41 protein-coding genes and 6 pseudogenes are annotated in these 42,003 nt (G+C 69.2%); 22 read left to right on the top strand and 25 right to left on the bottom strand.

What is annotated here, in order from left to right; translation table 11 throughout:
- Nucleotides 1–590: pseudogene (locus ACZ41I_RS35330) on the bottom strand (hypothetical protein); the annotation flags it as partial.
- Nucleotides 591–737: 147 nt separating this feature from the next.
- Complete coding sequence (locus ACZ41I_RS35325) at nt 738–929, bottom strand: hypothetical protein (RefSeq protein WP_468515991.1); 192 nt, start codon at nt 927–929, stop codon at nt 738–740.
- Between the two features lie 57 nt (nt 930–986).
- On the opposite strand from ACZ41I_RS35325, the gene tap reads away from it, so the two are divergent.
- The 3 genes from tap (at nt 987) to ACZ41I_RS35310 (ending at nt 4,915) form a co-directional block, all read left to right on the top strand.
- Nucleotides 987–3,224, top strand: coding sequence for a telomere-associated protein Tap (gene tap / locus ACZ41I_RS35320; protein ID WP_468515990.1), 2,238 nt, complete (start codon nt 987–989; stop codon nt 3,222–3,224).
- Between the two features lie 10 nt (nt 3,225–3,234).
- On the top strand, nt 3,235–3,792 hold the full coding sequence (tpg, locus tag ACZ41I_RS35315) for a telomere-protecting terminal protein Tpg (protein WP_399776463.1): 558 nt from the start codon (nt 3,235–3,237) through the stop codon (nt 3,790–3,792).
- 649 nt (nt 3,793–4,441) lie between these two features.
- Entirely contained in the window at nt 4,442–4,915 is a 474-nt protein-coding gene (locus tag ACZ41I_RS35310) for a DUF6082 family protein (RefSeq protein ID WP_468515989.1), read from the top strand.
- Here ACZ41I_RS35310 and ACZ41I_RS35305 read toward each other — a convergent pair.
- On the bottom strand, nt 4,853–5,359 hold the full coding sequence (locus ACZ41I_RS35305) for a hypothetical protein (RefSeq protein WP_468515988.1): 507 nt from the start codon (nt 5,357–5,359) through the stop codon (nt 4,853–4,855). The two genes, ACZ41I_RS35310 and ACZ41I_RS35305, sit on opposite strands and share 63 nt — an antisense overlap.
- Nucleotides 5,360–5,597: 238 nt before the next feature.
- Between ACZ41I_RS35305 and ACZ41I_RS35300 the strand changes: the two are divergent.
- Nucleotides 5,598–5,905: pseudogene (locus tag ACZ41I_RS35300) on the top strand (IS5/IS1182 family transposase); the annotation flags it as partial.
- A 59-nt stretch (nt 5,906–5,964) separates the two neighbouring features.
- A pseudogene (locus ACZ41I_RS35295) lies at nt 5,965–6,302 on the top strand (erythromycin esterase family protein); the annotation flags it as partial.
- 398 nt (nt 6,303–6,700) lie between these two features.
- Here ACZ41I_RS35295 and ACZ41I_RS35290 read toward each other — a convergent pair.
- The 4 genes from ACZ41I_RS35290 to ACZ41I_RS35275 all read right to left on the bottom strand — a co-directional run bounded on the left by ACZ41I_RS35290 (nt 6,701) and on the right by ACZ41I_RS35275 (nt 13,179).
- Nucleotides 6,701–8,212 carry a CATRA conflict system CASPASE/TPR repeat-associated protein gene (locus ACZ41I_RS35290; protein WP_468515987.1) on the bottom strand — a complete coding sequence of 504 codons (1,512 nt, stop codon included), beginning with the start codon at nt 8,210–8,212 and terminating at the stop codon, nt 6,701–6,703.
- Nucleotides 8,199–8,552 carry a CATRA system-associated protein gene (locus ACZ41I_RS35285; RefSeq protein WP_468326967.1) on the bottom strand — a complete coding sequence of 118 codons (354 nt, stop codon included), beginning with the start codon at nt 8,550–8,552 and terminating at the stop codon, nt 8,199–8,201. Before ACZ41I_RS35285 ends, ACZ41I_RS35290 begins: the two co-directional genes overlap by 14 nt.
- A 62-nt stretch (nt 8,553–8,614) precedes the next feature.
- On the bottom strand, nt 8,615–11,437 hold the full coding sequence (locus ACZ41I_RS35280) for a CHAT domain-containing protein (protein ID WP_468515986.1): 2,823 nt from the start codon (nt 11,435–11,437) through the stop codon (nt 8,615–8,617).
- Between the two features lie 5 nt (nt 11,438–11,442).
- Nucleotides 11,443–13,179 (bottom strand): tetratricopeptide repeat protein, encoded by a 1,737-nt coding sequence (locus ACZ41I_RS35275; protein WP_468515985.1) that lies wholly within the window; start codon nt 13,177–13,179, stop codon nt 11,443–11,445.
- A 391-nt stretch (nt 13,180–13,570) separates the two neighbouring features.
- On the opposite strand from ACZ41I_RS35275, the gene ACZ41I_RS35270 reads away from it, so the two are divergent.
- Nucleotides 13,571–14,338 carry a sigma-70 RNA polymerase sigma factor region 4 domain-containing protein gene (locus ACZ41I_RS35270; protein WP_468515984.1) on the top strand — a complete coding sequence of 256 codons (768 nt, stop codon included), beginning with the start codon at nt 13,571–13,573 and terminating at the stop codon, nt 14,336–14,338.
- A 495-nt stretch (nt 14,339–14,833) separates the two neighbouring features.
- On the opposite strand, the gene ACZ41I_RS35265 is transcribed toward ACZ41I_RS35270, so the two are convergent.
- Nucleotides 14,834–16,216 (bottom strand): carboxylate-amine ligase, encoded by a 1,383-nt coding sequence (locus tag ACZ41I_RS35265; RefSeq protein ID WP_468515983.1) that lies wholly within the window; start codon nt 16,214–16,216, stop codon nt 14,834–14,836.
- A 658-nt stretch (nt 16,217–16,874) separates the two neighbouring features.
- On the opposite strand from ACZ41I_RS35265, the gene ACZ41I_RS35260 reads away from it, so the two are divergent.
- A complete protein-coding gene (locus tag ACZ41I_RS35260; RefSeq protein ID WP_360162700.1) occupies nt 16,875–17,045 on the top strand; it encodes a hydrophobic protein in 171 nt (56 codons plus the stop codon).
- 728 nt (nt 17,046–17,773) lie between these two features.
- Here the strand turns inward: ACZ41I_RS35260 and ACZ41I_RS35255 are convergent.
- From ACZ41I_RS35255 to ACZ41I_RS35240, 4 genes are all read right to left on the bottom strand, one after another.
- A complete protein-coding gene (locus ACZ41I_RS35255) occupies nt 17,774–18,403 on the bottom strand; it encodes a hypothetical protein (RefSeq protein ID WP_468515982.1) in 630 nt (209 codons plus the stop codon).
- A gap of 40 nt (nt 18,404–18,443) precedes the next feature.
- Complete coding sequence (locus ACZ41I_RS35250) at nt 18,444–19,400, bottom strand: WD40 repeat domain-containing protein (RefSeq protein WP_468515981.1); 957 nt, start codon at nt 19,398–19,400, stop codon at nt 18,444–18,446.
- Nucleotides 19,401–19,722: 322 nt separating this feature from the next.
- Nucleotides 19,723–20,581 (bottom strand): IS5 family transposase gene (locus tag ACZ41I_RS35245; RefSeq protein ID WP_468516101.1). Its coding sequence is split into 2 segments (ribosomal slippage): nt 19,723–20,208 and nt 20,210–20,581, totalling 858 coding nucleotides; the frame shifts between segments, so codons are not numbered across the junction.
- Between the two features lie 23 nt (nt 20,582–20,604).
- Nucleotides 20,605–21,033 carry a MarR family winged helix-turn-helix transcriptional regulator gene (locus tag ACZ41I_RS35240; protein ID WP_468515980.1) on the bottom strand — a complete coding sequence of 143 codons (429 nt, stop codon included), beginning with the start codon at nt 21,031–21,033 and terminating at the stop codon, nt 20,605–20,607.
- 65 nt (nt 21,034–21,098) lie between these two features.
- Here ACZ41I_RS35240 and ACZ41I_RS35235 point away from each other — a divergent pair, with 65 nt between their 5' ends.
- The 3 genes from ACZ41I_RS35235 (at nt 21,099) to ACZ41I_RS35225 (ending at nt 23,806) form a co-directional block, all read left to right on the top strand.
- Entirely contained in the window at nt 21,099–21,554 is a 456-nt protein-coding gene (locus ACZ41I_RS35235; protein WP_363221062.1) for a PaaI family thioesterase, read from the top strand.
- Between the two features lie 648 nt (nt 21,555–22,202).
- Nucleotides 22,203–22,751 (top strand): GNAT family N-acetyltransferase, encoded by a 549-nt coding sequence (locus tag ACZ41I_RS35230; protein ID WP_468515979.1) that lies wholly within the window; start codon nt 22,203–22,205, stop codon nt 22,749–22,751.
- 77 nt (nt 22,752–22,828) lie between these two features.
- On the top strand, nt 22,829–23,806 hold the full coding sequence (locus ACZ41I_RS35225; protein ID WP_468515978.1) for a transposase: 978 nt from the start codon (nt 22,829–22,831) through the stop codon (nt 23,804–23,806).
- Between the two features lie 634 nt (nt 23,807–24,440).
- Here the strand turns inward: ACZ41I_RS35225 and ACZ41I_RS35220 are convergent.
- Nucleotides 24,441–24,641 (bottom strand): annotated as a pseudogene (locus ACZ41I_RS35220) (chlorophyllase); the annotation flags it as partial.
- A 199-nt stretch (nt 24,642–24,840) separates the two neighbouring features.
- The gene (locus ACZ41I_RS35215; protein ID WP_468515977.1) at nt 24,841–25,212 is read right to left on the bottom strand and encodes a hypothetical protein; all 372 of its coding nucleotides are present in this window, start codon (nt 25,210–25,212) and stop codon (nt 24,841–24,843) included.
- Between the two features lie 62 nt (nt 25,213–25,274).
- Here ACZ41I_RS35215 and ACZ41I_RS35210 point away from each other — a divergent pair, with 62 nt between their 5' ends.
- The gene (locus ACZ41I_RS35210; RefSeq protein ID WP_468515976.1) at nt 25,275–25,736 is read left to right on the top strand and encodes a MarR family winged helix-turn-helix transcriptional regulator; all 462 of its coding nucleotides are present in this window, start codon (nt 25,275–25,277) and stop codon (nt 25,734–25,736) included.
- 193 nt (nt 25,737–25,929) lie between these two features.
- Here the strand turns inward: ACZ41I_RS35210 and ACZ41I_RS35205 are convergent.
- Nucleotides 25,930–26,201: pseudogene (locus tag ACZ41I_RS35205) on the bottom strand (NAD(P)H-dependent oxidoreductase); the annotation flags it as partial.
- Nucleotides 26,202–26,392: 191 nt separating this feature from the next.
- Between ACZ41I_RS35205 and ACZ41I_RS35200 the strand changes: the two are divergent.
- On the top strand, nt 26,393–26,662 hold the full coding sequence (locus tag ACZ41I_RS35200; protein ID WP_468515975.1) for a hypothetical protein: 270 nt from the start codon (nt 26,393–26,395) through the stop codon (nt 26,660–26,662).
- A gap of 155 nt (nt 26,663–26,817) precedes the next feature.
- Here ACZ41I_RS35200 and ACZ41I_RS35195 read toward each other — a convergent pair whose 3' ends face one another.
- Nucleotides 26,818–27,030, bottom strand: a complete 213-nt coding sequence (locus ACZ41I_RS35195; RefSeq protein WP_468515974.1) for an RICIN domain-containing protein — start codon at nt 27,028–27,030, stop codon at nt 26,818–26,820.
- Nucleotides 27,031–27,082: 52 nt separating this feature from the next.
- A complete protein-coding gene (locus tag ACZ41I_RS35190; protein WP_468515973.1) occupies nt 27,083–27,676 on the bottom strand; it encodes an RICIN domain-containing protein in 594 nt (197 codons plus the stop codon).
- A 795-nt stretch (nt 27,677–28,471) separates the two neighbouring features.
- On the opposite strand from ACZ41I_RS35190, the gene ACZ41I_RS35185 reads away from it, so the two are divergent.
- The 3 genes from ACZ41I_RS35185 to ACZ41I_RS35175 all read left to right on the top strand — a co-directional run bounded on the left by ACZ41I_RS35185 (nt 28,472) and on the right by ACZ41I_RS35175 (nt 32,463).
- Complete coding sequence (locus ACZ41I_RS35185; protein WP_468515972.1) at nt 28,472–29,467, top strand: nSTAND1 domain-containing NTPase; 996 nt, start codon at nt 28,472–28,474, stop codon at nt 29,465–29,467.
- Entirely contained in the window at nt 29,458–32,115 is a 2,658-nt protein-coding gene (locus ACZ41I_RS35180) for a WD40 repeat domain-containing protein (RefSeq protein ID WP_468515971.1), read from the top strand. The genes ACZ41I_RS35185 and ACZ41I_RS35180 overlap by 10 nt, the downstream gene beginning before the upstream one ends.
- A gap of 96 nt (nt 32,116–32,211) precedes the next feature.
- Nucleotides 32,212–32,463: a hypothetical protein gene (locus ACZ41I_RS35175; RefSeq protein WP_468515970.1), complete on the top strand. Its 252-nt coding sequence runs from the start codon at nt 32,212–32,214 to the stop codon at nt 32,461–32,463.
- Nucleotides 32,464–32,518: 55 nt separating this feature from the next.
- Here ACZ41I_RS35175 and ACZ41I_RS35170 read toward each other — a convergent pair whose 3' ends face one another.
- Nucleotides 32,519–32,866, bottom strand: coding sequence for a hypothetical protein (locus ACZ41I_RS35170; RefSeq protein ID WP_468515969.1), 348 nt, complete (start codon nt 32,864–32,866; stop codon nt 32,519–32,521).
- A 298-nt stretch (nt 32,867–33,164) separates the two neighbouring features.
- On the opposite strand from ACZ41I_RS35170, the gene ACZ41I_RS35165 reads away from it, so the two are divergent.
- The 6 genes from ACZ41I_RS35165 to ACZ41I_RS35140 all read left to right on the top strand — a co-directional run bounded on the left by ACZ41I_RS35165 (nt 33,165) and on the right by ACZ41I_RS35140 (nt 35,952).
- On the top strand, nt 33,165–33,509 hold the full coding sequence (locus ACZ41I_RS35165; RefSeq protein WP_351554943.1) for a MerR family transcriptional regulator: 345 nt from the start codon (nt 33,165–33,167) through the stop codon (nt 33,507–33,509).
- 590 nt (nt 33,510–34,099) lie between these two features.
- Entirely contained in the window at nt 34,100–34,261 is a 162-nt protein-coding gene (locus tag ACZ41I_RS35160; RefSeq protein WP_468515968.1) for a hypothetical protein, read from the top strand.
- A 249-nt stretch (nt 34,262–34,510) separates the two neighbouring features.
- Nucleotides 34,511–34,882, top strand: a complete 372-nt coding sequence (locus ACZ41I_RS35155) for a phage holin family protein (RefSeq protein WP_468327013.1) — start codon at nt 34,511–34,513, stop codon at nt 34,880–34,882.
- Nucleotides 34,879–35,325, top strand: a complete 447-nt coding sequence (locus ACZ41I_RS35150) for a DUF3618 domain-containing protein (RefSeq protein ID WP_468515967.1) — start codon at nt 34,879–34,881, stop codon at nt 35,323–35,325. The genes ACZ41I_RS35155 and ACZ41I_RS35150 overlap by 4 nt, the downstream gene beginning before the upstream one ends.
- 5 nt (nt 35,326–35,330) lie before the next feature.
- Nucleotides 35,331–35,597 (top strand): DUF4235 domain-containing protein, encoded by a 267-nt coding sequence (locus ACZ41I_RS35145; protein WP_399776411.1) that lies wholly within the window; start codon nt 35,331–35,333, stop codon nt 35,595–35,597.
- A gap of 118 nt (nt 35,598–35,715) precedes the next feature.
- Nucleotides 35,716–35,952: a hypothetical protein gene (locus ACZ41I_RS35140; protein ID WP_468515966.1), complete on the top strand. Its 237-nt coding sequence runs from the start codon at nt 35,716–35,718 to the stop codon at nt 35,950–35,952.
- 201 nt (nt 35,953–36,153) lie between these two features.
- Here ACZ41I_RS35140 and ACZ41I_RS35135 read toward each other — a convergent pair.
- The 3 genes and pseudogenes from ACZ41I_RS35135 to ACZ41I_RS35125 all read right to left on the bottom strand — a co-directional run bounded on the left by ACZ41I_RS35135 (nt 36,154) and on the right by ACZ41I_RS35125 (nt 38,341).
- Nucleotides 36,154–36,923: pseudogene (locus tag ACZ41I_RS35135) on the bottom strand (transposase family protein).
- 40 nt (nt 36,924–36,963) lie between these two features.
- Nucleotides 36,964–37,635, bottom strand: coding sequence for a TIR domain-containing protein (locus ACZ41I_RS35130; RefSeq protein ID WP_468515965.1), 672 nt, complete (start codon nt 37,633–37,635; stop codon nt 36,964–36,966).
- Nucleotides 37,636–37,984: 349 nt separating this feature from the next.
- Nucleotides 37,985–38,341, bottom strand: coding sequence for a hypothetical protein (locus tag ACZ41I_RS35125; protein ID WP_468515964.1), 357 nt, complete (start codon nt 38,339–38,341; stop codon nt 37,985–37,987).
- Nucleotides 38,342–39,179: 838 nt separating this feature from the next.
- Here ACZ41I_RS35125 and ACZ41I_RS35120 point away from each other — a divergent pair.
- Entirely contained in the window at nt 39,180–40,061 is an 882-nt protein-coding gene (locus tag ACZ41I_RS35120; protein ID WP_468515963.1) for an IS5 family transposase, read from the top strand.
- 11 nt (nt 40,062–40,072) lie between these two features.
- Here the strand turns inward: ACZ41I_RS35120 and ACZ41I_RS35115 are convergent, their stop codons facing one another.
- The 4 genes from ACZ41I_RS35115 to ACZ41I_RS35100 all read right to left on the bottom strand — a co-directional run bounded on the left by ACZ41I_RS35115 (nt 40,073) and on the right by ACZ41I_RS35100 (nt 41,748).
- Nucleotides 40,073–40,300: a hypothetical protein gene (locus ACZ41I_RS35115; protein ID WP_451392687.1), complete on the bottom strand. Its 228-nt coding sequence runs from the start codon at nt 40,298–40,300 to the stop codon at nt 40,073–40,075.
- A 153-nt stretch (nt 40,301–40,453) separates the two neighbouring features.
- Nucleotides 40,454–40,561, bottom strand: coding sequence for a hypothetical protein (locus ACZ41I_RS35110; protein ID WP_468516100.1), 108 nt, complete (start codon nt 40,559–40,561; stop codon nt 40,454–40,456).
- A gap of 257 nt (nt 40,562–40,818) precedes the next feature.
- Nucleotides 40,819–41,382 (bottom strand): HAAS signaling domain-containing protein, encoded by a 564-nt coding sequence (locus ACZ41I_RS35105; protein WP_468515962.1) that lies wholly within the window; start codon nt 41,380–41,382, stop codon nt 40,819–40,821.
- Nucleotides 41,383–41,394: 12 nt separating this feature from the next.
- Nucleotides 41,395–41,748, bottom strand: a complete 354-nt coding sequence (locus ACZ41I_RS35100) for a PadR family transcriptional regulator (RefSeq protein ID WP_468515961.1) — start codon at nt 41,746–41,748, stop codon at nt 41,395–41,397.
- Nucleotides 41,749–42,003: the final 255 nt, after the last annotated feature.

The raw sequence follows: 42,003 nt of genomic DNA, 5'->3' as shown, positions 1-42,003 counted from the left end.
CCTTCCCAACAAGTAAAACCCCTGGCGGAAAAAAAGAAGGGGTCGAGCTGGGGGGTTGGAGAGGAATGGCAAGTGAGGGGAGGGGGGAAATCAAGCGCACCGAAGGTGCGCTGAGTCGCCGACCTGCGGTGATCAAACTCCGATGACGGCCCGCGGCGTGAGCCGGCCAGACGGCGGGTCATGAGCAGGACCATCGACCAGTGGACCATCTCGACGCGGTCGCCGTAGGTGCAGCCGTCCAGGGCCTGGCGCAGCCGGGCGATGTAGGCGGTGGAGACGGAGATCAGCGGCCCCCGCCGATGGAGTGGCAGAAGGTACGTCCTCCACGGCCACCGAACCTCGCCTGAGATCCATCTGCGGACGTGCCTGTCGCTGCAGTCGCCGGGCTTGCCGAAGATGGCTTCGGCCTCGCGGTTCACCTCCTCGGCGAGCGCCTGGTGGGTGTAGTCGTACTCGTCGAGCAGCGCTTCCAGGATGGTGTTGCGCTGTCTGTCCAGCGGGCCCCCACGGTGCTGTGCGTGCGCGAGACGGTAGTGCGACGGCACCCCGCGCGAGGCAAAACCGGCTTCGGAGACCGATCGAACAGTCATCAGCGGTAACGGCCATTCCGTTTACCGGGCAAGACGACCTGGCAGCCGCCCTGAGGTCGGCAAGGACAGCGGCAGGTGGTTATACGCCGGTTCCCGGATTACTACAGGTCGTCCCATGCCCATGGAGGGGCGGTACTCCCGTCGGGCTCACGCCCGCATCCGGGCTGCGGCCCGGTCCAGCAGGATGGCAGCCTGCTCGTCCGCTCCCGCCTCCCGCAGCCGGCCCAGCAGCCAGGCGACCGTGTGCGGGTCGTCGAGTGACATCCGGGCTGCGGCCCGGTCCAGCAGGGCGGCAGTCTGCCCGTCCGCTCCGTGAGAAATCCATGAGCGTTTCAGCAAGTAATAGACACGAAAAGCAGCGGGCGATTCGCTAGGGTAAGGGGCGGAGGTGAGCGCGTGCCAACTGAGAACGAGCTGTTCAGCGCTGTCGATGCGCTACTGGAACAGGTCTCCCACGATGACCTGCCGCCGCCTGCCGAGCGCAGGCGTCTGCGTGAGGCCGCCGGGCTGACCCAGGCCCAGATCGCGACTGCTTTGGAGACGCGCCGCGAGACCGTTGCCAACTGGGAGCTGGGCAAGACCGAACCGCGGCCGCCACAGCGCGCTGCCTACGCCCGGCTCCTGGAGAAGCTCGCCGAACGCTTCCCCAGCACCGCCCCAGAGCCGGATATGCCGCAGACGTTCGCCGGGCAGCCCACGGCGCCGGAAGCGCAGCCCTCGCCCACGGGGCAAATCCGTGAGCCTGCTGCGGCGCCAACCCCCCAAGAGCCGCCGTCCGGTTCCTCCGTCATTCCTGCCCCGGCCACCGTCCAGCGACCTCCAGCACCCGCCGCTAGGCCCTCGTCGACGTCGCGCCGCCCGGGCACGAAGAGGGCGGCTGCGGCCTCCAACCCGGCGCGCGGCACCGATCCGCGCTTTGAGAACGGACCCCTCGCGGTTGTCGACGTCGAAGACGGCCAGGTGCTGGCGTACTGCCCCGGCGGCCTGATCCTGGACGTGCCCGCCAAGTCCCTCCCGGCCCTGGTGGACTGGACGCTGCGCGAGGCGAAGCTTGGGCAGCCGAAGCTGTCCGGCCCGGGCAAGGACGCCGACCCGCTGCTGGTCCTCACCGAGGCCGCGCTGGAGCGCTACGGCCTGCCGGTCGCCCTCACGGATGAGGAGCGGCTCGCCGGACGGATCCCGGAGGGCCACAAGGTCATCAAACAGCTGACGCGCGCCGACTGGAAGCTGACGAAGCGCGGGTTCGGGCCGTGGGCGCGGATCTACCGCCCTGCCCAAGGCTCGGAGCGGGCCTGCGTCCAGCTCTGCATCCCGTCCTGGCACGCGCTCGACTCCCGCCATTGGGGCCATGCCGCTCAGCTTCCTCCGGCGGAGCTCGCCCGGCTCCTGGGCATGTACGCGTCCCGGGTGATGACACCGCGCGGCTCCACCGCCGTCACCGGCCTGGAGCTGATGACCGCGCTGCACCCGCCGACCCGCGCTTCCGAGCCCGACGCCGACGGCCGGCGGCACTCCGAGCACAACCCCGGCAGTCTGGGGAAGGACCCGGTGGACTGTGCGCCGTGCGAGGCCCCGGATGGGCACCCACTGCTGAAAGACCTGCCGCGTTTCCACGTCCGCGGCCCCGGCGAGAAGCTCTTCGAGGAGGCGTACGACTGGGCGCGCCCGCTCACCGACGCGGAATGCACCAAGCGTTTCCTGGTCGGCATCGACGTCAACATGGCCTTCGCCGCCGGCGCCAACGGGGCGGCCGTGGGCCTCGGAGCGCCCACGCACGTCACGGCGCCGGTGTTCGACCCGAAACTGCCCGGCTCATGGCTGGTCGACCTCTCCCACGTCGACCTGTCCCATGTGAAAGCCGGCAAGGAGTGGGTGGAGCTGGACGGTGAGCTGCTGCCCAGCCCGTTCACGCCGACAGGCGACCGTCCTGAGGGGCCGGCCTGGTACGCCACGCCGACGGTCGCCTACGCCGTCGAACTCGGCTACGAGGTGCGCCCAATCGAGGCGTATGTCCGCTACGACAACGGCCGCTACCTGGACTCCTGGTACAACCGGCTGCGCGACGCCTACGTCGCCACGATGGCCGACCTGGGCGTACCCGCCGACCTCTCGCCACAGGAGTTCCTTGAGGCGATGGACGGATACAAAGAGCGGGACCCGGAGCTCGCGATCGTGGTGGCCGCGGTCAAGGCGACCGTGAAGGGCGGCATCGGTAAGCTGCGTGAACGCCCACGCGGTGAGGGCTGGAAGCCGGGCGAGCCATGGCGTGCTCTGTCCCGGCCGACCTGGCGACCGGACATCCGCGCGGCCGTGATCTCCCGAACCCGGGTCAACATGCACCGCAAGATCGTCAAACACGCGGCGTTCACCGGCCAGTACCCGGTCGCGATCCTCTCCGACTGCGCCGTGTACGCAGCAGACGGCCCCTCGCCAATGGACTTCCTGCCCTACCGGGACGGCAAGCCACTCCCGGGCGGTTGGCGACTCGGCGTGAGCCCCGGCATGGTCAAGCACGAGGGCACCCAGACCGTGCTGTGGGGCGAAGGCGTCCGTGAGCAGTTCCAGGCGCCCCAGCTCAACCTCGCCCGGTACATCAAGACCGGCGAGGTCACCAACGAGGACGACGGGGAGTAGGTAGACCGCGATGAGCATGTTCGGGGACGGCCTGGACAAAGCGGTGCAGCGCGCGTTCACGCGTCCGATCCCCAAGTCGGCTGGCGCGCAGATGCGGTACCTGGTCAAGCAGCTCAAGGGCACCCGGCCCGTTGCCCAGATGCTGCGGATCTCCCAACGTACCGTCGAGCGGTACGTCAAACACCAGATCAAAAAGCCCCGCCCGGACCTCGCCGCCCGCCTGGAGGCCGAAGTCCGCAAGCGATGGCAGCCGCAGGTTCGCGCCCGGGCCAGGCAGCGGGCGGCGACCACCGCCGGCATCGTCATCGACACCCGCGCCCGCATCGGCTACACCGCGCCGATCGGCTCAACCGACGATGCCCGCCTCAGGCATCTGACGGTGGCGCTGCCGCCGCAGTACGCCGCCCGCCTCTTCGACGCCCAGGAGCAGGGGGCCACCGACCAGCAGCTGCGGGAGATCGCGGCCGAAGCGCTCAAGGAGGTGTACTTCCAGGACAGCGGCCTGCGCGCAGGCCAGCTGGAGGAGGTGCGCTTCACGGACGTCGAGCAGGTCGAGTTCGACCTGTAGCAGGCGCGCGCCCCGAACAGCCGCGAGCCCCTGGACTACCGGTCCGGGGGCTCGCCCACGTCTCCGCAGCGCCTTTCGAGGCAGGCCCTTTCTCGGTCGTCTCCAGGTGGATCTGAGCGATGTCGGCGAGGCACCCGTCAGGCTGGGTCCCCCAGTCCAGGCAGCCACGGCGCTCCAGCAGGTGCGGCGCAGCGCGGCACTCTCCTTGGCCTTGAGGAAGTAGCGCGGGTGGTGTCTTGCCCTTGACTCTTGCGCACATGGCCCGCTCTTCCGAGCTGATCACCGAGGGCAGCCTCCTCCCATGCGTTGATCACGCTGTGTGCCGGTGGTCAGATCGGCTGTCCTGTGACAGCGAACCTTGAGCGTGGCCATCGAAGTTTGAGTGATGCCGTTCCAGCCACCGCCCCATTGATGGGCTGCCTGCCAGTTGCCACCATGTTGAGATTGGCCAGCGAATCACGGTGGGGGAAACGTGCTCAGTCTCCGGGGAAGGCCGTCTCAGAAGAGCCGGACACTCGTTGCCGCCTCCTGCGTCCTGTCCACCTTTGGGCTCATCCTCGGGACCCCTTTCATTCTGAACGTACTTGCCCCAGATGATCTGAACTGGGGTCAGCTGAGCAACGTCAGTCAGACCTACGGTGCGCTGTCCGTGCTCTTCTCTGCAGCTGCACTGGCCGGAGTGGCTGCCTCGCTGTGGTACCAGGCCCGACAGACGCAGATAGCCCAGGAAGCCGCGCGACGCGATGCCCATCGAGAGCTGATCATCCTGGCGCTCGGCGATCCTTCGTTCCTTGCGTGCTGGGAGCCGCCGCAGATGCCGATGACAGCCACCCGAAGGAAGCAGATCCTGTTCACCAACCTCATCGTCACCAACTGGGAGTCCGACTTCAGGCTCGGGAACTTGGGCGAGGCCGCGCTCCGGGACATGTTCGACGGCCACTTCCAAGGTGAGATCGCACGCGCGCACTGGGTGACCGGCGGCCCTGGATGGCGCGTCTCGGCCGAGTCTTCCGCCGACCCTAAGCGACGCCAGTTTGTCGAGATTGCCGACGAACGGTACTCACGTGCCGTCGCCGACGGCTCTCCGGTGGCTGCTGCTGAGTACTTTGAGCCTGCTCCTTAGCAAGCCCGGGCTGCTGGCAAGTCGCTGCAGCTCGGGTCGGCCGATGGCGAGCCAATCGAGCTTCGGTTCGTGGTGGCTGGGGGAGACGGGCGTGTCCACCGGGTGCAGCCAGCGGACCGGCACGGTGAGCGTGTTGATCCGGGGGAGTTCGACGGGCTCGCCCTCGGCGTCCAGCAGTATCCCGGAGACCTGGTAGCCGTCTGCGGGTGGGAGGCCGGCCTCCTGCGCCTGGTCCTCGGTGAGCTCCACCGTGACCCGGGTGCTCACCTCAATCATCACCAGGCCCTGCGCGGTCCGGGCGGCGGTGTCCACGTCGACCACGGCCAGCGGGACGTACGTGCCGAGCAGCCGCGTCAGCAGCCACCAGGAGTCGCCCATCGTCTCCGGCCGGTACCTACGCCACGGAAGCGCGAGGGGCACGTCGCAGCGGTACGTCTCGCCCACCGGGACGTCCTTGGTGCGTATGTCTCCAGGGTGCTCCCCTCCAGGCATCGGCCCCCCCGGCGCGCGCCCCAGCTCCTGCTGGATCTACCTGGGTCTGCTGGGCCCTGGGTCCAGGTCGACGAGGCCGGGTTTCTGTCCGTACCGTCCCGGAACACCCGGCCCCGGCGCTACCGCAAGGACACACGCCAGCCACGCCCAGGAGCCTCCGATGAGTCAGCAGCCGGCCTCTGTGCCCGATCAGCACGCTGCGGGTGCCCGCACCACCGCGCCGCGTATCCCTGGACGACGCGGCCGGCCCGCTCAGCATCGGTCCGATGAGGCACTGGGCCACCCCGAGGCGGGTTGACCTGCAAGATCCATCTGGCTGGTTGGGGCGGCCGCCGTCCGCTCGCGTTCGTCTCACGCCGGGTCAGTGGGGGCGATGCCACAGAGCTGATCCCTGTCCTCGACCGAATACGTGTCCCGCGGCCGGGTGGTGGCCATCCGCGTAAGCTCTCTGACATCTCGTTAGCCCGAATGGCTAGTCGACAGAGGGACGGTCGTAGGTGCGTCGGGACTGGTCCCCGGAGGATGTGGTGGCGTGCTGGACGCCGGTGGGAAGCAACAGAAGCAGGCTGCAGATGTGGCAGGTTCCGGTGGAGTGGTGGACCGCCGGCGCTCTGGCGAGCGCCCGGCTCGGCGAGGGGTACGGCTTCCTGGCCACGGCGCTCGGCACACTCCGGCACCAGGGCGTGGACACGCCGCCGCCGGACACCGTCGAAGGGCTCCTGTACGCGCTCCCGGAGGGCCACTGCTTCCCGACACCACGCGGCTGACCACCGCCCTCGGCGACACTCGGCCCGCACCCCGGGTGTCCCCCTGGTTCGGCTACTCCCCGCTCGACCCGGCCCGGTTGACGGCCGGCGACGGCATCGTCTTCGTCAGGGACGTCCCACGGAGCTAGGCGGTTTCCTGCAGAGCAAGCCCGTTTGATGCCTCCGGTCGGTGGGCCAGGGCTCGGACCGGAACTGGGTGGTTATGGCTGACCCCGAGCTGCTCATAGGCGTCGCGGCCGAAGGCCGGCGGACGGCTGTCGCGCAGGCCGAGCGCGGGTCTCGTCGGCCGGTTGTGGGATCACCGATCGGATCCCGCGCCGTCGCAGGTGACAGCGGATCGCCCGAGGCGAATACGCATTGCCGATCGGGTTGATCAACCGCCGGTGCTCACGCCGCCGTCCTCTGTACTTCGGTGTCCGGTCCGGCAGCGGCGGCTCGATCCGCGCCCACTGGGTATCCGGCCGGCCCGGCCCCCCCGCAGACCGGAGGAGCGGTCCTGGGCCGGGGGCCGGCCCTCGCCCGTCGGCTACGGGGCGGGGTTCCCGTACCCGGCCGTGTACCGCCGCATCGCCCACCACCCGAGAGCGAACCACACCGCCGCCACCGGCAGGGTCACCACGACGGGCGCGGGGCGGCCCGTCGCGAGGACGCTGCCCACGGCCGTGGCCAGCCAAGCCAGTGACGCTGTGACGAATCCCGTACACGCTCCGCCGAAATGCCGTTGCCAGCCCGGGCTTCCGGGCGCCAGCAGAGCGAGGACCAGGGTGGAGAGCCACAGAGCGAGGGTACCCAGGAGGGCGATCAGGGCCGGGACGGCGGACTGCGGGAGGAACCGCAGCCGGTATCCGAATGCCTGGATCGCGGTGAGGACCATGAGGAACGCGCCGATCAACGCCGTCTGCAGCAGGTTGACCCGCTGTTGCCGCAGTTGCAGGTCCGCTTCCCGCCGCTGCAGCTCCTCCCTGCCCAGCTGGATCACTTCCTCGGCGCGGACGGTCAGGGCGGTCAGCAGGTCCCGGAGCCGCTCCCGGTCGAGTTCCAGGTAGGCGACGGCGTCCGCCAGCCGGTGCTGGAACCACTGGGTCACCGCGCGGTCGTCGGCGAGCGGACCGCCCGCGGGGGCGGAAGTCTCCATGTTCGACACCGCGATCTGCACCGTCTGCTGCATCTCGCGCAGGTCCATGAGCTGTTGGCTCAGCCCACCCGGGCCGGACAGGGCCGTGAGCAGGCGGTGCCGCATGGACGTCAGCTCTCGGGCCTCCTCGGACATCGTGCGGGACGGACTCCCTGGCGTGGAGCCGCTCCCTACACGGGCCAGCGCCTCCTCGGCGAGGTCCGCCGTCCGGGGCGCGGGCGTGGCCGTCAGTACGCGCATCTGCAGGCGTGCCTTGGCCGCGTGGCCGAGGTATCGGGCGAACGGGGGGACGGTGGCGGCGCGCTCGTACCACAGCCAGCGTTCCAGCCGCTCCGGCAGGTCGCCTGTGCGCGGTGCCACCGCCACCAGGCGCCGCAACCGGCGGTCGTCGGCGCCGTCGGTCTCCCACAGCGTGGCCCGGGGGCCGTGCAGCCGGACGGCCGCGGACAGCACCGCCGTTCCCCCTGCGACGGACGGCAGTGCGGCCGCCAGCTCTCGAGGGGAGACCCGGCCGCCGTCGGCGTACGCGACAAAGAGGCGGGCCTCCCCCCAGGCCCATTCCTCGATGCCCTGAGCCGCCGCCTCCCAGCGCCTTTCCATCTCCTGCCAGTCCGCGCCGGACAGGGCCACCGATACCACGAGGAGGTCGCCGCTGCGGCGCAGGACGGCCTGCGCATGGTCCCGGGGATCGCGGCGCGCAGCCACAGCTCCGTCGTCGGGCAGGCTCTCCGGCGAGGTGGGTATCCGCTCGGGCAGACAGGTCGCAAGCGCTGGTTCCGCCATGCCCAGGGTGTCGGCGAACCGGTCCCACAGGGCGCGCAGACCGGGCGGGACCATGCCGTCGCGTTCCGGTGTCACCGAGGTGTGGAGATGGACGACGAGCGACTGCTCATTCAGTGACATTCGGCGGAGTCCTTCCACGCGGCGCAACCGCCTCGGCTTCTTCGGACACGGCGTGCCGGATGCGGTCGAGGCGTTCGCGGATCCGCTCGGGCGGCTCGTCCGCGTCGTCACCGAGCCGGGTCCGGATGCGCAGGGTGTCCGCCAGCGCCAGTTCGGTCAGGGCGCTGTCGAGGTCCGCCGGGTCGTCGGCGGCCAGGGCCTGCGCCACCGCATGCAGGGCCGCTTCCAGCCGGTCCCAGCGGGACGGTGACACGCGCGCACCCGAGATGCCGCGGACGGCTTCGAGGACGTCCCGCCGCTGTTCCGGCGTGATACCGGTGGGGCCGTGAGAGCCGGGCATGTCCGTCGCTCCGTTCGTCGGGAGAGTGCGTGCCCCGGTAGGGCCACGGGAGGAAGTCGGGGTCACATCGACCGGTTCTGTCGGCCGGTGGTCGTCTGCCGCCCCCAACCGGGTGGCAGCCCGAAGTAGGTGAACGGCGCCCAGAAGGCAGGGTGCCGGAAGGAACGGTGCTCGCGCAGGCGGGCGCGCGCCCGGGCGAGCGCTTCCAGCGGATGAAGGCCGCCGTCGATGAGGCTTTCGTAGAAGGCCTGCATGAACAGGCTCGTCGGACGGTCACGCACCGGCCACCGGGTGGCCAGCACCGCGCAGGAGCCGCTCGCGAGGAACGCCCGTACGAATCCGATCATCTCGTCCGCGCCCTTGACCGAGCCCCACCCCGTCTCGCAGCCGCTCAGCACGGTGAGGCAGGAGTCGAGCCGGACCGGAAGCAGGTCCCGGACCTCCAGGTTTCCCGAGCCGTCCGGGCTTCCACCGGCCAGAACGATGCCGGAGAACGCCGGGGCGTCCTGCTGGAGGTCGGTGTGCGCGGCCAGGTGCAGCAGCCGTGCCGTGGGCGCCCACTGCGTGAACGCCGCCTTCGTCGCCGCTTCACCGATGAAGGCGGTGCCTCCGGCGAGGTGACGCACGTACCGGCGGAGCGCCGCCACGTCGTCCTCCGCGCCCGGCAGGGTCCCATCCGGGTTGGCCATGATCAGGGCGGGTTCGAAAGTGTCCGGCAGCCCGCGCAGGAACCGGGAGACAGACAGGGAGGGCAGGTACGACACCGCGTACCTCTCGAACACGTAGCCGTCCGCGCCCGCCAGTGCTTCCACGGGGAACTCGAACACCTCGGGAGTGGGTACGACGATCAGCTCGGTCGCTGCGGACAGCACTCCGGCGCGCTCGACGGGTTCCAGCAGGCGGGTGTGCAGGAGCCGGGAGAGCGAGGTGATCCGGTTCGTGTCCGGGCTGTCCCAGCACACGTCGGCCAGTTCGTGGTCGAGGGATGCGATGTCGGCGGCGTCACCGTGCCGGTGGACCGACAGTTCCCCGTGATGCCGGACCAGGCTGATCAGCTCCCCCCCGACGACCGCGTACTCGACGACGGCGACCCGCTCTCCCGCACGGGTGTCGAGGTCGGACTCGTCACCCGACTCGACCGAGGTGAAGGACCGGTAGGTCGGGAAGGACTGGGAGGCGAACGCCTCGTACTCATCGAACTCCTCCTTCGCCCGCTGCAGTTCCTGCCTCAGTAGCCGCAGCCGCTCGGGCTCGGTGTCCCCGGCGGAGCGATCGCTCTGCAGCAGCCGTTGCCGCATGCGGACCTGTCCGGCCAGGTCGGCGAGTCGGTCGCCGACCTCGGCGGGCAGGGCCGCGGCAGCCGTGGGCGTGGACCCCAGCCGGTCCACGAGGACCCGCACCCGGCTCCGTTCCAGTGCGGCGAACAGGCGTGACCGCCACAGGCGGGCGTCGGCCGTGCGCCGGCTGTTCTCCGCCATGGCAAGGGCCAGTGACATCGCACCGGCGACACAGTCGCGGGTGGCTTCGCTCAGACCCAGCTGCACGGACTCGGCGAAGGTCAGCCGACGGACGGCCTCGTGCGCTGCCCACGACCGCTCGTAGTGCTCCCAGGCGGCGTCCGGTAGCCCGAGGCGGGCAGTAAGGTCCCCCATCTCCTCGTGGATGGTGGCGAGGATACTTGAATCGCCCATGGCGGAGCAGATGTCCGAGGCCATGCCCAGGAAGTGCAGCGCGTCCGACTGCTCCCCCTGCCTGTCCAGCACCTGCGCCAGGTACCGGAGGGCGACAGCCTGCCCCTGCCGGTCGCCCAGTTGGGCGTAGATGCCCCAGGCTTGTGTGATCAGTCCCCGTGCCTCCCGGGGCTCGGACGCGTAAGACAGGTTCAGCAAGGCCAGAGCCTTGTTCTCGCGGTCGTCGAGCTCCGTGGCGGAATCCAGCGCCCAGCCTAGATAGGTTACGGAGAGGGCCACCTGGCGGAGCTCCAAGTAACAGGTGGCGATGTTGTTGAGCAGCGTCACCTCCTGGTCGCGTCTGCCGACCTTCGCATGTTCCAAGAGCGCCTGGTGGTAGTGACGCAGGGCCAGTCGCGTCTGCCCGCTGCCGTTGCACACGTTGGCCCGGGCCAGCAGTGCGGCGGCCAGCACGTCCGGTGCCCCTCCCGCCCTCGCGAGCTCGATCGCGCGATCGGCGACCTGGGCCGCCTCGTCCCATCGACCGATGTTGTGCAACGCCGCGCTGAGACTCGCAGCGGTCAACGCCCGTGGCTCGGGCGGCACATCGTCGGACATCATCGCGTCGGCGGTCCGGAAGTCCGCGACCGCCGCATCGCTCCGACCGCTCCTTTCGCGCAGTATGCCGCACCAGCGGAACAACTCCGCGGTCTCCGGGCGGGTGGACCGGCCGGCTTGGGCGGTCTCGGTCAGCACCGCGATCGCTTCGTCGATCCGTCCCGACGACGCCAGGAGCCGCGCCATGCCGAGCGCCATCTGTGCCGTCGGTCCCTCGTCCGGGACGACTTCCCGCAGTCGGCGCAGGGCCTCCTCGCTCCTGCCCAGTGCCAGCGCGCAGGCGGTATAGCTGCTGACGATGTAATCGGCCATGGCGACCTCGGGGGCGTCGCGCATCAGGCCCAGGGCGTCGGCGAGCCGGTCGTAGGCCGGCTGCTCCTCCGCGAGCGTGCGTAAGGCCGCTCCCAGCAGGAAGGAGACGGTCGCGGCGTCGGCGACCTCCAGCGCCGTGCCCGACAGGGTGGACAGGGCGGCGACGACACGGTTCATCGCGGCCGGTTCGAGTCTGGCGTCTATCGCCTTCGCCGCGGCGCTCAACTTCACCGGCAGCGGAGTGTCGGCGGATTCCAGTACCGAGAGCAGAGTGGCGGTGTTCACGGCGGTCATCCCCCGCCTTCCGGGAAGTCGCCGCTGTGCGGCTGCGAGGCCCGCAGGTCACGACAGGCAGCCATGATGGCCTGTGCCTGTGCGTGGTCCGGGGATCGAGACAGGAGTTGGGCCGCGGTCCGTTCCGCCTCGCCCACGTCGCCCGTCGCCAGGTGAAAGGCGGCAACGGCCAGCAGGGTCGTCGGAGCCGTCGGCGCCAACTGCCGGGCACGCAGGAGGCAGTCCCGGATGAGCGATCCGTCCGCGCCGTCTTCCGCGGCGTTGAGGGCGGCCAGGGCCAGATTGGCCCAGTGCAGTCCTTCGTCGGGGCTCAGTTCGACGGCCCTTCGGAGGCAGGCGAGGGCGTCGTCCCGGTCCCCGGTCTGCTGGAGAGTGATTCCCAGGTCGTTCCAGGTTCTGCCGTCGTGGGGACGCAATGCCAGATAGCGCCGGTAGAGGCCCACCGCCGTGTCCAGTTCTCCCGCACCGCAGGCCGCATGGGCTCTGATCCACAGTGCGGCTGCGGAGGCCGGCTCCCTTGCCAGCACGAGGTCGGCGCAGGCGGCGGCGGTCGCCAGGTCACCGGCCCGCAACGCCAGATCGGCCCGCATGAGCGCGGTCTCGACGTCCGGTCGGCCCTGCCCCGCCCGGGCGAGGTACTCCTCCGCCTCCGCCGGGCGCCCCAGCTCACTTGCGGCGAGCGCACGCATCAGCCACCACTCGGTGACCTGGGGCTGCACCTCGCACCCGGCCGCGGCCACGTGGGCCAGCGAGCCGAAGCGCCGGCCCGCGAGCGCCTCCGCCGCATGGCCGGCCAACGCGCGGGCGGCGTCGTCCACCTGCTCCGGCGGGAGCTTCCAGGTGCCGGCGCGCGCCCCCGTGCGCAGGAGCTCCTCCGCCTCCAGGTGCCGTCCCCGTCCGGCCAGCACTCGGGCCTTGTTCAGAAGCGCGGACGCACGCCCGGGGTCGAGTTCCAGGGCCCGGTCCATGGCCACCAGTGCCTCGTCGTCCCGGTCGGTCACGAGGAGGGCTGTGCCGCGTGCGGCATGGTACGCGGGGTTGTCCGGCTCCTCATGGCACAGCACGTCGAGCAACCCGATCGCCTCGTCGCCGTCGCCGGCGTGGATCAGGCACAGTGCACGGCTCAAACGGGCATTGCGGTTGTCCGGCAGGAGCCGTGCGACCTCCGCCCAGCACGTGGCTGCCTCGCGGTGGGCACCGCGGCCTCCGGCCGCAAGTGCCTTGCGCGTGAAGTCGTCGGCGCGTTCCCGCCGCCTGGACTCGTCCGGGCCGACGAGCGTGAAGATCGGCTCGCCCGACATGCGAGGGGGCAGGTAGAGGCTCGCCGTCTTCCTGGCGAACGTCCACGCCATGCGTTCGAGGGCGTCTTCCGGAGGGGCGGGCAGAGACGCGACATGCTGGGCGAACTCCGTCCGGCAAACCTCCCACGTGCCGTCCGCCTGGAGTTCGGCGAGCGTCTCGCGTACGAGTCCGCAGGAGTCCGCGATGCTGGTGAGCAGGCCGATGGCGTTGATCCGTGGCCGGCCGGAGCCGGTACGGCAGGCGTCGGCCAGGGTCTGCACGAACGTGCGCCGCCATGCCTCGGGAAGCGCCTCGTCCGCGAGGAAACCGGACGCCTTCATGGCCAGGGTCGCCACCTCGTTCGTGACGTGGGGCGGCGTCGCGGCGAAGACGCGTGCGGCGATGTATTCGAGCGGGTCGACCTCGTACAGCTTCGGATCGTCCGTGCTCATCCCGGCCGGTTTCAACCGGCGACCTCCCAAAGGCACTACGAGCCCCCCGTCGGCTCCTGCCGGTCGGTCTCGTCGCGGCCGCGACCACGGACCTCCTGGCAGCACTCCCGAACACCCCTCAGGAACTCGACGCTACCCGGAGCGATTTCCGTACAAACAATGATCTCAGGGACGGTCGGACAATCCTGGTGACGTGTCCGAGGCGGTCCCGGCGCCGTGGCTGAGGTCGTCCGGGTGGGTGGCGTTCTTGCTGATGTTGCGGGAGATCCGAGAGCAGAGCCGGTCCACCGGTACGCCGTACACGGAGGCGATACGGGCGAACGGTCGCACCCGGGCTAACGGCCGGCAGTCGCCGCCGCAGGGCCGGCCCGAGCCTCTTGTGGAACTGCGCTTGGCCACCGTGCGAGCGGTCGCCACTTTTCGCCGCTTCCACGGGCAGCAGGACTACCTCCTGTACGCCCAGGCCTTCATCCCCGACGACCTCCAGTGTGAGGCCGCCGTCCCCGACACCTTCGACATCCTCTGGCTGTCCTGGAACGACGCTCTGGCCGGCCCCGACACCCGCCGCTACGCCTGGACGGTACTGCGACGCACCGTCATGTCCAGCACCCCCCATATCGACGGCCGCCCCTGCTTCAGCCAGGCGGCCTTCGACACCGTCGTGCTCACCTACCTCACCGACGAGGAAGCACGCATCCGCCAACTGAGCGAGACCGTCGCACTGTTCCAGGTGATGAGCCGGCTGCCCGCCAACCAGTTCGACGTGATCGCCCTGCGCATCCTGTGGCGCATGCCCACCGAACGGGCCTTCGAAGTCCTGGGCCTCACGCCGGCCATGGTGCACTCCAGCCAGCGCCATGCCGAGCCCTACCTGAAGAGCCCCTCTACCCGCCCGAGACCGACGAAGGGACAACTCCATGGCCCGCTTCGACGACCTGCTGTCCAGGGCCTGTCTCGTCAAGGAACGCAACGTTCCCCGCGACACCGTTCCTCCCTACGCTCCAGACGCTTCCACTGCCTCCACCTTCACCACCTCGCCCAGGGCGAGCAGGGCACCGCCCGGTGGTGGCATCAGGAGACCCCAACCAAGAACTGCCTCCCGACCCAAGCCTGCCGTACGCCAGCACATCCAGGAGTACGCCCCGCGGTGAGCACGTAAGCCAACAGCCTGCACCGACGGGCAACAGCACCGCTTCCCGTGCCAACAGCGCTGGGGAGCGGAGCTGTCGCTGACCGCATGACCTCAGTTCAGGCCGGGCTGGCTGCAGCAAAGCGATCGAAGACACTGCGCTTCCTCCTCGCGTTCGGCGTCGTACTGCTTCACGGAGTTCGGCACCAGCCGCACGCAGGTGCACCCGCTGATGGACGTCGCCGGGACTGTCTCTGCCGTGCCAGCGCCGGTCCGGCTCGCCCTGTCCCAGATGCGTGAGGATTTTCGGCCGGCTGCCCCTGCTGCACCTGCCTGACCCTGGTGAGGGCCGGCTTCAGACCGGGCCATGCTTCGCCTGGTCCGGCCGCCCCGTCACGCGTCGCGGCCGATCGGGAAGTTCGTCTGATGGCGTCCCGTCCCGGCCCGGCTCCCGGCCGGGTGGTCTTGCGCCCTTCCGGCCGGGTGGCTGGCTTCGTGCCGTCCGGGCCCGGGTGCTGTCCGTGCCTACCTGGCGCCGCGATGTTCTGCCAGTCCGGGCCCCGCCCGGTCCGGTCCCTTGTCTTGCCCGCGGGCCCTGGCCGCCTGCTGAGTTTCCGCCGGCGGTCCTGGGTCGGGCTCCCGGCCGCTTTCGCCGGGCCGTCCAAGCGCGTCGTTCGGGCTCCCGAGTGGATGGGTTTGCCCGGTGGGCAGGGCTGGTGTTGCTGCTCGGGTTGTCTGCGAGGTGCAGGTGGCCTCGATGACATGGTCCACGACGTCGTGGAGGCTGGAGTGGTGGCGGTAGGCGGCGCGCTGCCGGTCGGCTCCGCTTCCTTGAGTGCGCAGGCGATCCCAGTGGGTGCGTACGAGGTCGAGATCACCGTTGTGACGCAGGGCGGGGGCAAGGGCCCGCAGCATGCTTTCGACCTGCGTGGTCTGAGGGACCAGTTGGCGGCTGATGGGGTCGAGGGCGTGTCCGGTCAGACCGTCGCGTGCCGCTCGCCAGCAGGCCGCGCGCAGTATCTCGGGGGCGGGGCGGGGGGCCGGTTCGCCGGTGCGGATGGCCTCGAGGGCGGTGGCGACGAGGGCGCGGATGACGGCGGCGAGCAGGATGGTGTCCTCGGGGGTGAGTCCTGCATCGGCGACACGTACCTCGACCGTGGGCTGGTGGTGGGAGGGGCGGATGTCCCAGTAAAGGCCGCCGCGGTCCATGACCGCTCCCGTGCGGATGAGTTCTTCGACCAGGTCCTGGAAATGGGCGGGGGAGTCGAAGTAGGGCGGCGGGCCGGCCACCGGCCACCGCCCCCAGGTGGTGGTGCGCCAGCTGGCGTAGCCGGTGTCGCGGCCGTCCCAGTACGGTGAGTTCGCCGCCAGCGCGGTCAGCGTCGGCAGCCAGGGTCTCAGGTGGTTGCTCACTTCGATCGCTTCATGCGGATCGGCCACGCCGACGTGCACGTGACACGCACACGCACTCTGCTCGTCGTCCAGCGCGCGGAAGAGGGACAGGCTCTCTGCGTAACGCGTGCCTGGCGTGATGGGCACGGGGGTGACCAGTCCGATGATCGGGGATCCGCTGGAGGCGATGCGCAGGCCGCGGCCTGCGGCCGCACGTGCCAGAGCCGTTCGGGTGGCGCGGAGTTCTTCGGCTGCCTTGCTCAAGCAGGTGTGCGGGTCGGTACGGCCTTCGACCTGGTAGCGGGTCAATTCGGTGCCGACGCGGTGGCCGAGCTCACTGGCTGCCGCGGCGGCCACTTGCGGGCCCTGAGGGCTGACGGCCCTGCTGACGGGATCGATGAGGAGGAACTCCTCCTCCACTCCCACCGTCAGCAGAGCGGACATCCCCTCGAGGGCGTCGGGGCGAGCGGCAGGGACGTCGTCCGGCGGTGATTGCTGCTGCGACTGACTGGTCATGGTGTGTGCACTGTGGCAGAGGACCCTGCCATACAGGCGGTGAAACGGCATGCTCGTCCGGTTTTCGACCGGCTCCCCCGGCGGTGGGCGCGCCGGTGCCGGCGCCGGTGATCGGACTTACCCCTCGATCGGGTAGAGCCGTTCGAGGTTTCCGGGCAGGTTCAGGTCGAGTCGGTGGCCGATGCCTTCTACCTGCGGGCGATGGCCGGTTCGGTCGTCGAGGCCAACCGGTTCGCTCCTGCTGAGGTCAGTTTTCTGTCTCTCCGGTTCTGCGCCGGGATGCCCGCTGTCCGGGGTGGTTTGTGTCGCGCCACGTGATCTAACGCCGACCGGAGATGATCGCTCGCGTGACGGCGTGTGCGGCGTGGTGATTCAGGCAATCCGCAGGTGTGGTCGCTTGTTTGTTCCTGGGCGGTGGCTGGGTCGAGGCGGTGCTGTGGACGGGTCCGGCAGCATGGGCTGCCTTGCCCCCTGCCTGCGACAAACCTTTGTTCTTAACCCTGAGTGGTCGGCGGCAGGGGACTGGTGGTGCGTGAGATGGGCGCGTGGGGGAAGCGGTGACGGCGTGCACATGCCCTTAGCCCGATGGAAATAATTCATATTTTGCGTGCTTGTAGGGCTGAAGTAAGGGCATCCGGTGGCCAGGAGGTTGATAACGATGGTTCCCCTGCTTCTGGTTCTCCTGCTGGCCCTGATCCTCTTCGGCGCCGGTTTCGCACTGAAGGCGCTGTGGTGGATCGCGGTGATCGTGCTGATCGTGTGGTTGCTCGGCTTCGTCGTCCGAACCGCAGACGGCGCAGGCCGCAAGGGCCGCTGGTACCGCTGGTAGCAACAAGCCCTCCGCGCGCAGCGTGAAAGGGCCGCGCGGGCAACACATGGCGAAGTGGGTCCGGCCGCAGACGGCCGGGCCCACTTCATGCGTTACGGGTACATCCCTGCTGGGACGGATCGGGCGTATCGGGTGGATCAGAGGGTACGTGGGTGATGCACCGGCCTCGCAGAAGCAGCAGTGGAACCCTGCGCCTCCTAAAGCTGCGGGGCCGATGCTCACATCCGGCGCCTTCACCGCCCCACTCACGCTCGACGGCAGCCGCATGCCTTGACCCCCACCACGCTGGCTCGTGTGATCACACTCGAACCACCTTGGGAGCGGGGCGTCCTCCCATAGCGTCAGAGTCGGCCGACAGCTCGAAATCCGACAGCGGGCCGGCCGACTGGAAGCCCACCAACCATGCCTTCTGGTGCACGTACGCCAAGGACTACACCCACATCAAGTCGGTCTGGAAGCTGACTACCACCGACGAGGAGAAGACGGCGCTGTCGTCCATGCTCGCGGTAGGGTCGACGCGGCCAGGAGGCGCCAGGGCACGGGCCGTGCCTCGGGGCGTCGGAGCCGTCGCCCGCCGACGATCAGCGCGAGCACGGCGACGACGAGGAGCAGAGTCCCCAGGACACTCAACAGCACAGGCAGCACGGTCGGCCTTCCTCTGAGCGTGCGTCGAACCGGAGGACCAGCGGAGCCCTCGGGCACGCCGTCCCGATGAGCCCGCCCGGCGATCAGAGCAGGGCGTGCGTGAGACACCCCGCGTGCGGGAACGGCTTGCGGTTGCCGGTCATCGGGAGGATCTCGGCTCGCCGGCGGCGGGCACCCGTGGCGGCACGGGTCAGTACGGCCATGGCGTTGACGCCGCGGGAGCGCTCGCCGCGGTACCGCTCGACAGCGCGCTCCGCGTCCTCACCGACGGCGGTGAGGATCTCCTCGACGAAACAGAAGGGGCAACCGCGCTCCAGCCGCGCGGCCATGACGGGAAGGCGTTCCCCTCGCGTCCGGACAGCGACGAATCCGGTGCTCGAGACCCCCACCGTGGTCGACTCGGGGCCGTCCGGTCCGCACACCGCGAGCACGCGCTGCCGCAGCTGTTGCTCCTCGACCACCGGGATGGAGGGGACCACGGTCTGCAGGACGGTGGCCACGACCGCACCCAGCACGCAGAACCCGGCAATCACCCAGGCGACGACCGCCATCCAGCCCGGGGTCCAGCGCTCGGCGGCGAACGTGCCGACCCCGGCCCACACCCCCAGGCTCAGCCGGTCCCGCCAGCGGGGCGGGTCGTGTCGCAAGATGCGCAGCAGGTCCCACAGTGCCAACGCCAGGGACACCAGCACGGCGCCGTAAGCGGCGTTCACCGCCACCTCACCCGGCTCTGCCCGAGGGGCCCCGGTGCCGTCATGAGTGCTCCTTCGCCACGTCCCACACCCGCGGGTCGTCGTCGTAGCCCGCGGTGACGACCAGGTGCGGCCCGTCAAAGGGCCGCACCTGGCAGGCCGCCCGGGCCCAGCCGCGTCCGCTGAGCAGACCGGCGAGGTCCGTGCCCAGGGCGCCGAGGTGCTCGCCCGTGGAGGGGTCCCGCACGGCGGTCCCGGGGCCGTCGCCGCCGACCACGAGCAGCCGGCGCTCACCGACGTCCGCCTGGCAGAGGGCGTACACCGGTCCGCTGCCTTCCGTCAGCGCCCGCGATTCCTGGTGTTCCTCCAGGTCCCACAGCCGCACGATCCCGTCCCGGCTGCCCGAGGCCAGCAGGGTGCGGTCGCCGTCGGAGACCTCGCAGAGCGTCCACACGAATCCGCGGTGCCCGGTCAGTTCCGCATGGCGCGGCCCCGACTCGGGGTGCCAGACGGTCACGGAGCCGAGGCCGTGCCCGGCCGCGATCAGCGTCCGGCCGCCCGTCCGTACCGTGGACAGGGCGAAGATCCACCCTTTTCCGGAGCCGGTGTCGATCGCGCGCACCAGGCTGCCGTCACTGGGATCCCACAGGCGTACGACGCGGTCGGCGCCCGTCGACGCCAGCAGCTCCTGCCCGGAAAGGCACACGGTGCACACGGCGTTCACCCAGCCGCGATGACCCTTCAGCCGGACCGGGGGTTCGCTCGGCGCGCCGGGGTTCCACAGGCAGAGGACGCCGCGCCGGCCGCCGGACGCCGGCCGCGTCCCGCCGTCCACGGGGACCTCGCACAGTGCACGGATCCATGCGCGCGAGCCGGTGATCACCGCGATGTCCTCGCGGGCGGACGGGTCGGCGAGCCGGATCACCTTGCGGTGCCCGGAGTAGGCCACCAGGCGGCGGTCGGCGACCGTCACCTCGCACACCGCCTGGTAACTGGGCCGGAACCGGAATCTGCCCAACCTGCCCTCCCACGCACCGACGCCCTGCGTTGTTGTGCTGCCCTGATCCTTCGGGGCGTGCGCAGTCATGACAACCGCCTTGCTGCGTAGATCGGTTACGCATTTTGCGGACCGCATGTGCGTGCCGGACCGCTACCGGTTCGGCCGTCGCGCTGATGTACCGGTGGCCGGGCTGTCGAGGTGGGCGGCCGACCGCAGCCGGCTGGGCGGGAATAGTGCGGCCCTGCCGCCGCCATGTCCCTCTGCGTCCCGTCCGTTGACATGGCATGCCCCTCCCGTCAGGGGAGCGCTCCTTCCCCCACCGACCTAGGCATTTTTCGGATCATCTCGCCGACCAGATGAAGATGGCGGCGATGTGGAGTCCGGCGAGGTAGATGGTGGCGGTCTTGTCGTAACAAGTGGCCAGGCCACGCCATTGCTTGAGCTTGTTGATGCAACGTTCGACGGTGTTGCGCTGCTTGTATGCCTCGCGGTCGAAGGCCGGCGGACGGCCACCGAGCCGACCGCGCCGTTTGCGGTTCGCGGTTTGGTCGGCGGGCTGCGGGATGACCGCCCGGATCCCGCGCTGCCGAAGACGGGTTCGGATCGCGCGCGACGAGTAGGCCTTGTCGACCAGGATCATTTCCGGTGTGATCCTGGGCCGGCCGATCGGCCGCGGTACCCGCAGGCGGGCCATGACCTCGGGAAACGCGGGCGTGTCACCGGCCTGACCCGGCGTGAGGACGAAGGCGAGCGGTCTGCAGCGGCGGTCGGCGGCGAGGTGGATCTTGGTGGTCAGTCCGCCGCGGGACCGTCCGAGGGCATGGCCGTCCGGCTCGCCGACCGGGGCCCTTTTGACGGGCCTCGGCAGCGTGCTGATGAGCCCGCATGATCGTGGAGTCGACCGCGACGATCCAGTCGAGGTCGCCTTCGGCGTCGGCCTGGGCCAGCAGAGCGGTGAAGACCTTCTCCCACGTGCCGTCGGCAGCCCACTTCCGCAGCCGGTTGTGAGCGCCCTTCCATGAGCCGAAGTGCTCGGGCAGGTCCATCCACGCAGTGCCGGTGCGGTACTTGAACGCGATCGCGTCGATCACCTGCCGGTGATCACGCCACCGCCCGCCCCGCTTCGGCGTCCGGTCCGGCAGCAACGGCTCGATCCTCGCCCACTGGGCGTCGGTCAACGACACGCATTGACCAACGATCAGATGATCCGAAGGAAAACGGCCTAGGCGTGCCAGTGCGCGAGCTTGTGCAGCGCTGCCGCGGCATGGGTGAAGTCGTCGTCGCCGAGGAGATCGCGCATTTCCGCGTTGAACCGGTCGATCTCTGGACCGGCGTTGCGCAGTGCCGCCGCGCCCGCGTGCGTCAGCTGCAGTACGACTGCACGGTGTTCCTGGGGGTGGGCACTCTTGGTCAAGAGCCCGGCAGCGGTGAGCCGGCCGACCAGCGGCGTCACCGCAGACTGACGCAGGCCGAGGGCGCGGGCGAGTCCCTGCTGTGTCAGGCCCGGCTGGTCTCGCACGGCGAACAGGGCACCGAGTTGGGCGGTGGTGACCCCAGCAGCGGCCAGGCAGCGGCGGTCCGCGGCCAAACGCAGGGTATGTGCGGCTCGCTGCAGGAGGAAGAACAGGCGTTGGTCAGTATCAGGCGGCATGGTCCGATCTTGACAGGACGAGCCGTGCGACGCGATGCTCAGTCCACTAGTGAAGTGAGGTTGCGGTGAACGCATACACCCCGAATCTGGCACTCGCCCGGAAGGTGCTGGCCTCACAGCCCTTCAGCATCTACCTCGGCGCCCGGCTGACGGCTTTCGGAGACGGCGCCGCCGTCCTGGAGTTGGACGTCCGCGACGAATTGCGCCAGCAGAACGGCTTCGTTCACGGCGGTGTCCTCAGCTATGCCGCCGACAATGCGCTCACTTTCGCTGCCGGTACGGTCGCCGGCCCTGGGCTGCTCACCGCCGGCTACACCATCGACTACCTACGTCCTGCCCGGGGCGAAGTACTCCGGGCCCATGCCCGGGTCGTGCGCCCCGGCCGCACTCGGGTTGTCTGCCGTTGCGACCTTTTCATGATGAACTCCGATGGGGCTCAGACGCTCTGCGCGATCGCTCAGGGCACTATCGCCGTCGCTGAAACCGTCCTGCCGGATTCCGCCGACCAGGCAGCAAGCTGATCAAAATCCATCCTCGCGTCCCCGCCGGCCGAGCCACTGTTCGGACCGCTGCAGATCCTGCTCGCGGAGGACGAGACGGTGATCGGCGGCATCGGGTTCTTCGGCCCCCGGACGAGACGGGCACCGTCGGCCTCGGCTACGGCGTCGCCCCCGAGACCGAGGGGGCCCCATGCACGAGGCCGTCACCGGGTGGCATCTTTTCCCGGATGCGTCCACAGTTGAAACGCCCACCATGGGCAGGTCCGCTCGGTGTTCAGCTCTGGTCACCGAGCCGGACGCCCTGCTCGGGCCCCGTTCCGGCGATGGCCGACTTCACCCGTCGGTGGCCGGGGCGGGGCCCGTGCGACGTGGTGCATCCCGGGCCGTAACTCGGGCGCGATGGCGTCGCCACGAGGTAACGGGCCTGGGGGAAATTGAGCTTCGGGCGTGCTGGGCTGGTGGGTGATCAGCAGGTGGTGACGCGGACGAGGACGAGTTCGGTGCTCGTCCGTCGGTGGGTGGCCCGCTGCGCGGATCGGTCGGATACGAGCGAGACGATCGCGACATGGGTCTCGGTGTAGGTGTCGCGGCGTCCGTGTGGCCGTCTCCATGTCCGCCAAGGCCGTAAACCGGTGGACAGCTCTCCGGCTCTGGGTGAGCATCACCGCGATGAACAACGAACCTCTCTCCGCCCCCAAACGCGTCCGTTTCGTCGAGCTCAGTGCAAAGGCACTGCGGGCGCTTGCCGACGGTGACCTCGCTGGCGGCAGCGCCGAGGCCGGGGTCGTCCTTGACGAACACTTCGTCGGTGAGCGAGCCCGCTGGATCTTCGGCTACCGCGCCGACCAGCTCGCCAAGGACCCCTCTGCCGCGCCCTGGATCACGCGTGCCGCGGTGTCCGAGCCGGACGGGGTCGTCATTGGCGACGCCGGGTTCCACGGGCCGCCGGATGAGGCCGGCATGGTCGAGGTTGGCTATACCGTCGTGCCCGGGTACCGCCGCCAGGGCTATGCCCGCGCCATGCTGAGGGCGTTGCTCGTCAGGGCCGCGGCCGACCCCGACGTCAGGACCGTGCGCGCCAGGATCGGATCCGACAATACCGCCTCCCTGGCGTGCATCGAGGGCTTCGGCTTCACGCGCATCGGCGAGCAGGGGGACGAGCGCGACGGACTCACGATCATCTTCGAGGTTTCGGCAGACGCCATTCAGGCCGGGTAGCTTTACGGTCTCGGCGGACATGGCGATCGTCCCGGTTGGGCCGTGACACGAGAAGGGCCGCACGGGTTGGGTGAGTTGTGAAGCTGACCTGGGCCCGTACGGCCTGTTCCCAGCCTGCCCTGTCCGGCGTCTCACGCGCACATTCCGCCGAGTTGTTCGCCGAACTCGCCACGGCATGGGAGGCTGCGCGGCAGTCCGCGCTCCGCGAGGCCCGGGGCGGGGAGCGTCGGAGGGCGGAGGGTGCCGGCAGAAAGCCCAAGCTGGTCTTCCTCGATCGGCTGCTGGTCACCCTGGTCCATCTACGCCACCAGTTGCCGCATGTGGTGCTCGCCGAGCTCTTCGAGGTGGATCGCTCCACCGTCTCCGCGGCCATCCGCCAGGTCCGCCCGCTGCTGGCAGCCCGTGGTTTCGCTGTGCCCAACCGGCCCGGCCTGCGGCTGAAGACGCTGGAGGACGTCTTCGCCTACGCCGAGGCGGAGGGCGTTGAGCTGCGGCTCGACGGGGCCGAGACCCAGGTCCGCCGCCTGCAGGCCGACCGTCCTGGGCGCCAGGCGTTCGTCTCCGGCAAACGCAAGCAGAACACCATCAAGACCACCACATTCAGCGACGGCCAAGGCCGCCTGCTGCTGTCCGGCTTGGTCCGCCCGGGCCGGATGCACGACCAGACCGCCGTGCGGACCGAGGGCATTGCCGAGCAGTTCCGCACCCGTCCCGGCGTGAAGGCGAAGGTCGATTCCGGCTACCTCGGGCTGGCCAAAGAGTTCCCCGGCCAGGTCAGCGCCCCACCGAAGAAGCCCAAGGACGAGGCGTGCGACGGTGACAAGCATGCCTGGCGCGAGACACGGCGACGGCAGTCCTCGGCGAGGATCTGTGTGGCGCACACCAACGCCGAACTCCGCCAATGGGCACCCCTGCGCCGTTTCACCGGACGCCGCGATACCTACGCCGAGACCCATCTCGCGATCGCCTCACTCGTCTCCGACCGATCCGCGCAGCGGGCCACCCGCCGCCGGACGAGCACCGAAATCGTCCTCATCCGCGACACCGTCCGCTGATCACCCACCAGCCGAACCCAGGCCAGCACGCCCGGAGCTCAATTTCTCCCCAGACCGTAAGTCATGGCCCCGGGGTGCCCGTCACGGCGAAGGGCCGTTCCTCCGCGAGGTGGCTGCGCAGGAACGATCCTTCGGCGCATCGGTGCCCGGCCTGCGACACGCGCGAGTGGGAGGGCCGGGCTGAGGCGCCGCTCGGCGCGAACGCCGGGAGCCGAGGGGGCTTCACCGGGTGAAAGAGCCGTTGGGCGGGACATTATGACGGGGTGTCGGCGGACACATGAGGCGGTCGACTTGCGTGCAGATGAATGCGGTCAGTTTCTGGTGCACTGGGGGTGTCGATCAGCATCGGCAATGATGGCACTTCGAAGAAGGCGCGCTGATGATCGTGTTACGAGCTGGACCGGGAAATGCCGCCGGTACGTTGTCCGTTGCAGTCGGTTGGACGAGTCGAGCGTGTACGCGGGAAGCTTGGGGCCGCGCCGGACAGGAAGCCCGGTCCGCCGTTGTTGAGGATCGTCTTGCCGGATGTGCCCGCGGCGGCCCAGTCGATCTCGACGGCGAAGGCACAAAAGCAGGAGGCATTCTGCAGGGTGCGCTCGAACACTTCGGGATCGTTCAGCGAGATCTTGTAGGGCATCGTGGAGAAGTCGACAGCCCCGATGATCGGCCACTGCTCGGCCATGGGCCCGTTGAGGACTTCGCCGCCCCTGCCGGGCGCGGCGAGCAGTACGCCCGCCTTGATCCGTGGCTCGACCAGGTGGACCACGTTCCCGGTGTCGGGGTCGTTGAGCCCGGCGCCCAGTAGGAGGGCAGCACTGAAGCCACCGAGCGAGTGCCGAACCCGGTGAGTTCCTGGACGACGACGTGCCCATCACCTGCCCGCATGCCGGCGGGTCTGTGAGAAGTGACGGCACAGCGAAGCCCCGCCTGAGGTAAGGAGGAAGTAGGCAGGCGGGGTCTCGTCATGCACGGTACCGGCCGATGGCGGGAATCGGCCGCCCTGAAGCTTGCCCGAGATGCAGGCTACTGAGCGTTCAGTGCATGTGGAACCACCACGCCGACGCGAGGTGAAGAACACCGAGGAAGCCGGCGCAGATGGCCATGCCTTTGTTCCTTTGCTGCACGCCGATCGCGCTGTCGCCGATCTGGGCCAGGCCGGCGACAGCGAGAACGGGGGCGATGGTAGACCGGTCGCCCAGGGCGAACAGGGCGAGGGTGACGGCGGCGAGGGGGATCGCCCGGGCTCCGTAGGCGTTCGCGTAAAGGTGTGTGCCCCTGTTGACGACCATGCCGTTGGGCAGGGCCAGGCCGGGTCTGATCATTCCGGCGATGCAGAAGCCAGCCGAGGTGAGGGAGGCGAGGCTGTTGGCGCCAATGAGGATGGCCTGGACGGTGGACGAGTTCACAGTTACGTCTCCCCGTGAATCATTCTTACCCTGAATGGTTTTTTGAGGCTATCATTTTAGTCATGAGCGATGTCAATGGGACGACGACTGGCGATACCTCGGGCCTCACGTCGACGGTGGTTTTCAGGCTCGGCACTCTCGGTACGGTGGTCACCGACCGGTTCACACGGGAGATCGAGGGGCTGGGCCTCAAACCCAAGCATGTCGGCCTGATGGCCGCGCTCAGCCTTGCCGCCGTGGCGTCCCAGCAGGAGCTGGCCGCGCGGATGGGTGTCGCGCCCAGCTTGATGGTGTCGCTGGCCGACCACCTGGAGGGCCTCGGCGCGGTTCGGCGGGTCCGGGATCCGCGGGACCGCCGACGGCAGGTACTGACACTCACCGAGGAGGGGCAAGGCCTGCTGGAACGGTGCACGTCCGTGGCGCGAACCCTGGACGAGGAGTTCGTGGCCGGGCTGACGGAGAAGCAACGGAAGGCGCTCGACGAGGCGCTGCGCGTGATGGCGGACCGCGCCGGCCTGCCGTAGAGGGCGAGGGAAGCGGGACGGTCCCTCGCTCATCTGTCGTGAGCGAGGGGCCGTTCCTGACGTTGGCGCTTCGAGGTGGTGGATTGCATCGGGCTCTCGCCCGGCCTCCCACCGCCATAGCCCTGAAACGCCGAAGTCAGTAACGCGTGCTGCTGGGGTTCCCGCCCCAGTTGGACGTGTTCATGGTCGGCGGTTAGCTGCGGACGTGGAGCCCGAAGCCCCTGCGGCCGGCGGTCTCCAGTCCGTCCTTCAGGTGCAGCGAGGGGATCTCGTAGTCGCCGAAGTTCGCCGCCGGAACGCGATCGGCTCGGTCGACTCCAGGGCGAGCAGGCACTGTTTCCATGCCTTGGCGACGTCCGGGTAGTCCTCGGCAGTCATCCGGTCAGCGCCGTACAGCACGAACGGTGGCAGCACCTCGATACCCGGGTAGTAGAGGATGCCGTGCTGGATCGGGAACAGCAGATCGAAGTTGATATGACGCAGGGCACTGGCGTCTGCCCCGAGAAGCGGCCGCAGTGCCCGAGGGGCCCGGGATCTGAGTGAGATCCCGGGCTCCCGCAGACGGGGAAACGGTGTGGGCGGCGACTTGGGTAGAGGCGCCGTCACTGCATCTCGATACGTCTGTCGGTTGCGGCTGCCTGCTCATCACCCCTGCGGTGAACGTCGTCCTGGTGCGGATCGAACTCGGTGACGCGGGCATCCCCTCCGGCGTGCTGTCGACGGCCCCGCAGATCGCCGCCGCGCTCGGCGTCGCGGTGATCGGCGCGGTGTTCTACGCCGCTTTCGGCCACCCGGCCGTTGACCGGGCCCATGCAGCCGGCCACACCCTCGCCACGGCGTCTGTCGGGACCATGGCTGTTCGGCGATCGTCGCGACCATGCTGGTGTGTCTGCTCCCCGGTGGCCGAGGTGACTGACGGTGGCTAACACCAATCACCGAGCTCTGCACCTGCGCCCGAAGCCGCGACTGTTGTCTGCGCCGACGAGCTCGGACCGGTGATCCCCCACACGTTGAGCCTGGGGGTCTGACGCGCTGGCCGGTCCCCTGCACCGGCCAGTTCGCCAGGCCAAGAGAGCGCCAGTCAGCGGAAGGTGAACCTCTGATCCCGGGCCCCGTTGCACCGCCACAGGATCAGAGGGGTGTTGTTGGCCGTCCCTCCACCCTTCACGGTCAAGCACTTGCCGTACATGAGAAGGAAGTCCTGGTTCCTCTCGACGCCCAGCAGGCCGGCGCCACGGAGGACCAGCTCCGCGCCATCACCGCCGAAGGCCTCGGCCAGATGTACTCTGATCATCACCACTCGGCCGTGGCCGAAGCGAGACAGGCCAGGCACCGATCGCGGAACGTTACCGACTCTTACGTGAGTACCAGATCTGCGTGCTCCCGGGGCCCTTGTAACAGTTTCCTTGAATGACCTGCACACCGATGTAGGTTTGGCTTCCCTTCGTGCCGGCGCACTTACCCGAGTGAGCATTCACCAGGAGGTACCTGGTTCCGCCTACTGAGCTTGCTCGCCACAGCTGTGAGTGGTCCTTCGTCGACGTGCAGTTTCCTACTGCCAGCGCAGCGCCGCTCTTGGTGCTCGCTCCGGCAACACCAAGGCACCTTCCGTCTTGGCTCCGAAGTTTCCAGTAGGTGTAGCCACCCACGACCGTGGCGTTGGTCGAGCGCCACCCATCGTGGCGGAAGTAGTTACAGTCGGCGGTCCAGACACGGCTTGCCCCAAGTGCATCGTCCAGGCACGAACCCGCCTCACCGGCAGCAAGCATGATCTGGTACTTCGGGGCAGCAGCCGCCTTGGCGTTGAAGTCCTGCACACTGAATTCGGCGGCGGACCGCGAGGCGGCCGGCTGGTCCGCTTGAGCGGGGACAGCCGCAGCCAGGCCGGCAGTCATGGTGATTGCCGTCGCGGCGAGCGTGAGCCGCTTGTGTACCTGCATGATCCGGTTCCCTCCTCTTCTGATCTTGATTGACTGGCGGGACGCGTCGGGGCGGGGCAGTCCCACGGGGGTGGCCCGCCCTGCAGCTGTGGGCTCATCGCTTGCAGAGAGCCCAGATCCGTCATGGGCCACGACCGGTTGTCTGCCCGGGGGCGCTGGCGAGCGAGTTGTGGCGGCGGTCGGTTCCGCGCCACCTGTCCAGCCCCGTTGACGATGTGTCGCAGGGTGTACAACGGTACGAAGGCAGACCCGCGATGACGTTGGTGCACCTGGCGTCCCTGGATGTGGCGCGGAAGGCAAAACGGCGCGAGGCCGACAAATGCCTGCACACAAGAATCGGGCTCGCCCACCAAGCCTCTACCCGGCCGCGTCGGTGGTTGTCGACCTGAGTACGCGCATCTCGTCTCCTTTCACGATGTAGTGCGAGAGTCACCGGACGAGGCTCGGAATGAGGGCCTCTGCCGGTGCTCCTTGCGTCACGTCATCGAGTTCAACAGGCTGGGGATTGAATGGGCAGCCGGTCTTGCCACTCTGATCAATGGCTGCATTGCAGGTCACGGGCACGGCGCACGACACTGACCAAAGAAGGCACCTGTCGTTTGCTCTTCTCCCCGGGCGTGCGTAGCGTCCGGATGATCGCGTCGCATCCACGGGGGAGGCGGCGGGTAGAGGGGTGAGCCGTCGATGGCAGGACGTCCTGAGAGCCCACTCGATCCGAGTGCGGGGCCGGTTGCGCGGTTCGCTGCCGAGTTACGCAGGCTGCGGGCCCAGGCGGGCAGTCCGACGTACCGGTCGATGGCGCAGCGAGCCGGTCAGGGGGCGAGCACCCTGTCGCAGGCGGCCGGCGGTGAGCGACTCCCTACGCTGCCGGTGGTCCTCGCCTACGTCCGTGCTTGCGGGGGCGATCCGCAAGAGTGGCAGGAACGCTGGCGCCGAGCGGCCGCCGAAACAGCGGCTGCACCCCGGGCCGAGGACGAGGACGTGGAGCCGCCCTACCGCGGCCTGGCCCGCTTCGAACCGGACGACGCTCACCTGTTCTTCGGCCGTGACGAACTCACCGAGCGCCTTCACCTGCAGACCCGCTCCCGCCGCTTCACCGCGGTCTTCGGCCCCTCGGGCAGTGGCAAGTCCTCCCTGCTGCGGGCCGGTCTCATCCCCCGCCTGCGCACCCCCGGTTCCTCCGGACCCCGGCCTGCTGCCGTACGGGTGCTCACGCCCGGCGCGCATCCGTTGCGTACTCACGCCTCGCGCTTGCTGCCGGCCGACGACGAGGCAGACACGTGGCTGATCGTGGACCAGTTCGAAGAGCTGTATACCCTGTGCACCGAAGCCGGTGAACGCGACCAGTTCATCAACCACCTGCTGTCCGCCACCGACCCGGCGAGCCGGCTGCGGATTGTGATCTCGGTGCGCGCCGACTTTCTCGGCCGCTGCGCCGCACATCCTCGGCTGACTGCCGCGCTGCAGGACGCGACCGTGCTGGCCGGCCCGATGAGCCGGGAAGAACTGCGCGAGGCCATCGTCAAACCCGCGCAGGCCGCTGGGCTGAACGTCGAGCGCGCCCTGACGGCCCGCATCCTGGACGAGGTCGAGGACGAGCCCGGCGCGCTGCCGCTGATGTCACATGCGCTGTTGGAGACCTGGCGCCGGCGCGCGGGCCGTTCCCTCACGATGGAGGCGTATGTGGCGGCGGGCGGTCTGCAGGGGGCCATCGCCCGCACCGCTGAGGCCGCCTACAGCCGCCTGACGGCTGATCAGGCAGAAGCGGGTAAACGCTCCTCTTGCGGCTGATCGCCCCGGGAGACGGCGCGCAGGACACACGCCGCCCCGTCCGTCGTGATGAGCTGAGTTTCGGCAGCGCTGCCGATGCCGACGCCGCACTGGAACTGCTGACCCGTGCTCGGCTGCTGACCGTCGACGACGGCACGGTGGCTCTCGCCCACGAGACCCTCATCAGTGCGTGGCCGCGACTGCACAACTGGATTGAGGAGAGCCGTGACCTGCTACGTCTGCATCGCCGCTTGACCGAGGACGCAAATGTCTGGCATCAGCTGGGCCGTGACCCGGGAGCGCTGTACCGGGGCACCCGACTGGCCGCAGCGGAGGAAGCATTTCCCGCGTGTCGGCAGGCAGCGGCCCTGACAGCTCTCGAGCGCACCTTCCTGGCCGCGAGTACGGCCTTGCGTGACCGGGAGCGGCGCGGGGCCACACGCACCGCGCGGCGCCAGCGGGCCTTCGCCGTGTCGCTGTCCGTGCTGGCGGTCCTCCTCCTGCTGGCCGGCGTCATCGCCTGGCAGCAGAACGCGGCCAGCGATCATCAGCGTGTCGACGCGGCGGCTCGCCGGGCCGCCACGGTGGCCGAAGGCCTGCGGGCCGCCAACACGTTGGTGGCCCTGCGGCTGAGCGAGGTCGCCTGGCGTCTGAGGCACACGCCGGAGACGCGGGCGGCTCTGCTGGGCGCCATGGTGCAACGGGAACAGGAGCCGTTCGAGGCGCCGGATCAGACCAGCGCCGACGCCTACCTGGACACGGACGGGCGCATGCTGACCAGCGTCGGTGATGCAGAGATCGTTCAGTGGAATGTGGTCACCCGTCGCAGGATGCACACGTATCGGCTCCCCCCTGGCCCCCAGGAGAGGGTCACGGAGGTCACTTCCGACGGCCGGGCTGTGATCGTGGCCGGCTCGGGGTTCAACATGACGGTCCGCCTGTGGGACATCCGGGCCGAGCGTTTTCGTGGCCCCGCCTTCGGACCGGGCGGGGGTCTGCCGACGGGCGCCCAGTACAACTTCCATCTGAGCACCCGTGGTGACTGGATCGTTTTCACGGTGCGAAACCGGCTGGAAGTGTGGAGCGCGCATACCCGGCGCCGTCTCTTCACCGCGTCACTACGCGAAAAGGAGGCCCTGGGGAACGGTGATGTCAGCGCGGACGGCCGCCGTGTGGCGTTGTGCACGGGCCACGGCCTCACCGTATGGGATACGCGGACCAAGCGGCGTGCAGACAGTAGCTGGCAGGCGAGCCCGCGCTGCCAGCTGGAGAGTGGCCTGCTCTTCACGCCCGACGGCCGGACACTGGGCCTGCAGGACGAGCACGGACTCCGGCGCGTACGGCTGTCCGACGGCAAGGAACTGCCCCGAATCGATCAGGTGTCTCCCGCCCAGTTCGACTTCACGCCCGACGGAAAATTCGTGGCCGGCATGGGCAATGGAGACATCTCGGTTTGGCGCCTCGATCGACCGGAGGCGCCGGTATTCCGCTACCCGTTGACCATGGGCAGCGCCGATGACCTGCGCATTGATGTGAAGGCCAACGTGATTCGCTACACGGCGGCCGGTGCCACAGGCGGAGAGGTCGTGCGCACCCTGGATCTCGGCCGGTCCCTCGACGCTGCCTGGCGGTCACAGCCGATCATGGAGGCGGCTTTCAGCGCGGACAGCAGCGTGCTGGTGGACCTCCGCAGCACCCACCACCAGGGCACACTCTCAGTGCTCGACGGACACGATGGCACAGCCGAGCACGCCATAGCTCTGCCGCGGCCGCCGGCACGGCTGTCATTCGACAGCGACAAGCGCCTTTCACTCAGTGCTGATGGGCAGCGCTTGGCCTACGACCCGAGCCAGAACGAAAGTGAGGGCCATCCGACGGGAGTACCGGTATGGGATACACGCAGCGGTCGACTGCTCACACGCGTGATTCCGGCGGGCGGCACCTCCGGTTTCGCGGCGACGCTGCTGACCGCCGACGGCCGTACGCTGATCACCCAGGATGACGCGCGCAACCTCATCACCCTGTGGGACACCCGGTCCGGCAGGAAGCTGCGCACTGTCGACTACAGCGCCCAGGCTCCGAAGGGGAGCGTGGGCGTCTCCCTTTATCCCGTCACGGGCGACGGCCATAGCGTCGTCACGAACACGGGAGTCCTGATCCCCTTGTCCGGCCGAAGTCCACATCCGACCGGATTGACGCAATGCACGTCGTGCGTCATCGCATCCACCCAGGACGGCAGCCGCGTCGCCATCGTGGACACCTACGCGGCAACACTCTGGGACAAAAAACTGAGGGCGCCCCTGGGTGTCCTGTTGAACGGGTTCTCGAAAGAGGTGCCGGGCGACGCGGAAGAGATGACATCCGCCGCCTTCTCCCCGGACGGATCCACCATCGCCGTCGGCGGATCCCACGGCACCCTGGCCCTGTGGGACGTCACTTCGCAGCGGGAACTCGGCACACTGCCCACTCCCGGTGACGCGATACTCTCACTCGCCTTCAGCCAAGACGGCGGCACGCTGTACGCCGCCGGTCGGCACGTGGCCTGGCAGAAGTACGACATAGACCCTGACCATGCGGCCCGTGCGGTGTGCCGACGTGCCGGGGGACCGCTGTCTCCGGCCGACTGGCACACCTACCTGCCTGACGTGCCCTATCGCAAGACATGCTGAACCCGTGCCGAGCGCGTGCTGCTCGCAGGGGGCCGGATCGCGTTCCAGGGCCGCCGCTGCGGTCTCCCGTACGGCCTGCTCGATCAGCGTGGCGGCATGGCCGAGGTTACCCAGCAACTGCTGGGCGGCGTCGGCGGTCTTGCCGTACTGGGCACCGCGCAACTGGGTCAGCTGCTCTTCGGCATCGTTGACCAGGCTGGTGATCAGCGCCCGCTGCTCGGCGGCACCGCAGAGCGCCACGTAGTGCCCGAGCCGGGCGCGCTGCGTTCCTTGGACAGGACACGCAGCTGGGCGGCCATGGACGCGGTCTGGTGCTCCTGCCCCGGCCACCACGGATCGTTGCCGTAACCAGCAGGCCCGCCGGCGCCGCGGCGAATGCGGATGACCGCGCCTCTCCACGAGGTCAGCGGGCCGCCGTAGTCGGTGGCAGCCAGCGGCCCCAGCTACCCCCGCCCCGCCCGCTCGCCCAGCCGGCGGCAGAACGACCCGTCGGCGGGCAGCCGCCGTGGCTGCCCGGCCCCGCTGTCCCGCCACACCAGCTCGGCCATGGCCGGGTCCAGCAGTGCGTCGCCTCGGTTACCACCTCGGGGAAGACGACCGCGTCCCGGCCCACGATCCGCCACCGCTCCCGCTCCGTCCCGGCGTTGCCGCCCGCGACCTGGTGCAGCCGCCGCGGCCAGACCGCCTCGCGTTCCCAGTGCAGGGCCGGCTCCCACCACCGGGCCACCACCGCATAAGCCAGAGCGAACACCCTCTCCGGCTCCACTCCGGTCCGTACTGCCCGCCGCGCCACTTTCGCCCACCGCCGCTGCGCCGCGACCACCTCCGGCAACGCCGCGCAGATCGAGGTGCTCGAGAGGCTGGTCGGCGTCCGCGTCCAGCGGCCACCCGGTCACGCATACGCGATCCCCGCAGCCCCGCCCTCCCAGGCGGAACCCGCGGACAAAGAAGGCCGGCGCAGTCGGCCAGTAGATGGTGTGGAAAGCTCGGGGCCCCGGGTGCCAGTACGGCATCCGGGCCCCCGACACATCCTGCGAAAGAAGAGGTTTATGCCCCCTCGCAGTACCCGGCCCGCCGACATCCTCGACGACGACGACTACCCCGCCTACACCATGGGCCGGGCCGCCGAGATGCTCGGCACCACCCCCGCCTTCCTCCGCGCCCTCGGCGAACACCGCCTGATCACTCCCTTGCGCTCCGAAGGCGGCCACCGCCGCTACTCCCGCTACCAGCTGCGCATCGCCGCCCGTGCACGCGAACTCGTCGACCAGGGCACCGCCATAGAGGCCGCCTGCCGCATCGTCATCCTCGAAGACCAGCTCGAAGAAGCTCAGCGCATCAACGAGCAACTGCGCGCCCAAGGCGGCCAGCCGCAGTCGAAGCCCTCAGCCTGACAAGGACGCCGGGTGCGGCCCCAACGCCGACCGACCAGCGGACCAGGCACCCCCCACAGTTCCGCGCCGCCGCCTCGCGCTGGGCCGCAACCAGTACGCGCACAGCACTACACAAGGATCCCGACACACCTGCCGGGGTCCTTGGCCGTTCAAGTGCAGCTGCCTGATTGCATCCCCCTCGGCAGCGCCGACGCCGAGGTGACCGACGCGGTCTCTGAACAGACCGGCGCAGGCCTGGACCGCGGGGGGTCGGTAAACACGCTGTGGCCCCCGGTGGAACCGAAGACCAGAGGACGGACCTTCCTTGTCCGTGGCTCGGCGGACTGCCCGCGCCGGACGTTCGCCGAGCCGTTCACGCAGTTCACCACCCGTACGCACGTGAGGTCTGACCGCCACCTGACGATCTTGGACAATAGGCCGATGACCTGCGGGATATCTGCTCTTCATCAGGCTTCTGGCAGGCGAAGCTGTGGTACGGCGCAGTGGCCGCGATGGCGTGGATGGGCGGGTGGTGCGGCCGCAAAGCAGCGGCCACTGGCCTGGCCGCCCTGGTCATCGCCCAGCTGATCTCGAACGGCGTGTGCAAGTAGGTGGCCGACCGGCCCCGGCCGCCGAAGGAGTGGTTTCCCCACGAGGAGGTCGACGACCGCCCCGACTCCTCCTCCTTCCGCTCCGGGCCCACCGCCGCCGCGATGGCCTTCACCGCCGCTGTGGTAACCGCCTGGCCGACCGCCGGCGCACTCCGCGCCTGATCCTGCGCCACTGGCCTTAGCAGGTTGGGGGAGAGCTGGGCGGACTGGCGAGAGCAGGCAGACACGTCGGTCATGAGTCCGTCCTGAACTCGCTTGCTCGGGGTACTCGCGCCCTCATCGGATGGTCGGGCGCATGACGCAGCGCGGCCTGCAGGAACTTGAGAGGGACAGGAGGTGGCCGTGGTGTCGAGCACGCAGCCGCACCATGCCGGGTCCGCCCCCAGCGCGGATCGCTTGGGCCAGGAGCCGGTGGGCGAGCTGGTGCAGCGGGCCTCGCAGCAGCTGACCGAGCTGGTGCGCGGCGAACTGCGCTTGGCGCAGGCGGAGATGAAGGAGAAGGGCAAGCGCTACGGCAAGGGCGGCGGCCTGTTTGGCGGCGCCGGCGTTGTCGGCTTCCTGATGGCGCAGGCGCTGGTCGCCACGGTGATCGCAGCACTGGCGGTGGCGCTTCCGGTGTGGGCGGCCGGGCTGATCGTCACAGCGGTGCTGGGTGTGATCGCCGCGGTGATGGCCCTGAGCGGAAAGAAGCAGGTCGACCAGGCCGCGCCGCCCACGCCCGTGCAGACGGTCGAGAACGTGAAGGCCGACGTGGCCGAGATCAAGGAGAGCGCACACCGATGACCCACCTGCCTCACGACGAACCCACCGCCTCCAGCCCCGAGGAACTGCGCGAGCAGGTCGAGCAGACCCGTACCGAGCTCGGGGAGACGGTCGAGGCGCTCGCAGCGAAGACCGACGTCAAGGCGCGCGCCCAGGAGAAGGCCGGCGAGCTGAAGGAACAAGCCGCCCTGAAGGCCGGGGAACTGAAGGCGAAGGCCGCCGACCTGGCCCACCAGGCGCAGGACCGGCTGCCCGATCCGGTCAAGGACAAGGCCGCCCAGGCTGCCGGGCAGGCCCGGGCCACGGCCGCTCAGGCCGGTCAGCTGTGGCAGGAGAAGGCGCCCGAGCCGGTAAGGGAGAAGACCGCACAGGGAGCGCAGCTGGCGCGTGACAACCGCAAGGTGCTGCTGGCGGCAGCGGGTGTGGCCGTCGTGGTGTGGCTGGCCTGCCGCCGGAAGGGGTGAACCGGGTGAAGGCTTCGAAGATCGCCTACAAGCCGGTCGGTCTCGCGCTCGGCGCCGTCAGCGGCATGGCCGCGGGAGCGCTGTTCAAACAGACATGGAAGATGCTCGGCCACGACGAGGACGCCCCGGACGCCACCGACGAAGAGCGCTCCTGGCGCGAGGTGCTGCTCGCCGCCACGCTGCAAGGTGCGATCTTCGCCGGAGTCAAAGCGGCCGTCGACCGCGCCGGCGCCACCGTCGTCCGCCGCCTGACCGGAACCTGGCCCGGCTGACGCGCATGAGGAGGCGGGAGGGCCGGTAGGACACGAATACCAGCCCTCCCATCGCCCTGGCCAGTACCCCTACGAAGGACCCTTCACAGCCATGTCCGATCAGCACGCAGCTGTCGCGATGACCGCTGCAGCAGTCATCGCCACGATCCTGGTCGCCCGGGCAGCCGTCCTCCACCAGGGCGGCCGAGGACGCGTCGCCCGCCTGGCCCACCCGGTGCGCGGTCACACCGCACCCCGCGCCGACAAGACCGCGGCCACGCTCTCGGATGCCGCCTCCTGCGCCGTGCGAGAGGCTGAACAGCACGTCCACCACTGCTGGCAGCAGCTCCAAACACGCGCCGACCCACCCGAGTGACCCGCCCGTGGATGGACGCAGTCGGCGATGCCCCGGCGCAAGTATGCGGATCCAGCAGGCGGCCAGGTGTATTGATCACGAGCGTTGTTGACAGCCGGGGGGCTTGATCATGGCGAAGACCTCCGGGGTGGTGGAGCTGTCTCAAGGGTGTTGCACAAGGCCTGGTGGCGGCGTGTCTGGGTGATGGCTGACCCTGCTGTTTCACCCTGCCATGGCGAGGTTGTGCATGGTGGCGACGGCCTGGACGGCGTGGTGGAGGCCGTCGCCCCTTTGGCGGCAGTCGCGGAGGATCTTCCAGTTCTTCATCCGGGCGCTGGTGCGCTCGACGCGGGCCCGCACGCGACGGTGTTCGGCGTTGTCTTCCTCCTGGCCGCGCAGGAGGGGGCGCCCGGCTCGTCTGCGGTGCGGCACGATCAGGCCGGGGCCCAGGTGGGCGCCGTCCGCGATCACCGTCGTGCCTGCCGCCACCGCAGGCAGGTCCGACTCGCGCCAGACGTGTGCGTCTGCCTTGTTCCCGGGTGCCGGCCGGGCCGAGGCCACCACCAGGCGGTGTCGGCATCGACGATAACCTGCGCATTCGCCGAAACCGGTAGTTACGCGAGGAGGCTGCGACCTGCCGGTCACGGACCGGGATCAAAGTGCCGTCCACGAGCCATAACCGGTCGGCGCCCGGCACGGGGCTGGGCGCCGGCTCCAGCGCAAGCAGCGGTCGCAGGCGCTGGATGACCCGGCAGACGGTGGTGGGTGAGCAGCCAAAGAGCGGCGCGAGCTGCCGCATGGTGAGGTTCGTGCGGTAGTACACGGCCACCAGCAGCACCTGCTCGGCCAGCGGAAGGCACCACGGCCGACCCTCACCGGGGCCATTTCCAACCCCGCTCCCGCACCACTCTCAGCAGCTTCTCGAACCGCACCATCCGCAACCCGGTGAACGTCTCCATCCACACCGGATCAGCCCTCAACGCCCCACCCATACAGGCAAAATGCCCACCACCAGGCCTTGTGCAACACCCTTTAGGTCTCCCGCCAGGAAGCGGATAAATGCTGGAAGAGCTGTGTGTCCTGCCATACCGAGCCGGTGTCATCGACCTGGCAGCCAGCCTGCTTGAGCCGCTTGATGATCTTCGCGACCGAGGCTGACGTACCGTCGAACCTGACGACGTTGAGGCCGACCGTATCGGCACCCTGGCGAAGACGGCCGACCTCGACGACCAGGGTTCGCTGCGGGTAGGCCATCAGCACCATGCCCAGCTCGATCAGCACGTTCTGCCGCGGCTGACCGGTCGGCTGTGTCTCGTAGTCCGGTTCGTTCTCGCCGTGCAGCTGGGGGTGCGGTGTGGCCGTGTCGTCCGGGGTGAGCAGGACCAGGGCCGCCTGTGCCCGGGAGGGGGCGTTGGCCACCACCTCGCCCAGGAAGGGGGACGCCTTGCCGCTCGCCCTGACCAGGTCCTCCCACTCCAGTGGGCTCAGACCGAGGCTGCGCAGCAACGAGAACATCGCGTGTCGGACCTCCTCGTCCCGGCCGTGCACGACCAAGACATTGCGGGTCCGGTCAGTGCTCGCTGCCTGCGGGTTGCGCTCCGCTTCGCCGAGGCCCTGGGCACCGACGGTGCTGCGCGCGGCCACAGCCTGGCGGTCGTCCGGTACGACTGCAACTGCACGGTTGGTCGTCTGTTGCCCAGGCATCTGGGCACTGCCGGACCGGTCGGCGGTGGGTGCCTGCCCAGCCTGGCCGTGCCAGGGCACCGCTTGGAGGCTGTCCGGCCCTCCGGCGACTACGGCCGTGTCGCTGGCCGTCGACTGGTCAGGTAGCTGACGGATCTGTGGTGATGCACCGTCGGCTACAGCAGCGGACTTCTCGCCGACTGCCGGATCGGGCTGATCGGTGAAGGCGGGGGTGCGCCGGGAAACCACAGCCACGAACCGGCCCAGCACGCTGTCCGCACGCAGGCCGCCGTTGCCGGGGCAGGGCGGAGTGGGTGCCGTGAAGGCGCGGGAGCGCCGAGAGAGCACTGCGACGAACTGCCCAAGGACGCTATCCGCGCGCATCGACGTCACCTTCGATCTCTCGGGACAGAGCGGCCTGCTGCGGCAACCGAACGGGCTCGTGTGGTCGGACCGAAGGGTGCTGGGCAGTCACAGGCACCCTCGGTACGCCGACGTCCGGCCCGTCCTCGTGCGGCGTCGTGGGTGCTGCGGCTGCGGCCAGCGTCGCGAGAAGGGGGCCACTGACGAGTTTGACCAGGGCTGTGGCGCGCTGCAGAGCCAGTACACCGCCGGCTCCGATCACCAGGAAGACCACGGCGGCCCATTGATAGCGCGCCTCCAGACCCAGGCCGACCGCCGCGTCGACCAGGAAGCCGACGCCGACCTGAAAGAGTACGTCGGCCACGTAATAGCCCGCCTTCGGCTGCGAAGCCGCACGCTGCCCAGCGGGTCGGCCTGCCGGGCCAGGCAGCGGGTGGGGAGGCGGAACCTTCCAAGGCGGCACGCCGTGACGACGCAGGGCACGGCTGTAGTCCGCCGCCTCCTTGATCCCCGCACCACCGGCCCCCCACAGACCGGCCACCCACCACATCATTCCGGCCTCCAGGATCTTCCCGGCCCGGGTCTACAGTTCCAGCGGGGCTCACCTCAACTGACGAACGCGTCGCTGGAGCCTCCCCGGCTGTCCCACCGTCCTCCGACACTGTGTCAGAAGGCAGTGGACGCCGAGGCAAAACATCCAGACCGGCGGGTCAGGGATGGCAGTGCCTCCGTGGTGCCCGAGGAAGAGGCAGTGAGGGACCTCGCGGGCCAGACGTTGGAGCGGGTCCGCCAGACCTGGCCCAACGATGTCGTGGAGACGGTTTCTCGTGATCTACCAATGATGCCCAGCCCAATAGAGCCGAGCAGCGCAACTGGACCCCACCAGGCCCACATCACGAGTTCAACCTCAGTTGCCGCGTGGCAGCCGGCAAGCGGGCCCGCCGCACCGGCCGTGCGGTCCTGGCACGAGTCTGCGCCATTCGGAACCGCGCACTTTAACACCAGGCAAGCGGGCCGTAATTCACAGACCCAGTGGCAAGTCCCGCTGAGCAGCGGGTTCCTGGCAAAGAGTCAATCAGAGTCAACAAAAGTAAACAGGCTCACGAGTCAGACGACTTCGGTAGCCGTCTGTCCGATTGCCTACCCCTAGGGCCTGTTTGATGGGTCAGTGACGAGCCGGACTGCGGATCGTTCACGGCAGTGTGGGGCGGGGGAATCTCACCGATTGTGAATGGGCTCGGCTGGAGCCGCACTTGCCGAAGAACGTCGGTCGGGGCGGGCGGTGGAAGGATCACCGGCAAGTTATTGATGGGATCCTGTTCCGCATACGGACCGGCATCCCGTGGCGTGACCTTCCAAGAAGGTTCGGGAGTTGGCAGACCTGCTATGACCGGCACCGGCGCTGGTCCGCGGACGGCACATGGGAAAGGATCTTCCGGGCAGTCCAGGCCGATGCCGACGCGGAAGGCCGCATCGACTGGTCCATGGTGGGCGTGGACTCGACCGTGTGTCGTGCGCACCAGCACGCCGCCGGCGCACGCAAGCAGGCGCCTCGAAGGGTCGGCAAGCCTGGCCGGTCCGTTCAGCAAGGTCCGGATGAGGCTCTCGGCCGTTCACGCGGCGGGCTTACGACGAAGATCCACTTGGCCGGTGAGGGCGGACTGCGGCCCCTGGCCGTGCTGATCACGCCCGGACAATGGGGCGACGCCCCGCAGATGATCGCGGTCCTGGAACGCATTCGCGTGCCCCGTCCTGCCGGCGGTCACCCCCGCACGCGGCCGGATCACGTGAGCGGCGACAAGGCGTACTCATCTCGCCAAAATCGCCGTTACCTGCGGCGTCGCCAGATCAAGCACACCATCCCGGAACGCCGTGACCAGCAGACCCATCGCCGACGCCGTGGCAGCTACGGCGGCAGGCCCATCAGCTTTGACCCGGCGCGCTATGCCTGCAGGAACGAAGTCGAGCGGCTGATCAACCGGTTGAAGATCAATCGCGCGGTGTCCACGCGCTTCGACAAGAGGGCGTACGTCTTTCACGGCACCGTGACTGTCGCATCCCTTCGTCTCTGGCTGCGCGCATGAGATGGCGGAACTTAGCCCTTCTTCTGTTTGTACAGTTCGATGTCCCTGTTCACGAACAGGTGCACATAGCCGCAGTTCCAGCAGATCAGGCCGGTTGCCGACTCGTTCGCCCAGCCCAAGCTCATGAACTCCATTCCGGAGCTGTTGAGCTTCACCTCACGGTCCCTGAACAGGTCACCCTGACAGAAATTGCACTTGATCCACACGCCCCCGAGAGCCGCGCGAACAGGTTTGGCCATGCCTCCGCCCTTTCTGTGAACTGTTGGAGTGGTGCACCCGTCTCGCACACGAACTGCAGGCGGGCACACGTAATCACGCTTCCGAGCCGGGCCACGCCACCGCATCAGCCCTGTGACTATCCGATCATGAAGATGGCGATGGCGTTCTTGGGATCAGGCAATGCCAGGCCGGTGGCGGGCATCGCGGTGACCGACGAGGAACCAGAGCAGACACCCGGGGAAGGGGGCCATCAAGGCGAAGACGAACCAGACCAGCTTCATCCCACCGGTGAGGTCGGACCTGACGATGCCGAGCAGAGCGCCGAAGTACAACGCGAGAACGCCGGCGACCGCGGCAGCTCCTGCGCAGCCGATCACGATGGTGCCCGTGGGGGCAAGGGCCATCTGGTGTGCGAGCTGTGCATGCATCGTTCGTTCCTCTTGCTGATGGGGGCCTTTCCGAGCGCCCGGTCGGGCGGCCTCGGTTGACGGCAGTCCGGCTGTTTCAGGATCTCGACTGCGTCATGGGTGGGCGCCTGTCATGACGGGCGCTGCGCGGACCGCAGCAGGTAGACGCCAGCGGCAACCGGGAATGCCAGGACAGCCAGAGTCAACGGAAGGAACAACCCTCCGAGGCCGAGACCCAGCGCGCCCGCGGGAATCACCCACTGCGCCACCAGGAACAGCAGCGGCACGAGGGCGGCCGCCGTCCCGATCGCCTTGTCGCGGTTACGCCACTGGGGCGCGGTCCACAGCCACCAGATCGCACCGATCAAGGCGATGCCCAGCGGGGGCGCGAAGGCTGTCAGAAGGCCGGTTGCCGCCAGAAGTCCAACGATGGCGAAGGTACGGCTCTGGCTCGTCTGCGGAGCGGGGAGCTCCTCGCCGAGTGCGGTCGCCGCGATCGTGCGTGGGTCGCCGAGGCGCGCGAGGACGGTGCGGACCTGGTCATCGCCGGTGACGGGCTCTTCCGCTAGCACCACGGCGATGTGCTCCTCCAGGTCGGCCAGCAACTCGTTTCGGCGCTCCGAGCTGAGCCCGGCCGTCTCCCGCGCCAGGGCGGACAGATAGCTGCGCACCAGCGGGTGCTCAGTGATCGTCACGGTGATCTCCAGTCAGTCGGTGATGAAGTGGTCGACCGCGTCACGGAAGTGCGGCCAGATGGCGGTGAACTCCTTCAGCGCCGCATGCCCCGATGCCGTCAGCTCGTAGTAGCGCCGGGGCGGCCCACTGGGGGACTCCTGCCAGCGGGTCTCCACCACTCCCTCCCGGCGCAGCCGCGACAGCAAGGGGTAGATCGTTCCCTGGCTGGTGACCATGACGCTCACCGCACCGAGAGCTTCGAGCAGCTCCACGCCGTAGCGCGGGCCGTCCCGCAGGAGAGCCAGCACGCAGTACTCCAGCACCCCCTTGCGGAGCTGGCTCTCCGCCTTGCCTGCGGCGGGCTTACCTGCGATGTCAGGTTCCATGCATTGCACAGTACCTGGTTATCTCTACAAGTCCAAAGATGATGTCGATGCACCGGGGATGCGGCCCCGCACTCAAGTCCCGCCGCCTGCGACACCCCGGGGACGACACCGGGCCTCCTCGGTGACCACCTGTCTGCAGCTGGCCGAACCTGCGGGAGACCGAGCGACTCGGGCTGTACAGCATCGCGCTGGCGCGCACCACCTCGCCGCGCATGCCTCGCGGATTTTGGTTCACCTATGCGGACAACTTGCGGG

The organism is Streptomyces sp. NPDC030799 (assembly GCF_055572255.1).
This window is presented reverse-complemented; position numbering and strand designations above follow the sequence as displayed.

Coding starts and splice junctions, on each gene's coding strand:
- ACZ41I_RS35210 (WP_468515976.1), top strand. CDS start 25,275: ATGAGCGATGTCAATGGGACGACGACTGGCGATACCTCGGGCCTCACG.
- ACZ41I_RS35110 (WP_468516100.1), bottom strand. CDS start 40,561: ATGAAGCTGGTCTGGTTCGTCTTCGCCTTGATGGCCCCCTTCCCCGGG.
- ACZ41I_RS35195 (WP_468515974.1), bottom strand. CDS start 27,030: ATGATCAGAGTACATCTGGCCGAGGCCTTCGGCGGTGATGGCGCGGAG.
- ACZ41I_RS35265 (WP_468515983.1), bottom strand. CDS start 16,216: ATGACCAGTCAGTCGCAGCAGCAATCACCGCCGGACGACGTCCCTGCC.
- ACZ41I_RS35115 (WP_451392687.1), bottom strand. CDS start 40,300: ATGGCCAAACCTGTTCGCGCGGCTCTCGGGGGCGTGTGGATCAAGTGC.
- ACZ41I_RS35230 (WP_468515979.1), top strand. CDS start 22,203: ATGAACAACGAACCTCTCTCCGCCCCCAAACGCGTCCGTTTCGTCGAG.
- ACZ41I_RS35150 (WP_468515967.1), top strand. CDS start 34,879: ATGACCCACCTGCCTCACGACGAACCCACCGCCTCCAGCCCCGAGGAA.
- ACZ41I_RS35190 (WP_468515973.1), bottom strand. CDS start 27,676: ATGCAGGTACACAAGCGGCTCACGCTCGCCGCGACGGCAATCACCATG.
- ACZ41I_RS35240 (WP_468515980.1), bottom strand. CDS start 21,033: ATGCCGCCTGATACTGACCAACGCCTGTTCTTCCTCCTGCAGCGAGCC.
- ACZ41I_RS35290 (WP_468515987.1), bottom strand. CDS start 8,212: ATGTCACTGAATGAGCAGTCGCTCGTCGTCCATCTCCACACCTCGGTG.
- ACZ41I_RS35185 (WP_468515972.1), top strand. CDS start 28,472: ATGGCGCAGCGAGCCGGTCAGGGGGCGAGCACCCTGTCGCAGGCGGCC.
- ACZ41I_RS35285 (WP_468326967.1), bottom strand. CDS start 8,552: ATGCCCGGCTCTCACGGCCCCACCGGTATCACGCCGGAACAGCGGCGG.
- ACZ41I_RS35130 (WP_468515965.1), bottom strand. CDS start 37,635: ATGCCTGGGCAACAGACGACCAACCGTGCAGTTGCAGTCGTACCGGAC.
- ACZ41I_RS35100 (WP_468515961.1), bottom strand. CDS start 41,748: ATGGAACCTGACATCGCAGGTAAGCCCGCCGCAGGCAAGGCGGAGAGC.
- ACZ41I_RS35260 (WP_360162700.1), top strand. CDS start 16,875: ATGGTTCCCCTGCTTCTGGTTCTCCTGCTGGCCCTGATCCTCTTCGGC.
- ACZ41I_RS35175 (WP_468515970.1), top strand. CDS start 32,212: ATGGCCGAGGTTACCCAGCAACTGCTGGGCGGCGTCGGCGGTCTTGCC.
- tpg (WP_399776463.1), top strand. CDS start 3,235: ATGAGCATGTTCGGGGACGGCCTGGACAAAGCGGTGCAGCGCGCGTTC.
- ACZ41I_RS35165 (WP_351554943.1), top strand. CDS start 33,165: ATGCCCCCTCGCAGTACCCGGCCCGCCGACATCCTCGACGACGACGAC.
- ACZ41I_RS35275 (WP_468515985.1), bottom strand. CDS start 13,179: ATGAGCACGGACGATCCGAAGCTGTACGAGGTCGACCCGCTCGAATAC.
- ACZ41I_RS35140 (WP_468515966.1), top strand. CDS start 35,716: ATGACCGCTGCAGCAGTCATCGCCACGATCCTGGTCGCCCGGGCAGCC.